At 59.8% G+C, this 54354-nt stretch carries 56 protein-coding genes and 3 pseudogenes (2 of these 59 running past the window's edge); 34 read left to right on the top strand and 25 right to left on the bottom strand.

Annotated elements, in window-relative coordinates; genetic code table 11:
• Window positions 1–803, bottom strand: partial view of a GlxA family transcriptional regulator gene (locus ACYZTX_RS19835; RefSeq protein ID WP_462035516.1) — the 5' portion only. It extends 136 nt beyond the left edge of the window; only the first 803 of its 939 coding nucleotides appear in the window; it begins with the start codon at window positions 801–803; the stop codon falls past the left edge of the window.
• Between the two features lie 123 nt (window positions 804–926).
• On the opposite strand from ACYZTX_RS19835, the gene ACYZTX_RS19830 reads away from it, so the two are divergent.
• Together ACYZTX_RS19830 and ACYZTX_RS19825 are read left to right on the top strand one after the other, a co-directional pair.
• Window positions 927–1718 carry an SDR family NAD(P)-dependent oxidoreductase gene (locus ACYZTX_RS19830; protein ID WP_462035515.1) on the top strand — a complete coding sequence of 264 codons (792 nt, stop codon included), beginning with the start codon at window positions 927–929 and terminating at the stop codon, window positions 1716–1718.
• Window positions 1719–1786: 68 nt separating this feature from the next.
• Complete coding sequence (locus ACYZTX_RS19825) at window positions 1787–2716, top strand: pyridoxal-phosphate dependent enzyme (RefSeq protein ID WP_462035514.1); 930 nt, start codon at window positions 1787–1789, stop codon at window positions 2714–2716.
• Window positions 2717–2767: 51 nt separating this feature from the next.
• Here ACYZTX_RS19825 and ACYZTX_RS19820 read toward each other — a convergent pair whose 3' ends face one another.
• Both ACYZTX_RS19820 and ACYZTX_RS19815 read right to left on the bottom strand, forming a co-directional pair.
• Window positions 2768–3073: a DUF2388 domain-containing protein gene (locus tag ACYZTX_RS19820; protein WP_462035513.1), complete on the bottom strand. Its 306-nt coding sequence runs from the start codon at window positions 3071–3073 to the stop codon at window positions 2768–2770.
• 115 nt (window positions 3074–3188) lie between these two features.
• A pseudogene (locus tag ACYZTX_RS19815) lies at window positions 3189–3305 on the bottom strand (RidA family protein); the annotation flags it as partial.
• Between the two features lie 5 nt (window positions 3306–3310).
• On the opposite strand from ACYZTX_RS19815, the pseudogene ACYZTX_RS19810 reads away from it, so the two are divergent.
• The 3 genes and pseudogenes from ACYZTX_RS19810 to ACYZTX_RS19800 form a co-directional block, all read left to right on the top strand.
• Window positions 3311–3828, top strand: a pseudogene (locus ACYZTX_RS19810) (aldo/keto reductase); the annotation flags it as partial.
• 2 nt (window positions 3829–3830) lie between these two features.
• The gene (locus ACYZTX_RS19805; RefSeq protein ID WP_462035512.1) at window positions 3831–4628 is read left to right on the top strand and encodes an SDR family NAD(P)-dependent oxidoreductase; all 798 of its coding nucleotides are present in this window, start codon (window positions 3831–3833) and stop codon (window positions 4626–4628) included.
• Window positions 4629–4655: 27 nt separating this feature from the next.
• Window positions 4656–5066, top strand: coding sequence for an SRPBCC family protein (locus ACYZTX_RS19800; RefSeq protein ID WP_462035511.1), 411 nt, complete (start codon window positions 4656–4658; stop codon window positions 5064–5066).
• 134 nt (window positions 5067–5200) lie between these two features.
• On the opposite strand, the gene ACYZTX_RS19795 is transcribed toward ACYZTX_RS19800, so the two are convergent.
• Both ACYZTX_RS19795 and ACYZTX_RS19790 read right to left on the bottom strand, forming a co-directional pair.
• Window positions 5201–6595 (bottom strand): sensor histidine kinase, encoded by a 1395-nt coding sequence (locus ACYZTX_RS19795; protein ID WP_462035510.1) that lies wholly within the window; start codon window positions 6593–6595, stop codon window positions 5201–5203.
• A complete protein-coding gene (locus tag ACYZTX_RS19790; protein ID WP_462035509.1) occupies window positions 6573–7256 on the bottom strand; it encodes a response regulator transcription factor in 684 nt (227 codons plus the stop codon). The genes ACYZTX_RS19795 and ACYZTX_RS19790 overlap by 23 nt, the downstream gene beginning before the upstream one ends.
• Window positions 7257–7534: 278 nt before the next feature.
• Here ACYZTX_RS19790 and ACYZTX_RS19785 point away from each other — a divergent pair, with 278 nt between their 5' ends.
• Window positions 7535–8473, top strand: coding sequence for a hypothetical protein (locus ACYZTX_RS19785; protein WP_462035508.1), 939 nt, complete (start codon window positions 7535–7537; stop codon window positions 8471–8473).
• Between the two features lie 247 nt (window positions 8474–8720).
• Here the strand turns inward: ACYZTX_RS19785 and ACYZTX_RS19780 are convergent, their stop codons facing one another.
• Together ACYZTX_RS19780 and ACYZTX_RS19775 are read right to left on the bottom strand one after the other, a co-directional pair.
• Window positions 8721–9332 (bottom strand): glutathione S-transferase, encoded by a 612-nt coding sequence (locus tag ACYZTX_RS19780; protein ID WP_462035507.1) that lies wholly within the window; start codon window positions 9330–9332, stop codon window positions 8721–8723.
• Between the two features lie 76 nt (window positions 9333–9408).
• A complete protein-coding gene (locus ACYZTX_RS19775) occupies window positions 9409–10329 on the bottom strand; it encodes a MurR/RpiR family transcriptional regulator (RefSeq protein ID WP_283183980.1) in 921 nt (306 codons plus the stop codon).
• Between the two features lie 311 nt (window positions 10330–10640).
• Here ACYZTX_RS19775 and ACYZTX_RS19770 point away from each other — a divergent pair, with 311 nt between their 5' ends.
• The 14 genes from ACYZTX_RS19770 to ACYZTX_RS19705 all read left to right on the top strand — a co-directional run bounded on the left by ACYZTX_RS19770 (window position 10641) and on the right by ACYZTX_RS19705 (window position 28481).
• Window positions 10641–12578 carry a bifunctional 5-dehydro-2-deoxygluconokinase/5-dehydro-2-deoxyphosphogluconate aldolase gene (locus ACYZTX_RS19770; protein WP_462035506.1) on the top strand — a complete coding sequence of 646 codons (1938 nt, stop codon included), beginning with the start codon at window positions 10641–10643 and terminating at the stop codon, window positions 12576–12578.
• Between the two features lie 159 nt (window positions 12579–12737).
• Window positions 12738–13628, top strand: a complete 891-nt coding sequence (gene iolE, locus ACYZTX_RS19765; protein WP_462035505.1) for a myo-inosose-2 dehydratase — start codon at window positions 12738–12740, stop codon at window positions 13626–13628.
• Entirely contained in the window at window positions 13628–14437 is an 810-nt protein-coding gene (gene iolB / locus ACYZTX_RS19760) for a 5-deoxy-glucuronate isomerase (RefSeq protein WP_462035504.1), read from the top strand. The genes iolE and iolB overlap by 1 nt, the downstream gene beginning before the upstream one ends.
• A 44-nt stretch (window positions 14438–14481) precedes the next feature.
• Window positions 14482–15984, top strand: a complete 1503-nt coding sequence (locus tag ACYZTX_RS19755) for a CoA-acylating methylmalonate-semialdehyde dehydrogenase (RefSeq protein WP_462035503.1) — start codon at window positions 14482–14484, stop codon at window positions 15982–15984.
• 25 nt (window positions 15985–16009) lie between these two features.
• Window positions 16010–16831, top strand: a complete 822-nt coding sequence (locus ACYZTX_RS19750) for a TIM barrel protein (RefSeq protein ID WP_462035502.1) — start codon at window positions 16010–16012, stop codon at window positions 16829–16831.
• A gap of 126 nt (window positions 16832–16957) precedes the next feature.
• Window positions 16958–18889 carry a 3D-(3,5/4)-trihydroxycyclohexane-1,2-dione acylhydrolase (decyclizing) gene (gene iolD, locus ACYZTX_RS19745; RefSeq protein ID WP_462035501.1) on the top strand — a complete coding sequence of 644 codons (1932 nt, stop codon included), beginning with the start codon at window positions 16958–16960 and terminating at the stop codon, window positions 18887–18889.
• A gap of 42 nt (window positions 18890–18931) precedes the next feature.
• Complete coding sequence (gene iolG, locus ACYZTX_RS19740) at window positions 18932–19957, top strand: bifunctional inositol 2-dehydrogenase/D-chiro-inositol 1-dehydrogenase (RefSeq protein ID WP_462035500.1); 1026 nt, start codon at window positions 18932–18934, stop codon at window positions 19955–19957.
• 145 nt (window positions 19958–20102) lie between these two features.
• Window positions 20103–20963 (top strand): sugar phosphate isomerase/epimerase family protein, encoded by an 861-nt coding sequence (locus ACYZTX_RS19735; protein ID WP_462035499.1) that lies wholly within the window; start codon window positions 20103–20105, stop codon window positions 20961–20963.
• A gap of 135 nt (window positions 20964–21098) precedes the next feature.
• A complete protein-coding gene (locus tag ACYZTX_RS19730) occupies window positions 21099–22151 on the top strand; it encodes a Gfo/Idh/MocA family protein (RefSeq protein WP_462035498.1) in 1053 nt (350 codons plus the stop codon).
• A gap of 148 nt (window positions 22152–22299) precedes the next feature.
• Window positions 22300–23226 (top strand): sugar ABC transporter substrate-binding protein, encoded by a 927-nt coding sequence (locus tag ACYZTX_RS19725; protein ID WP_462035497.1) that lies wholly within the window; start codon window positions 22300–22302, stop codon window positions 23224–23226.
• A gap of 71 nt (window positions 23227–23297) precedes the next feature.
• On the top strand, window positions 23298–24863 hold the full coding sequence (locus tag ACYZTX_RS19720; RefSeq protein ID WP_462035496.1) for a sugar ABC transporter ATP-binding protein: 1566 nt from the start codon (window positions 23298–23300) through the stop codon (window positions 24861–24863).
• Window positions 24864–24920: 57 nt separating this feature from the next.
• Window positions 24921–25943 carry an ABC transporter permease gene (locus tag ACYZTX_RS19715; protein ID WP_282377835.1) on the top strand — a complete coding sequence of 341 codons (1023 nt, stop codon included), beginning with the start codon at window positions 24921–24923 and terminating at the stop codon, window positions 25941–25943.
• A 327-nt stretch (window positions 25944–26270) separates the two neighbouring features.
• The gene (locus ACYZTX_RS19710) at window positions 26271–26675 is read left to right on the top strand and encodes a TraR/DksA family transcriptional regulator (protein ID WP_462035495.1); all 405 of its coding nucleotides are present in this window, start codon (window positions 26271–26273) and stop codon (window positions 26673–26675) included.
• A gap of 201 nt (window positions 26676–26876) precedes the next feature.
• On the top strand, window positions 26877–28481 hold the full coding sequence (locus tag ACYZTX_RS19705) for a methyl-accepting chemotaxis protein (protein WP_462035494.1): 1605 nt from the start codon (window positions 26877–26879) through the stop codon (window positions 28479–28481).
• Between the two features lie 75 nt (window positions 28482–28556).
• Here the strand turns inward: ACYZTX_RS19705 and ACYZTX_RS19700 are convergent, their stop codons facing one another.
• The 3 genes from ACYZTX_RS19700 to ACYZTX_RS19690 form a co-directional block, all read right to left on the bottom strand.
• Entirely contained in the window at window positions 28557–28796 is a 240-nt protein-coding gene (locus ACYZTX_RS19700) for a DUF2789 domain-containing protein (protein WP_033057641.1), read from the bottom strand.
• 131 nt (window positions 28797–28927) lie between these two features.
• The gene (locus tag ACYZTX_RS19695; protein ID WP_462035493.1) at window positions 28928–29158 is read right to left on the bottom strand and encodes a hypothetical protein; all 231 of its coding nucleotides are present in this window, start codon (window positions 29156–29158) and stop codon (window positions 28928–28930) included.
• 159 nt (window positions 29159–29317) lie between these two features.
• Window positions 29318–29566: a hypothetical protein gene (locus ACYZTX_RS19690; RefSeq protein ID WP_462037077.1), complete on the bottom strand. Its 249-nt coding sequence runs from the start codon at window positions 29564–29566 to the stop codon at window positions 29318–29320.
• Window positions 29567–29980: 414 nt separating this feature from the next.
• On the opposite strand from ACYZTX_RS19690, the gene ACYZTX_RS19685 reads away from it, so the two are divergent.
• The 4 genes from ACYZTX_RS19685 (at window position 29981) to ACYZTX_RS19670 (ending at window position 32400) form a co-directional block, all read left to right on the top strand.
• Complete coding sequence (locus ACYZTX_RS19685; RefSeq protein ID WP_461979049.1) at window positions 29981–30451, top strand: hypothetical protein; 471 nt, start codon at window positions 29981–29983, stop codon at window positions 30449–30451.
• Window positions 30451–30654 (top strand): hypothetical protein, encoded by a 204-nt coding sequence (locus ACYZTX_RS19680; RefSeq protein ID WP_462035492.1) that lies wholly within the window; start codon window positions 30451–30453, stop codon window positions 30652–30654. The genes ACYZTX_RS19685 and ACYZTX_RS19680 overlap by 1 nt, the downstream gene beginning before the upstream one ends.
• Window positions 30655–30772: 118 nt before the next feature.
• Entirely contained in the window at window positions 30773–31789 is a 1017-nt protein-coding gene (locus ACYZTX_RS19675; RefSeq protein ID WP_462035491.1) for an ABC transporter substrate-binding protein, read from the top strand.
• A 173-nt stretch (window positions 31790–31962) separates the two neighbouring features.
• Window positions 31963–32400 (top strand): DUF3995 domain-containing protein, encoded by a 438-nt coding sequence (locus ACYZTX_RS19670; protein ID WP_462035490.1) that lies wholly within the window; start codon window positions 31963–31965, stop codon window positions 32398–32400.
• A 112-nt stretch (window positions 32401–32512) separates the two neighbouring features.
• Here the strand turns inward: ACYZTX_RS19670 and ACYZTX_RS19665 are convergent, their stop codons facing one another.
• The 7 genes from ACYZTX_RS19665 to ACYZTX_RS19635 all read right to left on the bottom strand — a co-directional run bounded on the left by ACYZTX_RS19665 (window position 32513) and on the right by ACYZTX_RS19635 (window position 39847).
• Window positions 32513–32875: a Na+/H+ antiporter subunit G gene (locus ACYZTX_RS19665; RefSeq protein ID WP_462035489.1), complete on the bottom strand. Its 363-nt coding sequence runs from the start codon at window positions 32873–32875 to the stop codon at window positions 32513–32515.
• Complete coding sequence (locus ACYZTX_RS19660; protein WP_008151692.1) at window positions 32872–33150, bottom strand: K+/H+ antiporter subunit F; 279 nt, start codon at window positions 33148–33150, stop codon at window positions 32872–32874. The genes ACYZTX_RS19665 and ACYZTX_RS19660 overlap by 4 nt, the downstream gene beginning before the upstream one ends.
• Window positions 33147–33635 (bottom strand): Na+/H+ antiporter subunit E, encoded by a 489-nt coding sequence (locus ACYZTX_RS19655; RefSeq protein WP_462035488.1) that lies wholly within the window; start codon window positions 33633–33635, stop codon window positions 33147–33149. The genes ACYZTX_RS19660 and ACYZTX_RS19655 overlap by 4 nt, the downstream gene beginning before the upstream one ends.
• Window positions 33632–35317, bottom strand: coding sequence for a monovalent cation/H+ antiporter subunit D (locus tag ACYZTX_RS19650; protein WP_462035487.1), 1686 nt, complete (start codon window positions 35315–35317; stop codon window positions 33632–33634). Before ACYZTX_RS19650 ends, ACYZTX_RS19655 begins: the two co-directional genes overlap by 4 nt.
• Window positions 35314–35658 (bottom strand): Na+/H+ antiporter subunit C, encoded by a 345-nt coding sequence (locus tag ACYZTX_RS19645; protein ID WP_007986256.1) that lies wholly within the window; start codon window positions 35656–35658, stop codon window positions 35314–35316. Before ACYZTX_RS19645 ends, ACYZTX_RS19650 begins: the two co-directional genes overlap by 4 nt.
• Complete coding sequence (locus tag ACYZTX_RS19640; protein ID WP_462035486.1) at window positions 35658–38576, bottom strand: monovalent cation/H+ antiporter subunit A; 2919 nt, start codon at window positions 38574–38576, stop codon at window positions 35658–35660. The genes ACYZTX_RS19645 and ACYZTX_RS19640 overlap by 1 nt, the downstream gene beginning before the upstream one ends.
• Before the next feature lie 245 nt (window positions 38577–38821).
• Window positions 38822–39847 (bottom strand): DMT family transporter, encoded by a 1026-nt coding sequence (locus tag ACYZTX_RS19635; RefSeq protein ID WP_462035485.1) that lies wholly within the window; start codon window positions 39845–39847, stop codon window positions 38822–38824.
• On the opposite strand from ACYZTX_RS19635, the gene ACYZTX_RS19630 reads away from it, so the two are divergent.
• A complete protein-coding gene (locus tag ACYZTX_RS19630) occupies window positions 39842–40405 on the top strand; it encodes a helix-turn-helix domain-containing protein (protein ID WP_462035484.1) in 564 nt (187 codons plus the stop codon). The two genes, ACYZTX_RS19635 and ACYZTX_RS19630, sit on opposite strands and share 6 nt — an antisense overlap.
• 55 nt (window positions 40406–40460) lie before the next feature.
• Window positions 40461–41900: an FAD/NAD(P)-binding protein gene (locus ACYZTX_RS19625; protein WP_462035483.1), complete on the top strand. Its 1440-nt coding sequence runs from the start codon at window positions 40461–40463 to the stop codon at window positions 41898–41900.
• A 119-nt stretch (window positions 41901–42019) separates the two neighbouring features.
• On the opposite strand, the gene ACYZTX_RS19620 is transcribed toward ACYZTX_RS19625, so the two are convergent.
• On the bottom strand, window positions 42020–42244 hold the full coding sequence (locus ACYZTX_RS19620; protein WP_462035482.1) for a hypothetical protein: 225 nt from the start codon (window positions 42242–42244) through the stop codon (window positions 42020–42022).
• A 491-nt stretch (window positions 42245–42735) separates the two neighbouring features.
• On the bottom strand, window positions 42736–43476 hold the full coding sequence (locus ACYZTX_RS19615; protein ID WP_017339377.1) for a response regulator: 741 nt from the start codon (window positions 43474–43476) through the stop codon (window positions 42736–42738).
• 576 nt (window positions 43477–44052) lie between these two features.
• Between ACYZTX_RS19615 and ACYZTX_RS19610 the strand changes: the two are divergent.
• Window positions 44053–44603 (top strand): annotated as a pseudogene (locus ACYZTX_RS19610) (alpha/beta fold hydrolase); the annotation flags it as partial.
• Between the two features lie 72 nt (window positions 44604–44675).
• Here the strand turns inward: ACYZTX_RS19610 and ppnN are convergent.
• Window positions 44676–46049, bottom strand: coding sequence for a nucleotide 5'-monophosphate nucleosidase PpnN (gene ppnN / locus ACYZTX_RS19605; protein WP_282377853.1), 1374 nt, complete (start codon window positions 46047–46049; stop codon window positions 44676–44678).
• Between the two features lie 211 nt (window positions 46050–46260).
• On the opposite strand from ppnN, the gene ACYZTX_RS19600 reads away from it, so the two are divergent.
• Both ACYZTX_RS19600 and ACYZTX_RS19595 read left to right on the top strand, forming a co-directional pair.
• Window positions 46261–46788, top strand: a complete 528-nt coding sequence (locus ACYZTX_RS19600) for a DUF3087 domain-containing protein (RefSeq protein WP_462035481.1) — start codon at window positions 46261–46263, stop codon at window positions 46786–46788.
• A 218-nt stretch (window positions 46789–47006) separates the two neighbouring features.
• Window positions 47007–48584 (top strand): sensor domain-containing diguanylate cyclase, encoded by a 1578-nt coding sequence (locus tag ACYZTX_RS19595; RefSeq protein WP_462035480.1) that lies wholly within the window; start codon window positions 47007–47009, stop codon window positions 48582–48584.
• A 523-nt stretch (window positions 48585–49107) separates the two neighbouring features.
• On the opposite strand, the gene ACYZTX_RS19590 is transcribed toward ACYZTX_RS19595, so the two are convergent.
• On the bottom strand, window positions 49108–49482 hold the full coding sequence (locus ACYZTX_RS19590) for a DUF2784 domain-containing protein (protein ID WP_462035479.1): 375 nt from the start codon (window positions 49480–49482) through the stop codon (window positions 49108–49110).
• A gap of 234 nt (window positions 49483–49716) precedes the next feature.
• Between ACYZTX_RS19590 and ACYZTX_RS19585 the strand changes: the two genes are divergently transcribed.
• Genes ACYZTX_RS19585 through ACYZTX_RS19575 form a run of 3 tightly spaced genes read left to right on the top strand, consistent with a single transcriptional unit; the run spans window position 49717 to window position 50944 of the window.
• On the top strand, window positions 49717–50415 hold the full coding sequence (locus ACYZTX_RS19585) for an AzlC family ABC transporter permease (protein WP_462035478.1): 699 nt from the start codon (window positions 49717–49719) through the stop codon (window positions 50413–50415).
• Window positions 50412–50726 (top strand): AzlD domain-containing protein, encoded by a 315-nt coding sequence (locus tag ACYZTX_RS19580; RefSeq protein ID WP_462035477.1) that lies wholly within the window; start codon window positions 50412–50414, stop codon window positions 50724–50726. The genes ACYZTX_RS19585 and ACYZTX_RS19580 overlap by 4 nt, the downstream gene beginning before the upstream one ends.
• A 59-nt stretch (window positions 50727–50785) precedes the next feature.
• Window positions 50786–50944: a hypothetical protein gene (locus ACYZTX_RS19575; RefSeq protein ID WP_462035476.1), complete on the top strand. Its 159-nt coding sequence runs from the start codon at window positions 50786–50788 to the stop codon at window positions 50942–50944.
• 270 nt (window positions 50945–51214) lie between these two features.
• Here the strand turns inward: ACYZTX_RS19575 and ACYZTX_RS19570 are convergent, their stop codons facing one another.
• From ACYZTX_RS19570 to ACYZTX_RS19560, 3 genes are all read right to left on the bottom strand, one after another.
• Window positions 51215–51370, bottom strand: a complete 156-nt coding sequence (locus ACYZTX_RS19570) for a hypothetical protein (RefSeq protein WP_462035475.1) — start codon at window positions 51368–51370, stop codon at window positions 51215–51217.
• The gene (locus ACYZTX_RS19565) at window positions 51363–51635 is read right to left on the bottom strand and encodes a hypothetical protein (protein WP_462035474.1); all 273 of its coding nucleotides are present in this window, start codon (window positions 51633–51635) and stop codon (window positions 51363–51365) included. The genes ACYZTX_RS19570 and ACYZTX_RS19565 overlap by 8 nt, the downstream gene beginning before the upstream one ends.
• A 265-nt stretch (window positions 51636–51900) precedes the next feature.
• A complete protein-coding gene (locus ACYZTX_RS19560) occupies window positions 51901–52581 on the bottom strand; it encodes an SOS response-associated peptidase (RefSeq protein WP_462035473.1) in 681 nt (226 codons plus the stop codon).
• 199 nt (window positions 52582–52780) lie between these two features.
• Between ACYZTX_RS19560 and ACYZTX_RS19555 the strand changes: the two genes are divergently transcribed.
• Window positions 52781–53680: a polysaccharide deacetylase family protein gene (locus tag ACYZTX_RS19555; protein ID WP_462035472.1), complete on the top strand. Its 900-nt coding sequence runs from the start codon at window positions 52781–52783 to the stop codon at window positions 53678–53680.
• Between the two features lie 118 nt (window positions 53681–53798).
• The gene (locus tag ACYZTX_RS19550) at window positions 53799–54041 is read left to right on the top strand and encodes a DUF1652 domain-containing protein (protein ID WP_462035471.1); all 243 of its coding nucleotides are present in this window, start codon (window positions 53799–53801) and stop codon (window positions 54039–54041) included.
• On the opposite strand, the gene ACYZTX_RS19545 is transcribed toward ACYZTX_RS19550, so the two are convergent.
• On the bottom strand, window positions 54038–54354 hold the 3' end of the coding sequence (locus ACYZTX_RS19545; protein WP_462035470.1) for a LysR family transcriptional regulator. Its footprint extends 568 nt past the window's final position; 317 of the gene's 885 nt are visible here — the last part of the coding sequence; the start codon falls outside the window, past its right edge; the stop codon is at window positions 54038–54040. The two genes, ACYZTX_RS19550 and ACYZTX_RS19545, sit on opposite strands and share 4 nt — an antisense overlap.

Below are 54354 nucleotides of genomic sequence, written 5' to 3'. Positions count from 1 at the left end.
AGCATCTGACGCGCCGTTTCCAGACGCAGGTTTTCGATGGCCTTGGCCGGCGATTGACCGGTTTCCGCCCGGAAGGCCCGGCTGAATTGCCGAGGGCTGAGGCGCGCGACGTCCGCCAGTTGTTCCACCGACAACGTCTCGGTGAGGTGTTCTCGCGCATAGCCGAGGACGGTTTGAATGCGGTCGGATTTCGCTTCCAGTTCCAGCAGCGCCGAGTGCTGCGACTGGCCTCCTGCGCGGCGGTGGTACATCACCAGTTTCTGCGCCACGGAACGGGCCAGTGCGGCGCCGTGATCCTTTTCGACCATGGCCAGCGCCAGGTCGATGCCGGCGGTCATCCCGGCGGAGGTCCAGATCGAACCGTCGACGACGTAGATGCGGTCTTCTTCCACTTTGATCGACGGAAACCGCGCTTGCAGCTCCCGTGCATAAGCCCAATGGGTGGTGGCCCGCCGTCCGTCGAGCAACCCCGCCTGGGCCAGGACGAATGCTCCGGAGCAGATCGACGCCGTTCGTCGTGCGGTTTTGACGTTTGCACGCAGGTAAGTCAGCACACCCTCGGGTGCCTGCTCGAGGATCGCATCGCCGCCAACCACAATCACCGTGTCAAACACCTGCTCACCAAAGGCCTGCGTGCCGACACTCAAACCGCCGGAGGCGCGCAACGGGCGGCCATCTTCGGACACCACGCTCACCTCATAGAGCGTCTCGCCAGCGCTGAAGTTGGCGTACTCGAACACCGGCATGGCCGCCAGCGCCATGGACTGGAACCCTTCAAACACTACAAACGCTACGGAAGTCATTGAGGTGTCCTCAAAAGGTCATGTCCTAAAAACGTATTTTAAACGTCATTTGAGACGAGCGTGAGTTCATTTATAACGGTTCACACCCGGCGAACTTATCGCCTCACTGTGAAGGAAATCGACATGGCCCTCTCATCCAAAGGCACCGCACTGATCACTGGCGCATCTTCAGGCATCGGCGCGGTGTATGCCGACCGTCTGGCCCGGCAGGGTTACGACCTGATTCTGGTCGCCCGCAGCCAGGCAAAACTGAACGCCCTGGCCAACCACCTGAGTAACGAAACCGGCCGCGCCGTGGAAGTGGTCGCCGCCGATTTGAAAGACAAGGCCGACGTGTTGCGGGTCGAAGAAATTCTGCGCTCCGACGCCAGTATCACCCTGTTGGTCAACAACGCCGGGGTCGGCGCTGTCATGCCGCTGCTCGGCAGCCCCGTGGACGACATGGAAGACATGATCACCCTCAACGTGACCGCTTTGATGCGCCTGGCTTACGCGGTGGTGCCAGGCTTTGTCGCTCGCGGCACCGGCACTGTGATCAATATCTCTTCGATTGTTGCCATCGCCCCGGAAATTCTCAACGGTGTGTATGGCGGGACCAAGGCGTTTGTTCTCGGCTTGAGCCAATCCATGCACCGCGAGCTGGCGGACAAAGGCATTCGTATCCAGGCCGTGCTGCCAGGCGCTACCGCCACCGACTTCTGGAGTGAGGCCGGCAACCCGGTGGAAAACCTGCCGCAAGAGATCGTGATGTCCGCCGAGGACATGGTCGACGCCGCGTTGACGGGCTTGGCGAACGGCGAAGTGGTGACCATCCCGGGCCTGCACGAAGGCGACCAGTGGGACGCCTACGAAGCCCAGCGTCAGTCGCTTTCAGGTTTGTTCGGCAATTCCTCGGCGGCACCGCGTTATCGCTGAGACGGTAACCGCCGGGGCAGGGTGAACTAAGCTTGGATTAGGGCCGTTCACCCTTAAGGAATTCCACCATGCTTCACATTAGAACACCGTTGATTCTGCACCCGGGCCTGTCGACGCCGGCCCGGCGGATCTGGCTCAAACTGGAAAACCTGCAACCCAGCGGCTCGTTCAAATTGCGCGGCATGGGCCTTTTGTGCAGTCAGGCAAAGGCCCAGGGCAAACGCAAAGTCGTCTGTCCTTCCGGCGGCAATGCCGGGTTTGCCACCGCCGTGGCTGCTGCCAGCCTGGGGTTGAAAGCCTGCATTGTGGTGCCGCACACCACACCGCAAGCCACCCGCGCACGGATCAGGAAAACCGGGGCCGAGGTGATTGTCCACGGCAAGCTCTGGGACGACGCAAATCAACGGGCGAAGGAACTCTCACAGCACGCGGACACCGAATACGTGCCGGCCTTCGATCACCCGGTGTTGTGGGAAGGGCACAGCACGATAGTCGATGAGATCCTCGAAGACTGTCCTCAGGTCGATGCCGTGGTGACGTCGGTAGGGGGCGGCGGTTTGCTGGCGGGCATCCTCACCGGGCTGATTCGCCATGACCGCATGGATTGCCGGATCATCGCTTGCGAAACTCGGGGGGCGGCTTCTTTTGCGGCCGCGGTTGCTGCCGGGCATCCGGTCAGACTGCCGCGGATCGACACCGTTGCCACTTCGCTTGGTGCTGCTCAGGTAGCCGCCTGGCCGGTGCAGCACATCCTCGACTTCCCCCACGAGTGCGTGGTGCTCAGCGATGACGAGGCGATCATGGGCGTGGTCCGTTACGCCAACGACCTGCGTCAGTTGGTCGAGCCGGCGTGTGGTGTTTCGTTGGCGATTGGATACCTGGACCATCCGGCGATTGCCGAGGCCCATGATGTAGTGATTGTGGTGTGCGGCGGCGTGAGCATCAGCGCGCAATTGGTGGCGGGTTGGGCGCGATTATCAGGCGCTGAAGCAAGGTAGGGCTGCAAACGCTATCCGGGCGCCGCGAGCCCCACCGCTATTTTTCAGCCTTCAAATGCCATCCTGGACGAGAATCGCTCTAGCCAGCTCTTCGTCGCTGGCGTTGAGACCCGGATTGTCCTGACGAATCTGTTTCAAGACCGACTCCAGATAAACCCCACGAATCGCGCCGCCACTGGCAACGAAGCTGGAGGCGTCATCCCGGGCAGGAATCATGAGTTTGTCGTCCTTGAACGTCGAGTACAACGATGCGGAAACCCCGGCTGACGTGGCGACATCGCCTGTATCCACTTTGGCCATAGCGGAGCCGAAGGGTAAACACAGCAGAAGGGAAGAAATAATTATCAGACGGCGCATGACGGTGTCCTCTAAAAGCGTGAAGCAAAAAAGGAAGTACCTCATCTACTAGGATGCGTGGCAGTCGTCAGGAGTTCCCTGTCGATGCGTGATCAGCCCAAAGCCTGCCGAACACTCAGCCCCTTGCCGCACACACGATGATCTCCACCAATAACGCTGGGTCAGCCAGTTTTGCTTCGCCGCAGGCGCGGGCCGGAGCGTGGCCTGCCGGTATCCAGGCATCCCACACGGCGTACGACTCGCTTGCGTGAAGAAGGCGTGATCAAAGGCTGGGGCCTGGGCGTGAACAAGGTTGAACCTTGCGAATTGACCCTTGATCTGACTGAAGCCCAGCCCGACGGTTTTCTGCTGGCGGGTCGCTACACACTTCTCGACCACGATCGTGCCTTGCAACGTCTGATGGACGCAGCGTTGGCGCAGAACGTCGAGATCGTGGTCGGTGGGCCTTACAGTTCGGGCATTCTGGCGGGCGGCGCACACTTCGAGTACCAGAAGGCCAGCCCGGCGATTATCAATAAAGTCGAGAGATCAAGCGCATCGCTGCCGCTCCTGGTGTTGACATCAAAGCGGCTGCGTTGCAGTTCTCGTTGGCTAACCCGGCCGTGGCGGCGGTTATTCCGGGTTCCAGCCGTCCGGAACGGATCGCTGAAGACGTTGCCGCGATGTCCGCTGTCATTCCCGCTGCTTTCTGGCAGGCGATGCGCGACGCGAAACTGGTGTCCGAACGTGCGCCATTGCCGATCATTGGAGGTTGAGCATGAAGATCGATCTGACTGGAAAACTCGCCATTGTCAGTGGCAGCACCGCTGGCATTGGTCTGGGCATCAGCAAGGCACTGGCCGAGTCCGGCGCCACAGTGGTGGTGATCGGCCGCGAGACGGCCAAGGTCGAACACGCGCTGGCGAGCATTCGCCAGAGCGTGCCGGACGCGAAGTTGCGTGGCCTGACCGCAGACCTCGGCACCGCTGAAGGCGCCGAACAGTTATTCGCTGCCGAACCACGGGCGGACATCCTGGTGAACAACCTCGGGATCTTCAACGAGGTGGATTTCTTCGACACACCGGACAGCGAGTGGACGCGCTTCTATGAAGTCAACGTGATCTCCGGCGTGCGCCTGTCACGGCATTACGTGCCGGATATGGTCAAGCAGGGCTGGGGTCGGGTGATTTTCCTGTCCTCGGAATCCGGGATCGCCATCCCGGCGGACATGCTCAATTACGGCGTGACCAAAAGCGCCAACCTCGCGGTGTCCCACGGTCTGGCCAAACGGCTGGCGGGCACTGGCGTGACGGTCAACGCGATCCTGCCAGGGCCGACGTTGACCGATGGCCTGGAGCAGATGCTCAAAGACGCCACCGCCGACTCGGGGCGCAGTGTCCGGGAAGAGGCCGATGCGTTCGTGCGCAAGGCGCGGCCGACCTCGATCATCCAGCGTGTGGCGGATGTCGAGGAAGTCGCCAACCTGGTGGCCTACATCGCCTCGCCGCTGTCTTCGGCCACTACCGGCGCGGCTCTGCGGGTCGACGGCGGTGTTGTCGACAGCATGGCAATCTGAACCTTATTGAGTGAGAGAGAACATTACATGGCTACTGCATCAGCATTCATCGACATCCCGGCGACCGCCGACCAGGTTTGGCAATTGATCGGCGGCTTCGACACGCTGCCGGACTGGCTGCCGTTTATTCCGAAAAGCGAACTGAGTGAAGGCGGGCGGGTGCGAAGCCTGCAAACGGCGGACGGGGCGGTAGTGGTTGAGCGGCTTGAGGCGTTTGATAACGCTGGGAAGACTTACAGTTATTCGATTTTGCAGGCGCCGTTTCCGGCCACCGACTATCTGGCGACTATCAGGGTTGAAGCGCAGGGACAGGGGGCTCGGGTGACGTGGTCGGGGCGATTTACCGCTAAAGGTGTGACTGACGAAGAAGTGGTGGCGCTGTTCACTGGTATTTATCAGGGCGGTCTTGAAGCCCTTCGGGCTAACTACCCGGCCTGATAACACCACAACTCCCCTGTGGGAGCGAGCCTGCTCGCGAAAGCGTCGTGTCAGACAACATCAATGTTGACTGGGAGGCAGCCTTCGCGAGCAGGCTCGCTCCCACATTGGATCTTCTTGTTACAGCGATTGAGTCAGGTCTGTGAGATCAAACCCTGCCGACAATCCAGCACTAACCGCGCACCGCCGAGTTCACTGGCATCCACCTCTAACGTAAACCCATGCAAGCTCACAATCGCCGCAACGATCGACAGCCCCAACCCAAACCCGCTTTTCTGATGATTTCCCTCTGCACGATAGAAGCGTTGAAACACCGCCTCCCGCTCTGCCACCGCAATACCAGGCCCCGAATCGAGCACTTCGATCCGCGTATGCCCCCCGTCATTGACCCCCCGCAAAATCACCTCGCCACCCGGCGGCGAAAATTTGATCGAGTTGCTCAGCAAATTCGCCACCGCCTCAAACAACAGCGCTCGATCACCGTTCAACGCAGGCAACGACTCCGGCAATTGCAGTTGAAAAACCAGTTTGCCTTCCTCTGCCAAGGGCAGGTAAAAGTCATGCAGCTCTTGCAGCAACGGCACCGGGTCCAGCTGCACAAAACCCGAGCGGCGCTGGCGATCTTCCAGCTCGGAAATCCGCAGCAGCCCTCGAAAACGCGCCATCAAGGTATCCGCCTCGCCGAGCACTGAATCCAGTTGCACGGCCAGCGTCGAACCGTCGTCAGCCTGCTGCTGAATCCGGTACAGCTGCGCCCGCAGGCGGGTCAGGGGCGTGCGCAGGTCGTGGGCGATGTTGTCGCAGACGCCCTTGACCTCGTTCATCAAGCGCTCGATACGTTCGAGCATGGCGTTGACGATGGCGGCGAGCATGTCCAGCTCATCGCGGCGATTGGACAGTGGCAGTCGCCGGGTCAGGTCGCCGGCGACGATGGCCTCGGCGCTGGCCTGAATTGCGCGTATGCGCCGCAGTGGCCGGCGGCGCAACAAGTGCCAACCGGCGATGCCCGGAAGGATCGTCAACGTCACGCCCCAGAACAACGCATGCAGGATGATCCGGGTCACGGCGAACAACGAACCGTTGTCCCGCACCAGCACCAGCCAGCGTCCGTCCTTGGTCGGGGTCGCCACCGCGTCGCAGCTGTCGGTGGGCAGGGTCGGGTCGTCGTAATCGGCGCAGTCGCTGAGCATGTGGATCTTGCCGTCCAGCGGCAGGCTTTGGGGAATATGGCGCAGCGCGCCGCCGAGGTAGCGATGCTGGTCATCGAACAGGCCATAGGCGTCGATGCCGCGAATGTCGAAGGTCATGCTGACGGCGAGGGCGTCTGCCAGTTGTTCGCCCGAGAAGCGTGAAAACAAGTGCTGACGTTGCATCAGCGAGTGTTTGGCCAGGTTGTCCAGATAAGCGGAAACATCGTAGTACATGACCCCCATGAGGATCCCGCTCCAGATCACGAACAGCGAACTGTAGAGCGCCAGCAAACGGCTGCTGGAAGAGCGCCAGCCGTTAGAGGGGTTCGGCAATGACATAACCCGAGCCTCGCACGGTTCGAATCAGTGGGACATTGCCTGGCGGGTCGATTTTCTTGCGCAGCCGGCCGATGTGCACGTCGATCAGATTGGTGCCGGGGTCGAAGTGGTAACCCCAGACCTCTTCGAAAATCATCATCCGCGACAGAATCTGCCCGGTGTTGCGCATCAGGAATTCCAGCAATTTGTACTCGGTGGGCAACAGCGTCAGCAGCTGACCGTCGCGACTGGCTTCATGACTGATCAGGTTCAGCTCCAGATCCGCCACCCGCAACGTGGTGGCCTGGGCAGTCACGGTGTTCTGCCGACGCAGCAGGACTTCGACCCGGGCGGCCATTTCATCGGTGGCGAACGGTTTGGTCAGGTAATCGTCACCGCCAGCGCGCAAGCCGCGCACACGCTCATCGACGTCGGAGAGGGCGCTGATCATCAGGATCGGCGTGACCACGCCCATGGTCCGCAGCGTGGTGACGATCGCCAGACCATCGAACTCGGGCAACATGCGGTCCAGGGTGATCAGGTCGTAGTTGCCACTGGCCGCGCGCGCAAGACCTTCGCGGCCGTTGTCGACCCAATCCACGTCGAGGCCGTGGCTGCTCAATTCGGCGACGATTTCCCGGGCAGTCACAGCGTCGTCTTCGATGGTCAAGATGCGGGTCATAGGGCGGGCCTGATTAAGGTTTCACAACGTTGCGTGGCAGTTTGCCAAGAAATCAGTGCAGGCTTTCTAAATAAAACTTCATGCAGGCGCCTATTTGGTCAATGCATAAAACCCGCTGCGATTGGCAGTTCCTTGCAAATTGCATGGTCATTGGAAGTTCAAATTTTATAACTTGTTGAAATATTTATATTTGTTCTGAGTAGGCGACTGGCACGTTGACTGCAATTGTTCATTCGAACGGTTGTAACACCATTTTTCCTGCCTGGAGCGATACAACAATGAATAGATCCCCTGATGGTTTCTATCCTGCCGAAGAATATGAGTCGAGTTCGCGCTCTGGCGTGTCCTGGGGTGCCATTTTCGCCGGTGCTGCTGCGGCGGCTGCGTTGTCGCTGATTCTGCTGCTGCTTGGCTTTGGCCTGGGTTTTTCGGCGATATCGCCGTGGGCCAATGAAGGCATGAGCGCCAAGGGGCTGGGCATCTCCACGATCGTCTGGCTCTCTGTCACTCAGATCGTCGCCTCCGGACTTGGCGGTTACATCGCCGGTCGCCTGCGGGTGAAGTGGGCGAACATGCACGGCGACGAGGTTTATTTCCGTGACACGGCCCATGGCTTCCTGGCCTGGTGCGTGGCGACCCTGGTGACCGCGACGCTGCTGGTCGGCTCGGTCAGCGGTATCGTCAGTGGTGGGGTGCAGGCCGGGGCGAGTGTGGTCGGTGGTGCCGCCAATGCCGTCACGCAAGCGGCCGGCACGGCTGCCGGCAATACCGACAGTGATCAGTACGGCTACTTCATCGACAGTCTGTTCCGCGCTGATCAACCAGTTGCCGTCAGCGATGATGCCGCCCGTGGCTCCGTGACCCGCATCTTCGTGCGCAGCCTGAGCGACGGCCAACTGTCCGCCGAAGACCGCACCTATCTGGCGCAACTGGTCGCCCAGCGGACCAACCTCATCCAAGCGGATGCCGAACGTCGTGTCGATGAAGTCTATGCCCGCACCCAAAAAGCCGTGGCCGATGCCAAACTCGCCGCCAAACAAGCTGCTGACACGGCCGCCAAAGTCGCTGCAATGACGGCGCTGTGGATGTTCGTTGCGCTGCTGATCGGTGCGTTTTTCGCCAGCCTCGCTGCAACCTTCGGTGGCCGTCGTCGGGATGCGGTCGAGTACCTCGAAACCGACGCCTATGTATCCACCACTTCCGTACCTGTTCGTTAACCCAGGAGAACTCTCATGCGCTCACTACTGCTGTTGTTTCTTGGCATACCCATCCCGATCATCATCCTGATCGCTCTGTTCACCTGAAACCACTGGGGCTCATGCCTCTGCCGCTTCTGCCTCTGGTGGAAGCGGCGTTTTGGGGAAGAAGCAAAGTCAAAAGATCGCAGGCTGCGCCAGCTCCTACAGATGTATGCGGATCCCTGTAGGAGCTGGCGCAGCCTGCGATCTTTTGATCTTCAAACCATCATTCGATTGGCGTACTGACAAACACCTCAAGTCCCTCGGCATACGCGGTAAACGCGCTGATCAGCGGAAACCGCGCAGCCTCCACCTGATCCGGCACCACCAGATTGGTAAAACTCCAGGCCACCGCCAAGGTAATTCCGTCCTGGGCAATCGAACCGTCAGTCTTCAACGGTTGTTTTTCCAACTCTCGCTCCAGCGCCGAATACGCGGCCGCCAATTGCTCTTCGACCCGTTCCACCCACGGTTCGAATTGAATCTCCACCGGGCGCAGGTTGCGTTCGTAGTAGAGCTGCACGGATTTCTCGCAGGCCACCAATCCCAGACCAATCAGGCGCAATGTGCGCAGTCGTTGATCGAGATCACCCGGCATCAAACTTTTGCCGGGACTGGCCAGCGCTTCCAGGTATTCGATGATCAGCGTCGAGTCCATCAACACTTCACCGTCATCCAGCACCAGGGTAGGGGCCTTGACCACCGGGTTGATTTGCTGGAATTGCTCGAAGTGCCGAAACACCGAAACCGATTGATGTTCCAGCGAGATGCCAAGGCGTTTGGCAGAGATGGCGACGCGCCGCACATACGGCGAATCCAGCATGCCGATCAGCTTCATTGAACCGCTCCTTCAGATGTCCATTTCGGGATGGACTACCTTAGCTGAGGTTCCGCGCGCTGCAACCGGCGACGCGCTAATCCTCGAAGCCCACCTGTTCGTGAATCTCGTCGACCTTCAATTCCAGCCGATAGGCCACGGCGATAAACAGCGCCTGGCACAGGCACAGTGTCGCACTCAATGACCGGAAGGCGAACGAACTACCTTCATTGACCAGCAGCACGGTGTTGGCGCGCTTGGCCAGGGGCGAGAGGTTGCTGTCGGTGATGATCAGGGTTTTTGCCTGATTGTGCTGGGCGATGCGCAGGCAATGCTGGGTCTCCTTGCCGTAGGGCGTGAAGCTGATGGCGATCACCAGGTCATTGGCACGCACGCTGCGCATCTGCTCGCGGTAGCTGCCGCCGAGGCCGGAGACCAGATGAATGCGCTTGTTGGTGTGCTGCAGGTTGTAGACCAGGTAGTCGGCCACCGCGAACGAACGACGCACCCCGACCACGTAGATGTTGTCGGCATTCACCACCAGATCCACGGCCTTGTCGAAGGCCTGGTCATCCAGTTCAAGACCCAGCCGTTCGATGCCCGAGAGGGTGGCATTGATGCACTCACGCGCCAGGTCGCCGCCGCTGGCCTTCTGGGATTTGTTGGCGATCATGCTGCGAATGCGCTGCTGGTAATTCTGAACCGGCGTGGTCTTGTGGGTATAGGCCTCGCGGAACAGTGCCTGCATTTCGCTGAAGCCGCTGAACCCGAAGCGCTGGGAAAACCGCACGATCGCCGAGGGGTGCACTTCGCACTCGCGGGCAATGTCGCTGATGCGATCGACCATGATCCGGTCGCTCTGCTGGCTCATGTAGCTGGCGATGCGCTTGAGCTGGCGCGGCAGGCTTTCGTATTCGTGGGTGATCAGCTGCAGCAGACGCTCGGCATTGATCGGGGGGCTGGCGAGATCGCTGTCGGGCGTGCTCTCGGTCGTCGCCGGCTGATCGGTGCGGGTCATAAGGAATCCTTCTGGCTTGTTCTTATAGGGACGACAGAAAGCGTCATCCCCTGACAATAGGTTGGCTGTGCGCAGTCTACAGGGTAGGCCGGAATAAAATCTTGAGCTTGCAGTCAGTACGGGGTGTGCTGAAACGATGCACTGTCCCTGGAACGCTTGCACCCAAGTTTATTGGAAAAAATATTCCACGTAAAAAATATTTGGAATAATTATTGATTATTCGGTCCCGCACGTTTTAGTCTGCATCCACCCAGCGTGTTCGGCGCGGCCATCGCCCCGAACGCAGGCTGATAAAAATAACAGGAGCCAACATGGGCCAGACTCGTTTTGCCAGTGGGCGTCAATTGGATCTGATTTGCCTGGGGCGCCTTGGCGTCGACCTCTATGCGCAGCAAGTCGGAGCGCGGTTGGAAGATGTTTCAAGCTTCGCCAAATACCTCGGTGGATCGTCCGCCAACATCGCCTTCGGCACGGCTCGTCTGGGTCTGAAATCGGCGATGCTCAGCCGGGTAGGGGACGACCACATGGGCCGCTTCCTCGTTGAATCCCTGACCCGCGAAGGTTGCGATGTCAGCGGCATCAAGGTCGATCCGGAGCGCCTGACCGCCATGGTGCTGCTGGCTCTCAAGGACCGCGAAACCTTTCCTTTGGTCTTCTACCGCGAAAACTGCGCCGACATGGCGCTGCGGGCCGAAGACATCAGCGAAGCCTTCATCGCTTCCAGCAAAGCCTTGCTGATCACCGGCACCCATTTCTCCACCGACGGCGTCTACAAGGCGAGCATCCAGGCGCTGGAATACGCCGAGAAGCACAACGTCAAACGCGTACTGGATATCGACTACCGCCCGGTGCTCTGGGGCCTGGCCGGTAAGGCCGACGGCGAAACCCGTTTCGTCGCCGACCAGAACGTCAGCCAGCATGTGCAGAAAATTCTGCCGCGTTTCGACCTGATCGTCGGCACGGAAGAGGAATTCCTGATTGCCGGCGGCTCCGAGGATTTGCTCACTGCGCTGCGTAATGTGCGGCGCCTGAGCGCTGCGACCCTGGTGGTCAAGCTCGGCCCGCAAGGCTGCACGGTGATTCACGGGGTGATCCCGGTGCGTCTCGAAGACGGCGCCATTTATCCCGGCGTCCGCGTGGAAGTGTTGAACGTGCTGGGGGCCGGCGATGCCTTCATGTCGGGTTTCCTCAGCGGTTGGCTGGAGGATGCGAGCGACGAGCGCTGCTGCCAGTTGGCCAATGCCTGCGGTGGTCTGGTGGTGTCGCGTCACGCCTGCGCCCCGGCGATGCCAACCCGCGCCGAACTCGACTATCTGTTCAACAGCCCGGTGCCGATTACCCGGCCGGATCAGGACGCCACGCTGCAACGTCTGCATCAGGTCAGCGTGCCGCGCAAACAGTGGAAGCAACTGTTCATCTTTGCCTTCGATCATCGCGGGCAACTGGTGGAACTGGCGCACAAGGGTGGTCGGGACCTGAACGCCATCGGCGAACTCAAACAACTCTTTATCAAGGCTGTGGAACGGGTCGAAACCGATTTGCGCAAGCAAGGCATCGAGGCCGATGTCGGGCTGCTGGCCGATCAGCGCTTCGGTCAGGACTCGCTGAACGCGGCCACCGGTCGCGGCTGGTGGGTGGCGCGGCCGGTGGAAGTGCAGGGTTCGCGGCCATTGGCGTTCGAACATGGGCGCTCGATTGGCAGCAACCTGATCGCCTGGCCGCAGGAGCAGATCATCAAGTGCCTGGTGCAATTCCACCCCGACGACGAGCCGCTGCTGCGACTGGAACAGGAAGCGCAGATCAAGGGTTTGTATCAGGCCTCCCAAGTCAGTGGTCATGAGCTGCTGCTGGAAATCATCCCGCCCAAGGATCATCCATCGACCCATCCGGACGTGCTGTATCGCGCCCTCAAACGCCTCTACAACCTGGGCATTTACCCGGCGTGGTGGAAGATCGAAGCGCAGAGCGCCGAGGAATGGAAACAACTCGACGAGCTGATTCAGGCGCGTGATCCGTACTGCCGTGGCGTGGTGTTGTTGGGGCTGAATGCACCGGCAGCGGCACTGGCCGAAGGGTTTCAGCAGGCCAGCCAGAGCCAGACTTGCCGTGGTTTCGCCGTAGGTCGGACGATTTTCCAGGAGCCGAGCCGCGCGTGGCTGGCCGGGGAAATCGATGACGAAACGCTGATCAGCCAGGTGCAGGGCACGTTCGTCGAGCTGATCGATGCCTGGCGAAAAGCCCGCGCATGACGCAACACCGCAATACCAATGTGGGAGTGGGCTTGCTCGCGAAGAGGCCGGCACATTCAACATTGTTGTTGCCTGACACACCGCTTTCGCGAGCAAGCCCGCTCCCACAGGGTTTTGTGTCGCTCTTACTGGTTAGGTAAAACAATAAAAGGTGCAGCCATGCCCGCTATTCGAATTGGCATCAACCCGATCTCATGGAGCAACGACGACTTGCCGTCCCTCGGTGGGGAGACGCCGCTGAGCACCGCCCTGAGCGAAGGTAAGGAAATCGGCTACGAAGGTTTCGAACTCAACGGCAAATTCCCCAAGGACGCCAAGGGTGTCGGCGATGTACTGCGCCCCTATGACCTGGCGCTGGTGTCCGGCTGGTACTCCAGTCGTCTGGCCCGCCGCTCGGTGGCTGAAGAAATCGACGCCATTGGCAGCCATGTCGAGCTGTTGGCGAAGAACGGCGCCAAGGTGCTGGTGTACGGCGAAGTCGCCGACTCCATTCAAGGCCAGCGCATTGCGCTGGTTGAACGCCCGCGTTTCCACACCGAACACGCCTGGCAGGAATACGCCGACAAGCTCACCGAACTGGCGCGCTTCACCTTGTCCCAAGGCGTGCGCCTGGCCTATCACCACCACATGGGCGCCTACGTCGAATCCCCGGCGGACATCGACACGTTGATGGCGTTGACCGGCAGTGAAGTCGGCCTGCTGTTCGATTCGGGCCATTGCTACATGGGCGGCGGCGAGCCGTTGCAGGTGCTGCGCAAACACATCGAACGCGTCTGCCATGTGCATTTCAAGGACGTGCGCAAACCGGTGGTGCAGCTGGCACGCAACAATTTGTGGAGCTTCCCGGACTGCATCATCAACGGCACGTTCACCGTGCCCGGCGATGGCGACATCGACTTCGACGCCCTGCTCGACGTGCTGTTGGCGGCCGATTACCACGGCTGGCTGGTGGTTGAAGCCGAGCAGGACCCGGCGGTGGCGCCGAGCTACGTCTACGCCAAAAAAGGCTACGACACCTTGCGTGCGCTGCTCGACGAGAGGACTAAGTGATGAGCCTGCTGGTCAAAAGCAATGCCCGTGGCCGGACCATGGTCGAGCTGGGTCAACGTGAGCTGGAATACGTCGGCTTCGCCGCTTACCGCTTGAGCCTGGGCGAAACCCTGCCGGTGTCGGCCGGTGATAAAGAACTGTGCCTGGTGCTACTCAGCGGTCGGGTCAGCCTCAAGGGCGAAGCGCCGGGGCAGGGCGCGTTCGACTGGGACAACATCGGCGATCGTCAGTCGGTATTCGAAGAAAAATCCCCGTTCGCCGCGTACTTGTCACCTGGCAGTCAGGCGCAAGTGGTCGCGCTCAGCGACGTACAGATCGCTGTGTGCGCCGCACCCGGTTCAACGAGCAACGGCCTCGGTCCACGGCTGATCAAACCCGACACCATGAAACGCAGCGTGCGCGGCAAAGGCGCCAACACTCGTTACGTCTGCGACATTCTGCCGGACACCGAACCGGCCCATTCGCTGCTGGTGGTGGAAGTGCGCACGCCATCGGGTCACTCGTCGAGCTACCCGCCGCACAAGCACGACACCGACGATTTGCCGCACCAGAGTTTTCTTGAAGAAACCTATTACCACCAGATCAACCCGCCCCAGGGTTTCGTGTTCCAGCGGGTCTACACCGACGATCGCAGCATCGATCAGGCCATGGCCGTGGAAAACAGCGACCTCGTGGTCGTGCCCAAGGGCTATCACCCGGTCAGCGTGCCGTACGGCTACGAGTCGTATTACCTGAACGTGATGGCCGGCCCGAAACGGGTCTGGCAGTTCCATAACGATCCGCAGCACAGCTGGCTGCTTGATCTCTGAACTAAAAAGCCTGAATTCCAACCTCTGCACGGAGAACACGATCAATGAGCAATGCCCCGGTCATCGGCCATTACATCCACGGTCAAGTGCAAGACAGCAGCAGTGAACGCTTCAGCAACGTCTTCAACCCGGCCACCGGCAGCGTCCAGGCGCGCGTCGGGCTGGCCAGCCAGAAGACCGTAGACGAAGCCGTCGCCTCGGCCCTCAAAGCCTTCCCGGAGTGGTCCGAGCAATCGTCCCTGCGCCGTTCGCGGGTGATGTTCAAGTTCAAGGAATTGCTCGACCAACATCACGATGAGCTGGCAGAAATCATCAGCCGCGAACACGGCAAGGTGTTTTCGGATGCTAAGGGCGAAGTCACCCGGGGCATCGAAATCGTCGAGTACGCCTGCGGTGCGCCGAACCTGCTGAAAACCGATTTCAGCGACAACATCGGCGGCGGCATCGATAACTGGAACCTGCGTCAGCCGCTGGGCGTGTGCGCCGGCGTCACGCCGTTCAACTTCCCGGTGATGGTGCCGCTGTGGATGATCCCACTGGCACTGATCACTGGTAATTGCTTCATCCTCAAGCCGTCCGAGCGCGATCCGTCCGCCAGTGTGCTGATGGCCCGTCTGTTGAGCGAAGCCGGGTTGCCGGACGGTGTGTTCAACGTGGTTCAGGGTGACAAGACCGCGGTCGACGCCTTGCTGCAACACCCGGACATCGAGGCGATTTCCTTTGTCGGCTCGACGCCGATTGCCGAGTACATCCACCAGCAAGCCACCTCGCGCGGCAAGCGTGTGCAGGCGCTGGGCGGGGCGAAGAATCACATGATCGTCATGCCCGATGCGGATCTGGATCAAGCGGCGGATGCCTTGATCGGCGCGGCTTACGGCTCGGCCGGCGAGCGCTGCATGGCGATTTCGATTGCCGTGGCGGTGGGCGATGTCGGCGACCAACTAATTGCCAAACTGCTGCCGCGTATCGACCAACTGAAAGTCGGCAACGGCCTGAAGGGCGACAGCGACATGGGGCCGCTGGTGACAGCCGAGCACAAGGCCAAAGTCGAAGGTTTCATCGACGAAGGTGTGGCCCAGGGCGCGCAGCTGATCGTCGACGGCCGCAGCTTCAAAGTGCCGGGCGCCGAGAACGGCTTCTTCGTCGGCGCGACGCTGTTCGATAACGTCACGACCGAGATGAGTATTTACCAACAGGAAATTTTCGGTCCGGTGCTGGGCATCGTTCGGGTAGCGGATTTCGCCAGCGCCGTCGCGTTGATCAACGCCCACGAGTTCGGCAACGGCGTGTCCTGTTTCACCCGCGACGGCGGCATCGCCCGAGCCTTCGCCCGCACGATCAAGGTCGGCATGGTCGGCATCAACGTGCCGATTCCGGTGCCGATGGCCTGGCACTCCTTCGGCGGCTGGAAGCGCTCGCTGTTCGGCGATCACCACGCTTATGGCGAAGAAGGCATTCGCTTCTACAGCCGTTACAAAAGCGTGATGCAGCGCTGGCCCGACAGCATCGCCAAGGGCCCTGAATTCAGCATGCCGACGGCCCACTAATTCACCTGTGCGGAGAACAACAAAAATGAGCAAACCCCTGCGTTTCGCCCTGAACCGTATGGTCGCCCCACGCTTGTCCCTGCCCGCGTTCATCGAGCTGGCGGTGACCCTCAAGGCCGACGCGATCGAAATTCGCAACGACCTTAAAGGTGTCGAGATCGAAGACGGCACCGTCCCCGAGCGCGTCCGTGAGTTGTGTGCTGACAAAGGCATTACCGTGCTCTCGATCAACGCGCTGTATCCGTTTGATGTGTGGAATGACAAACGCCGCGCACAGGCCTTGAAGCTGGCCGCTTATGCCCGTGATTGCGGCGCACAGGGGTTGGTCATGTGTCCGCTCAACGACCGGGCCGACCCGCGTAATGAGGCCGCACGCGCTTCGGGTCTGCGCACGGCGTTGACTGAACTGGCGCCGATCCTGCGCGAACACGGCATTCTCGGTTTCATCGAGCCGCTGGGTTTCGAAGAGTGCTCGCTGCGCCGTAAACGCACGGCAGTGGACGCGATCAAGGCCATTGGCGGGCTGGATGTGTTCCGTCTGGTGCATGACACCTTTCACCATCACCTGGCCAGCGAACATGAGTTTTTCCCCGAACTGACCGGGCTGGTGCACATCTCCGGTGTCGAAGATGCCGAGGCACCGTTGGCGACCATACGCGACGGCCACCGGGTGCTGGTGGGCGAGGGCGACATCCTTGGCAACGCGGCGCAGATCGACACCTTGCTCAGCAGCGGCTACAGCGGCTACCTGTCGTTCGAACCGTTCGCCGACAGTGTCCATGGCCTGGCGGATATCCAGCAGGCGATCGGCGCGAGCATGGATCACCTGAACAAGTCTCTGAGTTGACACTTCCCCTGTAGGAGCTGCCGAAGGCTGCGATCTTTTGATGTTGTTTTTAAGATCAAGATCAAAAGATCGCAGCCTTCGGCAGCTCCTACAGCGGGATCGGATTTGCATACAGAAGGTGCAAGCATGACCACAACAAGACTGACCATGGCCCAGGCCCTGGTGAAATTCCTCGATAACCAGTACATCGAGGTCGATGGGGTTCAAAGCAAATTCGTCGCCGGGATCTTTACCATTTTCGGTCACGGCAATGTGCTGGGCCTGGGTCAGGCCCTGGAGCAGGACAGTGGCGACCTGATCGTCCATCAGGGTCGCAACGAGCAAGGCATGGCCCACGCGGCCATCGGTTTTGCCAAGCAACACTTGCGGCGCAAGATCTACGCCTGCTCCTCATCGGTAGGCCCAGGCGCGGCGAACATGCTGACCGCTGCCGCGACGGCGACCGCCAACCGCATTCCATTGCTGCTGTTGCCCGGCGATGTCTACGCCTGCCGCCAACCGGACCCGGTGCTGCAACAGATCGAGCAGTTCCACGACCTGAGCATCAGCACCAACGACGCGTTCAAGGCCGTGAGCAAATACTGGGACCGCATCAACCGTCCCGAGCAACTCATGACGGCGGCGATCCACGCCATGCGCGTGCTCACCGACCCTGCCGAAACCGGCGCGGTGACCCTGGCCTTGCCACAAGATGTGCAAGCCGAGGCCTACGACTACCCCGATTATTTCCTGCAAAAACGCGTGCACCGCATCGAGCGTCGTCCGGCCACCGAAGCGATGCTCGGCGATGCCTTGGCGCTGTTCAAAGGCAAGCGCAAACCGCTGATCATTTGCGGTGGCGGGGTCAAATACTCCGGCGCCAATGCCGCCTTGCAAGCGTTTGCCGAGCGCTTCGATATTCCCTTCGCCGAAACCCAGGCCGGCAAGAGTGCGGTGGTGTCCAGTCATCCGCTGAACGTTGGCGGAATAGGTGAAACCGGCTGTCTGGCGGCGAATCTGTTGGCCAAGGATGCGGACCTGATCATCGGTGTCGGCACGCGCTACAGCGATTTCACCACCGCGTCGAAATCCCTGTTCCAGCATCCGGACGTGCAATTTCTCAACCTCAACATCAGTCCCTGCGATGCGCTGAAACTCGACGGCGTGCAATTGCTGGCGGACGCCAACGTCGGGTTGCACGCCTTGGCTGAAGCCTTGGGCGATTACCGCTCTGCGTGGGGCGATCAACCGCATCAGGCCAAGGCGCAACTGGACGAGGAAGTCGACCGTCTCTATCAGGTCGACTACCAGGGCAAAGACTTCATCCCGGAAATCAACGACCACATGGACCCGGCGGTGTTGCGCGAATTCATCGAGCTGACCGGTTCCTGCATGACCCAGAGCCGAGTGCTCGGCGTGCTCAATGAAACCCTCGCCGATGACGCGGTGATCGTCGCCGCCGCCGGCAGTCTGCCCGGTGACTTGCAGCGCAGCTGGCGCTGCAAGGGGGTGAACACCTATCACGTCGAGTACGGCTATTCCTGCATGGGGTATGAGGTGAACGCCGCGTTGGGGGTGAAGCTCGCCGAGCCTGAGCGCGAGGTCTATGCGCTGGTCGGCGACGGCTCTTACATGATGCTGCATTCCGAGCTGGCGACCTCGATTCAGGAGCGCCGCAAAATCAACGTGGTGTTGCTGGACAACATGACCTTCGGTTGCATCAACAACTTGCAGATGGAACACGGCATGGACAGCTTCGGCACCGAGTTCCGTTTCCGTAACCCGGAAACCGGCAAGCTGGACGGCGGTTTCGTGCCGGTGGATTTCGCCATGAGCGCGGCGGCCTATGGCTGCAAAACCTACAAAGTGAACACGATCGAAGAACTGAAAGCGGCATTGGCCGATGCGCGATTGCAGACGGTGTCGACGCTGATCGACATCAAGGTGCTGCCCAAAACCATGATTCACAAATACCTGTCGTGGTGGCGGGTCGGTGTGGCGCAAGTCTCCACCAGCGCCCGCACCGATGCGGTGGCCAAGACCCTGAATGAGCGACTGGCCAAGGCTCGTCAGTACTGATTACCCCTGATACCAACAACAATTTTTTGCAGGAGAATCTTCATGTCATTGCTTTTTAATTCACTGCGTATAGGCGTCATCGGCACCGGGGCCATCGGCCAGGACCATATCCGTCGTTGCAGCCAGACCTTGCTCAATAGCCAGGTAGTTGCTGTGACCGACATTAACTCGCAGCAAGCCGCGAAGGTCGTTTCCGACCTGAGGCTGACCGCCGAGGTCTATCCCGACGGCCACGCGCTGATCAAGGCGCCGGAGGTCGAAGCGATCCTCGTCACCTCTTGGGGCCCGAGCCACGAAGAGTTCGTGCTGGCAGCGATTGCCGCCGGCAAACCGGTGTTTTGCGAGAAACCGCTGGCGGTCACTGCTGAAGGTTGCCGCAAGATCGTCGAGGCTGAAGTGGCCCACGGCAAGCGCCTGGTGCAGGTCGGCTTCATGCGTCCGTATGACGAAGGTTATCGCGCCCTCAAAGCCGTGATCGACAGCGGTCAGATTGGTGAGCCGTTGATGTTGCACTGCGCGCACCGCAACCCGAGCGTGGGTGAGAACTACAAGACCGACATGGCGATCACCGACACGCTGATCCATGAACTGGACGTGTTGCGCTGGTTGCTCGACGACGATTACGTGTCGGTGCAAGTGGTGTTCCCGCGCAAGAGCAGCAAGGCGCTCGCGCATTTGAAAGACCCGCAGATTGTGCTGCTGGAAACCGCCAAAGGCACGCGCATCGACGTGGAAGTGTTCGTTAACTGCCAATACGGCTACGACATCCAGTGCGAAGTCGTGGGGGAGACCGGCATCGCCAAACTGCCAGAGCCCTCGCAGGTTCAGTTGCGCAGCGGGGCGAAATTGTCCAACGCGATTCTGATGGACTGGAAGGATCGCTTCATCGCGGCGTACGACGTTGAGTTGCAGGCGTTCATCGATGGTGTGCGTGGCGGCCAAGTCGGCGGCCCATCGGCATGGGACGGCTTCGCGGCGGCGGTGGCGGCGGATGCGTGTATCGAAGCGCAGAACAGCGGGCAGATTGTCAAAGTCGGCCTGCCAGACCGCCCACACTTCTACGGCTAACCCCGATCCCCTGTGGGAGCGAGCCTGCTCGCGAAGGCGTAATGTCAGTCAACATTAATGTTGAGCGTACAGGCCTCTTCGCGAGCAGGCTCGCTCCCACAGGGAAAGCGTCAGGGCAGAGGCATTGGTGAAGGAGAGCAAGAACATGCGCATCGCACTAGACCCCTACATGTACCGCACCCTGTCCTTGGGCAAGATGGTCGATAAGGTCGCCGAGCTCGGTTACGAACACATCGAACTCTCGCCCCGGGAAGATTTCCTGCCGTTCTACAAAGCCCCACGCGTCGACAAGGCGCGGATCAAGGAATTTCGCAAAGCCCTGAGCGACACCGGGGTCAAGCTCTCTTCCTTATTACCGATGTACCACTGGGCCGCTGCCGACGAAGGCCTGCGAGTTGCCGCCGTACGCAACTGGAAGCGGGCGATCCAGATTGCCGTGGAGATGGACTGCGAGCTGGTCAACACCGAGTTCACCGGCCATTCAGACAACCCGCTGGTCTGCGAGAACCAGTTCATGCGCTCGATGGACGAGCTGATTCCAGAGTTCGAGCGCGAAGGCATCAAGCTTGATATTCAGGCCCACCCTTACGACTTCTGCGAGCGCAACAACGAGTCGGTGGACATCATTCGCGGTCTGGATCGCGAGTGGATCAACTACCTCTACGCCGCGCCGCACACCTTCTTCTATGACGATGGCAAAGGCGATATCGCCTCGATGCTCAAGTACGCTGCCTCCAAACTGAGCCACCTGATCATCGCCGATACCTACAACCACAAGGCGTCCTCGGGGCTGCGCTACATCGTCAACCCACCGGGTGTCGTCGCCACCGTGCACCAGCATCTGGATATCGGTCAGGGCGAAGTCGATTGGGACGCGTTTTTCGGCACCTTGCGCGAGATTCAGTTCGACGGTATTGCCACGGTTTCGGTGTTTGCCTGGGAAGACCGGCCGGATGAGTCCAACCGGATGATGCTCGAACGTGTGACCCGCGAACTTTGCGGTTGACCGACCCATACAAAACCTGTGGGAGCGGGCTTGCCCGCGATGATGGCGGCACATTCAACATCTCTGTGACTGTCATACCGCTATCGCGGGCAAGCCCGCTCCCACAGGGTCCGCGTTCTATAAGGAGAATATTTCATGCGTATCGGACTTGTCGGTTACGGCCATGGCGGCCGGTTTTTTCATGCCCCGCTGATCAGCAGTTTGCCGACGGCAAGGTTCGTGGGTGTTGTCACCCGTTCACCTGAGCGCCGACAGTTGCTGGCGGCCGAGCACCCTGGGGTGCCCGCGTTCGACAGCATCGGCCAGTTGGTTGAGGCCGGGATCGATGTGCTGGTGGTGTCCACGCCGCTCAAGGGCCGCCCGGCGCTGGTGCTCGACGGCATCGAACACGGCGTCGCGGTGGTCAGCGACAAACCCTTCGCCGCTGACGCGCAGCAAGCCCAAACCCTGATCACCATGGCCGAGCGCCAGGGCGTGCAGCTCAGCGTCTACCAGAACCGTCGCTGGGACTCGGATTTCCTTACCGTGCGCAAACTCATCGAGTCCGGTGCGCTGGGCCAGGTCACCCGTTTCGAATCGCGGATCGAGCGTTACTCACCGCAGGCGGTGAACAACGGCAGTGGCGGCGGCTTCCTGCGCGATCTCGGCAGTCATCTGGTGGATCAGGCGTTGCTGCTGTTCGGTCCGGTGACCCAGGTCTATGCCGAACTGGATTACCTGGAAAAAGGCCAGGCCTTCGATAACGGCTTCTTTATGTCCCTGACTCATGCCAGTGGCGTCACCTCCCACTTGGGCGGCAGCTGCCTGCAAAACACCCCCGGCCCGCGCTTTCGGGTGACCGGCAGCGAAGGCTGTTACAGCGTCGATGGCCTGGACGGGCAGGAAGCGTCGGCGCTCGCCGGGCTCTCGCCCAAATCCGAAGGTGAACGCTGGGGTGTTGAAGAACATCGCCGATGGGGCTGGTTCGAACAGGGCGAAGTGCGCGAACGGGTGCCCTCCGAGCGCGGTTGCTGGAATCAGTTCTATTTAAAGCTGCAATCCGCGTTGCAGAGCGGTGGCCCACTGCCCGTGGACGCCCGTGATGCATTGGCGACCACCCGTGTGCTAGACGCTGCGCGACTGAGCTTCGAGCGGCATCAAGTGGTGGCATTGAGCCCGTTCGACAGCCATGGAATAAAATCAGAATAAAATTCTAAAATGAGTTGATATAGAAATTATATTCCAATAGAGTCATTTCCAGCGACCTGCCTCGCGACGCGTTTTCACGCTTTTCTCGCTGACTGAAATCGTCACGCCTCATCCATAAAACCAACAAGAATGTGGAGAAAGACTTTTCATGAAGACCAAGATCGTTTTCGCCTCACTTGCCTTGTCCCTGATGTTCGCCAGCGGCGCTGCACTCGCCGATATGAAGATCGGCGTCAGCATGTCGCAGTTCGATGACACCTGGCTGACCTACCTGCGCGAATCCATGGACAAGAAAGCCAAGTCCTATCCCGATGGCGTGCAGTTGCAATTCGAAGACGCCCGCAGCGACGTGGTCAAGCAATTGAGCCAGGTCGAAAACTTCATCAGCCAGAAAGTCGATGCCATCGTGGTCAACCCGGTGGATACCGCCGCCACCAAAAAAATCACCGAAGCCGCCGTCAAGGCCGGCATCCCGCTGGTCTATGTCAACCGCCGTCCCGATGACCTGAAACTGCCAAAAGGCGTGGTCACTGTTGCCTCCAACGATCTGGAGGCCGGCGAAATGCAGATGCAGTACCTGGCCGACAAAATGGGCGGCAAGGGCGACATCGTGATTCTGTTGGGCGACCTTGCGAACAACTCCACCACCAACCGCACCAAGGGCGTCAAAGAGGTGCTGGCCAAATACCCGAACATCAAGATCGAGCAAGAGCAGACCGGGATCTGGTCACGGGATAAAGGCATGACCCTGGTCAACGACTGGCTGACCCAGGGCCGCAAGTTTGACGCGGTGGTGTCCAACAACGACGAAATGGCCATTGGTGCCGCGATGGCCTTGCAACAGGCCGGCGTCGACAAGGGCAGTGTACTGATCGCGGGTGTCGACGGTACGCCGGACGGCTTGAACGCGATCAAGAAAGGCAACATGACAGTGTCGGTGTTCCAGGACGCCAAGGGTCAGGCGGACGGTTCGATCGACACCGCCGTGAAAATGGCCAAGAACGAGCCGGTTGAACAGGCCGTGTGGGTGCCATACCGCTTGATCACCCCGCAAAACGTCGACACGTTCAAATAGCCAGTCCGTTCAAATAACAACAATAAATACGCAAGGTGGCGATCGCGACCTTGCTGATGGAGTACCTGATCATGTTCGCTTCAGCGACTGCTTCGAGCGCCCCGTTGGTGGGTATCCAGCCAACTGCAGCATCTGTCGATGAGCCGTACCTGCTGGAGATCATCAACGTCAGCAAGGGATTTCCCGGTGTGGTGGCCTTGTCCGATGTGCAGCTTCGGGTACGCCCCGGTTCCGTGCTGGCCCTGATGGGCGAAAACGGCGCCGGCAAATCCACCCTGATGAAAATCATTGCCGGCATCTATCAGCCGGACGCCGGTGAACTGCGCCTGAGGGGCAAGCCGGTGGTCTTCGAAACGCCACTGGCAGCGCTCCAGGCCGGGATCGCGATGATCCACCAGGAACTCAACCTGATGCCGCACATGAGCATCGCCGAGAACATCTGGATCGGCCGTGAGCAGCTCAATGGCCTGCACATGATCGATCACCGCGAAATGCACCGCTGCACCGCGCAACTGCTGGAACGCCTGCGGATCAACCTCGATCCAGAGGAGCAGGTTGGCAACCTGAGCATCGCCGAACGGCAGATGGTCGAGATCGCTAAAGCGGTGTCCTACGATTCCGACATCCTGATCATGGACGAACCGACCTCGGCCATTACCGACAAGGAGGTCGCCCATCTGTTCTCGATCATTGCCGACCTCAAGCGTCAAGGCAAAGGCATCATTTACATCACCCACAAAATGAACGAAGTGTTCAGCATCGCCGATGAAGTGGCGGTGTTTCGTGACGGTGCCTACATCGGCCTGCAGCGGGCCGACAGCATGGACGGCGACAGCCTGATTTCGATGATGGTCGGCCGCGAACTGAGCCAGCTGTTCCCGGTGCGCGAGCAGCCGATCGGTGATCTGCTGCTGTCGGTGCGCGACCTCAAACTGGACGGCATTTTCAAAGGTGTTTCCTTCGACCTGCATGCCGGCGAGATCCTCGGCATCGCCGGGTTGATGGGCTCGGGGCGGACTAACGTCGCCGAAGCGATTTTCGGCATCACGCCGAGCGACGGTGGCGAGATTCGTCTCGACGGCGAAGTGGTGCGCATCAGCGATCCGCACATGGCGATCGAGAAGGGCTTCGCATTGCTGACCGAGGATCGCAAGCTCAGCGGCCTGTTCCCGTGCCTGTCGGTGCTGGAGAACATGGAAATGGCGGTGTTGCCGCATTACGCCGGCCACGGTTTCATCCAGCAAAAAGCCCTGCGCGCCTTGTGCGAAGACATGTGCAAGAAACTGCGGGTCAAAACCCCGTCGCTGGAGCAGTGCATCGACACCTTGTCCGGCGGTAATCAGCAAAAGGCGTTGTTGGCGCGCTGGCTGATGACCAATCCACGGATCCTGATTCTCGACGAGCCGACTCGCGGTATTGACGTCGGCGCCAAGGTCGAGATCTACCGGCTCATTTCCTGCCTCGCCAGCGAAGGCATGGCGGTGATCATGATTTCCTCGGAACTGCCGGAAGTACTTGGCATGAGCGACCGGGTGATGGTCATGCACGAGGGCGACCTGATGGGCACCCTCGACCGCAGTGAAGCGACCCAGGAACGAGTGATGCAATTGGCCTCGGGCATGTCCGCGGTTCACTAATGGATGCCGGCGGTGGCGGTGGCCTGCGTCGGCGACGCGATAGAAGGGTGAGTGTTTATGAACGCGATACTGGAAAACAAGCCAGCAACGGCACCGGTCAAGAGTCGCCGGCGCTTTCCGACCGAGTTGAGTATTTTCCTGGTGCTGATTGGCATCGGCCTGGTCTTTGAAGTGTTTGGCTGGATCGTGCGCGACCAGAGCTTCCTGATGAACTCCCAGCGTCTTGTGCTGATGATCCTGCAGGTGTCGATCATTGGCCTGCTGGCCATCGGCGTGACCCAGGTGATCATCACGACGGGTATCGACCTGTCCTCCGGTTCGGTGCTGGCGCTGTCGGCGATGATCGCTGCCAGCCTGGCCCAGACGTCGGACTTCGCTCGGGCGGTGTTCCCGTCGCTGACTGACTTGCCGGTATGGATTCCGGTCATAACCGGGCTTGGGGTGGGATTGCTGGCGGGGGCCATCAACGGCAGCATCATTGCTATCACCGGTATCCCCCCGTTCATTGCCACCCTCGGCATGATGGTCTCGGCGCGTGGCCTTGCGCGTTACTACACCGAAGGCCAGCCGGTGAGCATGCTCTCGGATTCCTACACGGCTATCGGACATGGCGCGATGCCGGTGATTATTTTCCTGGTGGTCGCGGTGATCTTTCACATCGCCCTGCGTTACACCAAGTACGGCAAGTACACCTACGCCATCGGCGGCAACATGCAGGCGGCGCGTACCTCGGGGATCAACGTCAAGCGGCATCTGGTGATCGTCTACAGCATCGCCGGGTTGCTGGCAGGGCTGGCGGGTGTGGTGGCTTCGGCACGGGCCGCGACCGGGCAGGCCGGGATGGGTATGTCTTATGAGCTGGACGCGATTGCCGCGGCAGTGATCGGCGGCACCAGCCTGGCCGGTGGCGTAGGACGCATTACCGGCACGGTCATCGGCGCACTGATCCTCGGGGTCATGGCCAGCGGATTCACCTTTGTTGGCGTCGATGCGTATATTCAGGACATCATCAAAGGCCTGATCATCGTGGTGGCAGTGGTCATCGATCAGTACCGCAACAAGCGCAAACTAAAACGCTGAGCCTCAGATAAAGCAGCCAATGCGCCACGCCTGACCCGCGTGGCGCAGCCGTTTGTCTTCTATATACAGCCGCTCGATTGAATTTCTTGCTATAAACGCACTCCGATAACCATCGCAAAGACTGCCGCAGAGCACTTTCTGGGCTTTGTCGGACAAATTCGCTGTCTTTTCAGTTGCTGAGGCCTCAAGTCGGCCTTAGACTGCCGCCCCTCGTAAATTGAGTGCCGGGTGGCGCTTGGAATAAACGGCGCCGTTCCGATGGCCAGACCAGGTCCGCCGGAACGCTCCCTAATTCGCCTTAATGCACGTTTTTTTATAGAGATATCAATGACAAAGGACAAGTTGCTGGCCATGCCGGCGGATGACTACATGAATGCCGAGCAACATGCTTTTTTCTTTGAGCTGTTGCAGAACATGAAAGTCGAAACCCACGAGCGCGTCGAACAGAACCGCATCGCCATCGAAAGCCTGGACACCCCGGCCGATCCGGCTGACGCTGCTTCTGTTGAAGAAGAGCGCACCTGGCTGGTGAACGCGATTGATCGCGACCAGCGCATGCTGCCTCAGTTGGAACAGGCTCTGGAACGCATCAAGGAAGACAGCTTTGGCTGGTGCGACGACAGCGGCGAGGCCATTGGCCTGAAGCGCCTGCTGATCAGCCCGACCACCAAGTACTGCATCGAAGCTCAAGAGCGTCACGAACAGATCGACAAGCACCAGCGTCAGGCCTGATTTCGTAACGCCCCGCATCGCGGGCAAGCCTCACTCCTGTCAGGAGCAAGGCTTGCCCGCGATGCTTTTTTTCGTCTGCGAAAAACCCGCGCACTTCTATTGATCTGCTGCAACGCCCACTACTAATGGACCATAGATAATGGCCTTGTAGTGGCGTTTAATGCCGATACAACAATTAGAATTATTCGTGGGGTGACGAAGATGACGCGTGACGGATCTGTGGTTGCAGCAGTGTCTGCACCCGTGCTTTTGCCAAAAAACCTTTGGCTGACGCCGACCCTGCAAAGCATCGCCCTGATGCTTTTGTTGTGCGGCATGACGTTGGGGGGGTGGTCGCTTTACCTGGGCCTGCCATTGGCCGTGCTGGTGATTTGGCTACCTCGCTTGCGCTCGCGCGCCATCCCGCAGGCAGCCCCCGCCGACAGCGCCAGCGCGATTGCCGAGTTGACTCGCGATCTTTCCTACACAACCAGTCATAACGCTTTGTCTGCCGCCGGTGTGGCCTTTTCGGTCAAGCAACTGGCGGACAAACTGCAATCGCAGCTCGGTGCCGCGGCCCAGATCGTCAGCAACGCCGAGGTGATGATCGCCACCGAACAAGCCACCTCGACACTCAGTCGGGAAGCTCTCAGTGCGGCCAGCGAGGCTCATCAGAGCAGCGCGGCAGGACGTACGGAGCTGATCGAGTCCATCGCCCGTATGCATCAACTCAGTCAGCGCGCCAGTAACAGCCGTGAACTGATCGAAGCCCTGAGCCTGCGCAGTGATGATATCCAACGGGTAACCCTGGTGATCCAGTCCATCGCCAGCCAGACCAATCTGCTGGCATTGAACGCGGCTATCGAGGCGGCGCGGGCCGGGGAGCATGGTCGCGGATTTGCGGTGGTGGCCGATGAGGTTCGCGGTCTGGCTGCGCGCACGGCGACGGCTACCGGTGAAGTGGGGGAAATGGTCGCTGATATACAGCAACGTACCGCGCAAGTGGTGGAGCAGATCCGTCAACTGTCCAGCGACCTCGATACCGGCGTCAAGCAGGTCGAGCACACCGGTCAGCACCTGGAGAACATTGCACGTCTGGCCGCGGGCGTCGAAAGTCAGGTCGGGGAAATCGCCAGGGGCGCTGACACCAACCGCGAACAACTCGATAGCCTGTTTCACGCCATCGAACAGATGCGCAGCGACCTGGCAATCAGTGATCAACAGACCCAGCGCCTGGCCCAGGCCGCGGTGCAAATGGAAGGTCAGGCCGAAACCATCAGCGAACGCCTCGCGGAAGTCGGACTGGATGACTATCACCAGCGGGTTTTTGACTTGGCCCGCGAAGGCGCGAGTCAGATTGCGGCGCGCTTTGAAGCGGATATCGACGAGGGCCGCGTCAGCCTCGATGACCTGTTTGATCGCAATTACCAGGCCATTCCCAACACCAGCCCTGCCAAGTACCAGACCCGCTTTGATCGCTACGCCGATCAGGTCTTGCCGGCGATCCAGGAACCGTTGTTGCCGCGCCATGAAGGGCTGGTGTTCGCTATCGCCTGCACGCAGCAGGGCTATGTGCCGACCCATAACAAAGTCTTCAGCCAACCACTGACCGGCGATGCGCAGGTCGACACCCTGCATAACCGCACCAAACGCAAATTCGCCGACCGCACGGGAATCCGCTGCGGCAGCCATCAGCAGCCCGTACTGCTGCAAACCTACACCCGCGACACCGGCGAACTGATGCACGACCTCTCGGTTCCGATCATGCTCAAGGGTCGGCATTGGGGTGGGTTGCGATTGGGCTATAAACCCGAGAATCCTCGCTAGACGCGTGATGCTGGCTTTTGTGGCGAGGGAGCAGCTCCCTCGCCACAGGTTTTTCGTTGACTCAAGATATTTGGGCTAGTGGATCTGATGCATACGCAGGTTCAGGTCGTCGACCACCCGTGCCCAATCGGCGTCTTCACGCAATTGTTCTTTCAGGAAGCCGGCTTGCTGCGGGGTCCAGAACTCGGCATCGATGAGTTTCTTGTCGTCGGCCAAGGGGGAATGACTGGCAATAAAATCGTCGATGGCCTTCTCGCTTGAGTCCAGACCGAGTTGGTCGAACAAGCCTTTCAAGTCGTGTGTAGGTGAATCCATGTTCATCTCCTTGCGGGTCGCGTCGAGTGCGAGATCTGAGGTGCGGCTTCAATACATCTGAGGGAGCCGCGCTTCAGGAGTTCGATGGCGATGTTCGAAAGCAAAAGTGAGCATAGACTGCAAACCGACTATCAGGCTTTCAATGCCCCACCATCGACCGCAAGCTTCAGCTCCTTGGCGGCTTCCTGCGCGGCAATGGCGGCGACGTCCGAGGTCTTGAACCAGCGATCCTTTTCGACCTGGTGATACGTCACGGCGGTCAGCGGTGGTTTGGCGCGCATGACAATGACTGCCTGGAATTCGCCTTCGACCTCTCTGGCTTCGCCCCGGATAAAAAATTCGCCGATATCAAATTCCGTCACGTTGCAGCCTTCCCTTGGAAATATTCTGTTGTTTTGAACGCTGCCCGGCCCTGGGGACGGGTTTCATTGGTCGGGCAGTATGGCAGTTGTTGCATGCCGGCGGCTGAGATAAGTCGCCGGCATGACGAAGCGTCTATGGAAATGAAGGCGTCGGGACCGTCAACCGCGTAACTCGAGAGCACGGGCAAGGGCGCAGGCTTCGTTATGATTGCTGCGGAAACCTCTGACGCGGCCGGTAGAAATTTCCTTGATATGGAAGAAGGCATTGCCGGCCAAAAGCACCTGAAAGCGTGGCCGGGCAAGCGCTTCAAGGTGGTATTCATGCGGTTGAAACATCACCGAGTGCAGGGTCAGCGAGCTGTTTGCGTAAGGTGCCGGGGGGGGAGCGAAGTGTGTCAGCGTGCACATATGAAGTCCTTTTCGTTGTTTTACCGACGTGTGTTCGTCGTTTTGGGTAGTCTCGGTGAGCATCGCTGCTCTAGAATCACCACCACTGGTTGGCGATTGATGCTCATCTAAAGCAATTTTCTGCGGGCGATATGTAGGAAAAGTGCTTTTATTAAAGAGTTTGTTCCCTAAGGTTGGTAGTCCGGTTTTATCTGGCCGTTAGAAGGGCGTTTTCCTTCAACCTCTGACGAATGCCAGGCAAGACGACGTGAGTGACGTTCCAGTAGTCTTCTTAAACCTCGCGATGAATGAGCGCTCTGCTCGTTTCAGGATTTCAACCCGGGTCATTTGGCTACACCTTCGGCATTGCCGCTTTTTTCTGCTGTGCGCTATTTTCCTGCGTGCAGCATCATTTTCAGATGTGGGGATGTTTCCTTGGCAGTAAGTAATCTAGATATGCATGCTTTGTTCGTGCTGGGTGATTTGCGCGCAAAGCTGGTTAAACAGTTCCAGTCACGTTTTGTTTACATCACCGAACAGAACGCAGAAGGCATTTATATTGCCGAGATCGACACCGAAGAGGCGCTGGTGGTTGATGACAAACCCGGGCTTAAACTCAAGGTCGGCGATCACTTCAGCGCCTCTGTATTGCCCAGTCGCGAAGGCGGCAAGCTGGACATCAAGTTCCGCGAAATCAAACTGACGGTTTACGGCCTGGGTGATTACGCGTTCGTCACCACCGCTGATGGCCACGGGATCGTGTTCAAGGAAGGTCATAGCGTGGTGATGGTGTTCGCCGCTCACCAACAGTTGCAGGAAGGCCTGACCAAAACCCTGAAAGCCGTGACCGCCAAGGCTGCCAAGTGGCGCAAAGGTGAACTGATTACCTTCAAGGCCAGCGAGTAATGACCCTGACCCGCGCCGACTTCCACGTACAGAACCAGGCCAGTGCGCAAGTCGAGGCCCGACGGCTGTTCGACCAGAAGACTGTTTTGCAAGGTGCATGGCTGGGTTGGGTGGCGTCACAGATCTATACGTTGCGTCCGGCGGAGTACGCCAGCATGGTACGAAGAGAGCTGGCGCGCTTGCAGGAAACTTCCGAAAATTAGTTGACACCCCTCGAAAGCAGGAACCTCTACTACAGTCAGTGGACTGAGTATTCAGAGGCTTTGCGGTCTTCTGCCTGGCCATCCTGCTATTGCTGTGAACAGCACGAGGTGCAAAAGCATGAACGGATTTCGACGGTTGCTGGCCGCTACCCTGGCCACTTTCGGTTTGCTGGCTTCACCCGTTCCGGTGTTCGCTGCCCAGGCGCCGATCCACTTCGCCGACCTGAACTGGGAAAGCGGCAGCCTGATCACCGATATCTTGCGGATCATCGTCGAGAAGGGCTACGGGCTGCCGACCGATACCTTGCCGGGGACGACCATCACCCTTGAGACCGCACTGGCCAACAATGACATTCAGGTGATTGGCGAAGAGTGGGCCGGTCGCAGTCCGGTCTGGGTCAAGGCTGAGGCCGAAGGCAAAGTCGTGAGCCTCGGCGATACGGTCAAGGGCGCGACCGAAGGCTGGTGGGTGCCCGAATATGTGATCAAGGGCGATCCGGCGAAAGGCATCAAGCCGCTGGCGCCGGACTTGCGCAGTGTCAGCGACCTGCCGCGCTACAAGGGTGTATTCAGTGATCCGGAATCCCCGGGCAAGGGGCGCTTTCTCAACAGCCCGATCGGCTGGACGTCGGAAGTGGTCAACAAACAGAAGCTCAAGGCGTATGGGCTGGACGACAGCTATGTGAACTTCCGCAGTGGTTCGGGTGCGGCACTGGATGCGGAGATCAGTTCTTCGATTCGTCGCGGCAAACCAGTGCTGTTCTATTACTGGTCGCCTACGCCATTGCTCGGCCGCTTCAAACTGATTCAGCTCGAAGAGCCGCCGTTCGACGCCGAAGCCTGGAAGACCCTGACCGACGCCGACAACCCGAATCCGAAACCGACGCGCTCACTGGCCTCGAAGCTGTCCATCGGCGTGTCCACGCCATTCCAGAAACAGTATCCGCAGATTGCCGAGTTTTTCAGCAAGGTCGACTTGCCGATCGGTCCGCTGAACAAGGCGCTGGCCGAGATGAGCGAAAAACACACCCCACCACGGCAGGCGGCAGAGGCGTTCATGAAGGCGCACCCGGACGTGTGGCAGGCCTGGGTGCCGAAGGATGTGGCGGATAAAGTCTCCGCCGAGTTGAAATGATGCTGTGAGTTTGATGGCGCCTGCGCGAGCAAGTCGGATCGCGCACCGCCGCATGCGTTCAGTTCGGGCGAGTTTCATGGAGCGGCACTTTATCAATGCCGACGACGAATACCCTTACAAAATCGTTCAAGGAAGTTCATCCTGCTGCAACATTTCACGCTGGATGTCTGAACATGAGCCTATTGATCGCGCAATGGATGGCTGCCATCTTCCTGTTGATCAGCCTGATCCACCTGTATTGGGCGGCAGGTGGCAAGTTGGGTAGCGATGCGGCGGTCCCTCGAATATCCGCAGAGGGCAGCGGGGAATCCAGGCCGGCCTTCAAGCCTTCAGGCTTTGCCACGTTATTGGTGGCGGTCGGGTTGCTGCTGATTGCGATGCTGGTGTGCTTGCGGGTCGGCCTGTATTTGCCGACGGTGCATCACTGGTCGCTGCAATGGGTGATCAGCGCGATTGCGATGCTGATGTTCGCCAGGGCAATCGGCGATTCGAATTTGATTGGGTTCTTCAAACAGGTGAAGGATTCGAAGTTTGCGCGGCTCGACACCTGGGCTTATTCGCCGTTGTGCGTGATGTTGGGGGCGGGGCTGCTGGCAGTCGCTTGGATCTGAGGCAAAGCAAGATCAAAAGATCGCAGCCTCGTTTCACTCGACAGCTCCTACAGGGGAATGCGAAACCCATGTAGGAGCTGTCGAGTGAAACGAGGCTGCGATCTTTTGGCGTCTAACTCCCGCTTTCCGTGCGCCGACTACTCACCTCAGCCGGCACATCATCCCCCGCCATGCGCTTGCGAAACAGCGCCGCCCGCGCCAGCAGCAACGTGGTCACCGGTACCGTAATCGACAACAGAATCGGAATCAGCCAGGCATGCAACACCGGACTGGACTTGAGCGCCGAAAAGTAAACCATCGAGGCCAGTGCCGCGCACCAGGCACCCAATGTCGACGCCAGCGCCGGCGGGTGCATGCGCTGGAAGTAATCTTTCATCCGCACCAGGCCAACGGCGCCGATCAATGCAAACAGACTGCTGAGCACCAGCAGGACCGCCACCGGAATTTCCACCCACAGAGACAGTTCAGCGCTCATTCGATCACCTCGCCACGCAGCAGGAATTTCGCCAGGGCAAACGAGCCGACGAAGCCGAACAGGGCAATCAGCAGCGCTGCCTCGAAGTAAGTGTCACTGGCATAACGAATGCCCAGCGCCAGCATCATCAGCATCGCAATGATGTACAGGTAATCCAGCGCCAGAACCCGGTCCTGGGCCGACGGCCCCTTGAACAGCCGGATCAGCGTCAGAATCATCGCCAGCGAAAAGATGAACAGACTCAGCAGGATTGCGTTCGACAGCAATGCGCTCATTCGAAGATCTCCATCAAGGGGCGCTCATAGGTCGCCTTGAAGTGCTGGATGAACAGCGCTTCGTCATCCAGATCGAAGACGTGCAGCAACAAAGTGCTGCGATCCAGCGCCAGTTCCGACCACACGGTGCCGGGGACCACCGTGCAGATCATCGACAACGCGGCCAGGCCGTTGGCGTCACGCAAGTCCAGTGGCACCTTGATGAAGCGCGAACGCGGCGGACGACGACCCGCGTTGAGCACGCCCCAGGCCACGGCGAGGTTGGACACCACCACATCGCGACCGACCAGGAAGAACAAACGCACCATAACGCCGGGCCGACGAATGCGGATCGGCAGCGGTCGCAGTTTGCGCATCATCAACGGCGCGCAGAACCCCAGCACCGCGCCCAGCAGCAGATTGCCGGGGCTCATCGACAGGTTCAGCACCAGCCACAACAAGCACAGCGCCAACGACAACCACGGGGCCGGAAACAGACGCTTCATGGTTTGACCTCCGCGATCGCGGCTTTGGCTTCCGGGCTCGGAATCGCACGGGTGCCGAGCACCGCCATCACGTATTGTTGCGGGTTGTTCAAGGCTTGGGCGGCCGCCTGGGTGTAGCGCAGCAGCGGTTCGGCCTTGAAGGTCAGCGCAATGCTCAAGCCCAGCAACGCGATGATCGGCACGCATTCGAAACGTCGCAACAGTGGCGACGGCCGCTCCTCGGGTGTCCAGAAGCGCTGGATGCCCAAGCGCGAGAAGGCAATCAACGACGCCAGCCCGGAGAGGACCAACAACGCGAGCAAGCCCCACGCCGCGTTCGAAACCGGCTCATCGCTGCCATTGCCCAGGCCCAACGGGTTGAGCAGGGCGCTCAGCAGGCTGAGTTTGCCGATAAACCCGGACAGCGGCGGCATGCCGATGATCAGCAGCGCGCAGGCAATGAAGCTCAACCCGAGGAACGCCATGGTCCAGGGAATCACTTGGCCGACCACGGCTTTCTGCTCGTCATCGAGGTTGATGCCTTTGGGCGGCTGCAAGGATTCCATCGGTCGCGGGAGCAGATCGCCGTCATCGAACAACGGCATTTCATTGGCCGAACGCGAACGCTCGATCAGTTCGGCCAACAGGAACAGCGCGCTCAACGCCAGGGTCGAGCTGACCAGATAGAACATTGCCGCGCCGATCAGGTTCGGCTGGGCGAAACCGATGGCCGACAGCAGAATCCCGGCCGACACCAGTATGCTCAGACTGGCCAGGCGCTCCAGTCGTTGTGCAGCGAGAATCGCCACGGCGGCGCAGACGATGGTCGCCATGCCGCCGTAGATCAGCCAGTCGCCGCCAAAATACGCCGAGGCGCCGGCCTGGCCGGAGAACAGCAGGGTCCACAAGCGCAGCAAGGTGTAGACGCCGACCTTGGTCATGATCGCGAACATCGCCGCCACCGGCGCGCTCGCCGCGGAATACGCCGGCACCAGCCAGAAGTTCAGCGGCCACATCCCGGCCTTGGCCAGGAACGCTACCGCGAGAATTCCCGCGCCGGCATGCAGCAGGCCTCGATCAGCCTCGGGCACCAGCGGGATCTTCAGCGCCAGGTCGGCCATGTTCAGGGTGCCGGTAACGCCGTAGATCAGCGCCGCGCCGATCAGGAACAGTGACGAGGCCAGCAGGTTGATCGAGATGTAATGCAGCCCCGACGATACCCGCGACCGACCCGAACCGTGGAGCATCAGGCCGTAAGAGGCGGCCAGCAGCACTTCAAAGAACACGAAGAGGTTGAACAGATCTGCGGTCAGGAACGCGCCGTAAAGCCCCATCATCTGGATCTGGAACAGCGCGTGGAAACTCGAACCGGCACCGTCCCAGCGGGCCATGGCGAACAGCAGGGCGCTGACGCCGATGATCCCGGTCAGCACCAGCATCAGCGCCGACAGTCGATCGACCACCAGCACGATACCGAACGGCACCTGCCAGTTGCCCGGCAAGTACACGCCGATGGAGCCGGGGACGCCCGTCTCCTGAGTCCATTGCAGCAACAGCACGGCAATGCCCAGCCCCACCAGACTGGAGAGCAGGTTGATCTTGGCTTTTAACGGCCGGTGTTTCTCGCCCAGCATCAGCATCACGGCGGCGGTCAGCAGCGGCAGCAGAATCGGTGCAGCGATCAGGTGCGGCATCAGATTCATTCTTTAGGCTCCCGGCCATCCACATGGTCGGTACCGGTCAGGCCCCGGGAGGCCAGCAGCACCACCAGGAACAGCGCGGTCATGGCGAAGCTGATTACGATCGCGGTCAGCACCAGCGCTTGCGGCAGCGGATCGGTGTAGTGCAACAGGTCTTGCGGCACGCCGTCCTTGATGATCGGTTCCTTGCCGATAAACAGGCTGCCCATGCTGAAGATGAACAGGTTGACGCCGTAGGACAGCAGGCACAGGCCCATCACCACCTGAAACGTCCGCGGTCGCAGGATCAGCCAGACCCCGGACGCCGCCAATACGCCGATGGCGATTGCGATGACTTCTTCCATCAGACGGCTCCTTGCGTGGCGACGGATCTAGGCAGGGCAGCGGTCTTGTGACCGCGTACCGATTGGTGAGCGAGTGCGGTGAGGATCAACAGCGTCGAACCGACCACCACGGCGTACACGCCGACGTCGAAGAACAGCGCACTGGCGATGTGAATATCGCCCAACACCGGCAGGTCCAGATGCCAGGTATGGGTGGTCAGGAACGGATAACCGACTGCCATCGCCCCAAGCCCGGTGACCGTGGCGAACAGCAACCCGGTGCCCATCCAGCGCAGGGGTCGCAGGCTCATTTGCGCCTCGACCCACTGGGTGCCGGCGACCATGTATTGCAGGATGAACGCCACCGACATCACCAACCCTGCGACAAAGCCGCCGCCCGGTTGATTGTGGCCGCGCATGAACAGGTAGACCGATACCACAAACGCAATCGGCAACAGCAGGCGCACCAGCACCGCCGGCACCATCATGAAACCGAGCGCGGTGTCGCTGGCATGCCGCGGGTTGACCAGGTCGGTGACCACGTCGGGTGCCAGCAGACGTTGCTGGGCCGGCAACTGCAGGCTTTCTTTCGGCGGGCGGAAGCGTCGGAGCAGGGCGAATACGGTCAGGGCCACGGCTGCCAGCACGGTAATTTCACCGAGGGTGTCGAAGCCGCGGAAGTCCACCAGCATCACGTTGACTACGTTGCTGCCGCCACCTTCGGGCAGGGCGCGGCTGAGGTAGAACGAAGAAATGTGGTTCGGCGTCTGGCGGGTCAGCATGGCGTAGGACAGCAGCGCCATGCCGCCGCCGACCACGGTCGATAACAGCAAGTCGCGGATACGGCGGATGCGTGCCTTGCGCAGGGTGCTCGGCAGCGGCGACACCTCTTCAATCCGGCGCGGCAACCAGCGCAGACCGAGGAGGATCAGCACCGTGGTCACCACTTCGACCGCCAGTTGCGTCAGCGCCAGGTCCGGTGCCGAGAACCAGACGAAGGTGATGCAGGTCATCAGGCCGCAGACGCTGACCATGGTCAGGGCCGCGAGCCGGTGATACTTGGCCTGCCACGCCGCGCCGAGGGCACAGGCAATCGCCAGCAGCCAGAGGGTCACGAACACGATCGAGCCGGGGATCTTCGGCCGGTCGCCCCAGCTCAGGCTGCTGTGGAGCATCGGGATCAACCCGGCCATCACTGCCGCGAGTACCACCAGGAACAACTGGGTTTGCAGGCGCTTGGTGCTGATCCGCCGCTCGAGGCGACGGGCCAGGCGCATCATGATCACCAGGCTGCGCTCGAACAGGCGCTTGCCGTTGAACCGGCCAATGAGCGGCGGGTACTTGAAACGCCCGCGCTTGAGATGATGACGTAGCAGCAGATAAAGCACGATGCCGCAGGACATGGCGATCAGGCTCATGATCATCGGCGCGTTCCAGCCGTGCCAGATCGCCAGACTGTATTCAGGCAAGGTTCCGCCCACCACCGGCAGGGCCGCAGCGGCCAGCAACGGGCCGACCACCTGCGCCGGGAAAATCCCCACCACCAGGCAGGCGAACACCAACAATTCCACCGGTGCGCGCATCCAGCGTGGCGGTTCGTGCGGGGTGTGCGGCAGGTCGGTGGCGGTCGGGCCGAAGAACACGTCGACGGTAAAGCGCAGCGAGTAGGCGACGCTGAACGTCCCGGCGATGGTCGCGACGATCGGCAGGGTCATCTCGATCCACGCTGTCGCGTTGATGAACACGGTTTCGGCGAAGAACATCTCTTTCGAGAGGAAGCCGTTGAGCAACGGCACACCGGCCATCGAGGCGCTGGCGACCATGGCCAGGGTGGCGGTGAACGGGATCAGCTTGATCAGGCCGCTGAGCTTGCGGATGTCTCGGGTGCCGCTTTCGTGGTCGATGATCCCGGCGGCCATGAACAGCGAGGCCTTGAAGGTCGCGTGGTTAAGTATGTGGAACACCGCAGCCACGGCGGCCAGCGGACTGTTCAGGCCCAACAGCAGAGTGATCAGGCCCAGGTGACTGATGGTCGAGTAGGCCAGCAGACCCTTGAGGTCGTTCTGGAACATCGCGCAGTACGCGCCGAGTAACAGGGTGCAGGCGCCGGCGCCGCTGACGATGTAGAACCATTCTTCACTGCCCGACAGCGACGGCCACAGTCGTGCAAGTAGAAACACTCCGGCCTTGACCATGGTCGCCGAGTGCAGATAGGCCGAAACCGGTGTCGGCGCCGCCATCGCGTGAGGCAGCCAGAAGTGGAAGGGGAATTGTGCGCTTTTGCTCAGGGCGCCGATCAGGATCAGGGGCAGCAGAATAGGGTAGAGGGCGTGCGCGCGAATCAGATCGCCGGCGGCCAGGACCTTGTCCAGGTCATAGCTGCCGACCACATGGCCGAGCAGCATGGCCCCCGCCAGCAAGCACAAACCGCCTGCGCCGGTGACCATCAGCGCCATATAAGCGCCGCGTCGCGCATCGGCGCGGTGGTGCCAGTAACCGATCAACAGGAATGAAAAGAGGCTGGTCAGCTCCCAGAAAAACACGATCTGGATCAGGTTGCCGGAGATCACCAGCCCGAGCATGGCCCCCATGAATGCCAGGAAAAACGCGAAGAACCGCGGCACCGGATCGTCCGGCGACATGTAGTAGCGGGCGTACAACGAAACCAGCGTGCCGATGCCCAGCACCAGCATCGAGAACAGCCAGGCGAATCCGTCCATGCGCAGGACGAAGTTCAAGCCCAGGCTGGGCAACCAGAAAAATTCTTCGCGGATCACGCCGCCATGGGCGATTTGCGGGTACAAGAGGGCGACCTGAACGGTGCCAATCAAGGCCACCAGGCCAGCCAACAAAGATTCGGTGTTACGCGCGTTGTGCGGCAGCAAGGCTGCCAGACAGCTGCCGATGAAAGGCAGAAGCAGTAGAACTATCAGTGACATAGGCTTCTAATCTGCGGAAGTTTGTGAAGCATCATACGTGCCAGTTCCCGGATCGCCAAACGTCAAGCTGTCGCAGAATCCTACAAGGTAGACGGAAAAAACCTGATTCACATTGTTTCCAGGGACCGGTTTCAACCGTTCCGGCCCTTCGCGAGCAGGCTCGCTCCCACAGGGGTATCGCGTTCCAACTGTGGGAGCGAGCCTGCTCGCGAAAGCTATCTATCAAGCGCCGCAATCACTGCGGCTTAACCTTGTGTCTCCCGTTCCAACTCATCTGCAGGCGCAGCAGCCTTACCCTTGGTCTTCAACTCACTGACAATTACCGCCGCCACAATCAACCCCGCGCCGACCAGCGCAATGGCCGGCAACCGCTCCCCCGCAATCCGCCCGACCATCCCGGCCCACACCGGCTCACCGGCATAGATCAACGTCGCCCGAGTCGGCGAAACGCTCTTTTGCGCCCAGTTCATCGCCACTTGAATCGCCGCACTGGCCGCGCCCAACCCCAACGCGCTGCACAACAACAGCCACGAAAAGTCGGGAATCGCTTCCTGAGTCGGCACCACCATCAAAAACGCCAGCACCGAAGTCACCGCCAATTGCACCACCGTCACCCGGCGCACATCGACCTGGCCGGCATAAGTGCTGATCAGAATGATCTCTGCTGCAATCGCCACGGCGCTGATTAGCGTGGCGATTTCACCGGGGCTGAAATTCAACGAAGCGCCGGCCGGCCCCGACAGCAGCATTAACCCGGTAAACGCCAACATGATCCCGATGCTCGGCATCAGCCCCGGACGCCGACCCAGCACCAGCCATTGCAGCAACGGTACGAAGGGCACGTACAACGCGGTAATAAACGCCGACTGACTGCTGGGAATGCTCTGTAACCCGACGGTCTGCAAACCGTAGCCGAGCATGATCGCCACACCGATAAACGCCCCGGCCTTCAATTCGAACAACGTCAGTTCACGCAGGTGACGCCAGGAGAACACCGCAACAATGAGCGCCGCCGCGGCAAAACGCAGACCGACGAAAAACATCGGCCCGCTGACGGTCATCGCGTGCTGCACCAGCAAGAAGGTGCCGCCCCAGACCATGGTGATCAGCACCAGCACGCACTCGGCCTTGCTGAATCGCGAGAAGCGGGGGGAAGTGTTAGGGGAGTTCACCGACGTCATGACCTTGCGCGCTACCTGAGGGGGACGCACAATGCGCCGAATGTTGCGCAGTATACTGCCCAACCCCACCAAATGAGCAATATAGTGCACAAAAATTCCACGCAGCGGGCTTCGGTCCTCCAGCACGTCAGTCAGAACGTTCGACGTTTGCGTCACGCCGCCGACATGAGCCAGACCGCGCTGGCTGAAAAGTCAGGGGTCAGCCGCCGGATGCTGGTGGCCATCGAGGCCGGCGAGAAGAACGTCAGCCTCACCACTCTTGACCGGGTGGCCGAAGCGCTGGACGTGGCGTTCAGCGACCTGATCCAGGCCCCGGATGCCCGCGATCCAAGCCGTATCAACGAACTGGCCTGGGCCGGGACGATTCCTGGCAGCAAAGCCGTTTTATTGTCCAAAGCCACCGCCACCCGTGAGGTGGAACAATGGGAATGGTGCCTGCAACCGGGGGAAATTTACCCGTCGCAACCGGACGCCGAGGGCTGGAGTGAACAGATCTTCGTGTTCGAAGGTTGCCTGACATTGATGCTGGGCGACGTGGCTCATGAGATAGTCGCCGGCGAGTTCTACATGTTTGCCAGCAACCAGCCGCATGCCTATCGCAACGATGGGCCGGTGGCGGCGCGGTTTGTACGAAACGTGGTGATCTAACGGTGGGCGATCTGCACGCCTTGTTTTTAGGTAAACACCGATCAGTGAGAACGGCATGAGTGAAATCCAAAGCGGCCAGGCGACTGACGGCCTCCGTCACGCAGACATTCTGATCGTCGGCGGCGGCCTCAGCGGTGCCATGCTGGCGGCGCAGTTGCTACGCCTGCCGGGCAAACGCCAAGTGCTGGTGATCGAACCCCGCGCCGAACTGGGACGGGGTGAGGCGTACAGCGCGGTCGAGTTGGGCCACACGCTCAACGGCAATGCGGCACGGATGAGCGTAGACCCGGACAACGCCGACGACCTGACCCAATGGCTGACCGAGTACATCGCGGCCGGCGGCTGGCCGGAGTCTGACGAGCAACATGTGCCGGTCAGCGAATTGTTCCCGCCGCGGGGGATTTTCGGTCTGTACGTGCAGCAGCGCTTGTGTGAAGCGCAAGGGGTGGGGGCGGTGAACGGGTCAACGGTCGAGCATGTCCGGGCCGAGGTGGTTGACCTGCAAACCCGGGACGATTCGGTGCTGTTGACGTTGAGTGACGGGCAACGCTTGCAGGGCGCTTATGCGGTGTTGGCAACGGGGATGTTCCCCGCTGCGCGCACGCCACAGACCGAGTCCAGCGGCTTGAACGCCGCTGCGCTTGATCCGTGGGATGTCGCCGCCATGCAACGACTCGATCCGCAGTCGACCGTGCTGATCATCGGTTCGGGCCTGACCATGGTCGATGCCGTGGTGTCGCTGGAACAGGCCGGTCATCGCGGGCCGATCGACGTGTTTTCCCGTCATGGCTTGCTGCCTCACGTGCGTCGGCAACCTCCGGCCTGGGCAGATTTTCTCGCCGAGGATCAGAGCATTCGTACCCCACGTCAGCTGATGCGCGAACTGCGTCGGCATTGCCGTGATGCCATCGCTCAAGGCATCGACTGGCAGGCACCGCTCGACACCGTGCGGGCGCATATCGGCCGCTTATGGAATCAGGCGACGGACGTGCAGCGTCGGCAATTCGTGCGGCATGTGCGGCCGTGGTGGGAAAGTCACCACCACCGCTCGCCGCCGTTGAGTGCAGCGTTGGTGGAACGCTTGCACAAAGAAGGGCGGTTGCGGATTCAGGCCGCGTCGTTCAAAGGGCTGGTGCCTTCAGTGGACGGAGCCGTGAGCATTCGCATTCGGCGTCGTGGTGAATCAGAAATCGCCGTTGTCAGCGGCGCGGCGTTGATCAATTCCAGCGGCATCGAATACGACTGGCGACGGGTCGCGCGGCCGTTGCCACAGCAATTGCTGGCGCGAGGACTTGTGCGGCCGGGGCCGTTGGCTTTGGGGATTGCGGCGGCCGTCGATGGCGCGGTGTTGGGCGCCGATGGACATATCGCCAGTCGATTGTTTGCCATGGGACCACCGTTGCGTGGGATGTGGTGGGAAAGCACGGCGGTGACTGATGTGGCGAGTCAGGCAAAAGCCCTCGCAGCACGACTGGCAACAACGCCGCCCCTGTAGCAGCAGCCTCGCAGGCTCGGCAGCTGCTACAGGATCCTGGTGGTCAGCTATTACGAACAAACCCCGGATAGATCGGATCTATCCGGGGTTTGTTGTTTAAAACGGCGCAAGGCCGTTGATCAATAACGCTGATACTTCGAACCGAACTCAGGACGGTTTTCAGCGACGTAGAGTTTGCTCGCCTGGCTGTCTTTGTGATCAACGCCGACGGTGTTTACGTTCAGTGCGTTGGGTTGGCTGACTTTAGCCGCGGCAACGACTTGCGAGGTGGCGTGTGGGGCGGCGATGGCGGATGTGGCGCCAAGAACCGACAGGGCGAAACCAAGACCAATGATGCTTTTCATGATGTTGCTCCAGAGCGTGGGGAGAAGATGTGGCCACTGTAGTGCTGGAGCGTCGTGATGAAAAAACACCCTGACGCATAGTTGTTATCGAGAGCGTTGATCCGCCGTCAGCGGGGGGTATCAGTCTACGGGCAATCAATACCGCTGATATTTCGAACCGAATTCAGGACGGTTTTCAGCGACGACCACACCGCCGAAGCGCTAACGGGTTTGGCCGACGCCAGGTTCGACAGGCCGAGACCACCTACCAGGCCAGACCGAGTGCCAGGGACGAAACTTTCGAGAAGTTGAACATGGGAAATTCTCCGTGCGTTTAGTTTAAGTGGGTCGGTAGCTGCTGCTGTCCGGTGATCACAGTTAAACGCTCGGGTGTATCGGTGATGTGTGCTCGAACACGCCGAAATCGGTGTCTGCGTATCTGTCGGTGGTTCTTATACAGTTGGATACAAAACCCTAAGAGAAACGCACCTCAGGTTCCGCCGGGGGGAGCTTCATGATTCGGCGCCGAGCAATTCCACCGGGTAGGAGAACACATAGCCTTCGCTGCGCACGGTTTTTATGTAGGTCGATTCCCGTGAGTCATCCATCAATCGCTGGCGCAGACGGCTCACCAGCAAGTCGATGGAACGGTCGAACAGGTCGGCGTCGCGACCCTGGGTCAGGTTGAGCAACTGGTCACGGCTGAGTACCCGTTGCGGGTGATCGAGGAACACCCGCAGCAGACGGTATTCGGCGCCACTGAGGGCAACCATCGTGCCGTCTTCGTCGAGCAAATGGCGGGCGGTGGTGTCCAGGCGCCAGCGACCGAAACCCAGCAATCGGCCGCTTTCGGTGATCAGCAGGTTGGGCGGCAGCATCCGCGTACGGCGCAATACGGCGTTGATTCGCGCCAGCAACTCGCGGGCGGCGAAGGGCTTGGTCAGGTAGTCGTCGGCGCCCATTTCCAGGCCGAGGATGCGGTCGGTTTCGTCATTGCGTGCGGTGAGCATCAGGATCGGTGTGGCTTTGTGTTTGCCCGAGCGCAGTTCGCGGCACAGCAGCAGGCCGTCATCGCCGGGCATCATGATGTCCAGCACGATCAGGTCCACCTGATTGGTTTCCAGGAAACTGCGCATCTGCCGGCCATCGGCGACCACGGTGGTGCGCAGCCCGTTCTTTTTCAGGTAATTGCCGACCAGCTCGCGAATCTCCCGGTCGTCGTCGACGATCAGGATGTGGTTCACATGTTCCATCGCTCAACCCCTCTTGTTTTTTGCACGTTGCACATTCCAGGGAGCCAGGGCTTTGTATCGCACTGTATCGGGCGCCCTGTGTGACACCTTACGCCGTAATACGCCTGGTTTTACGACACATAGCAGATACCTCGGGCCGGTTAAATGGGTTCCATCGAGACAAGACAACTTGCCTCGCAACCACCGCCCATTGCAACCCTGAGGAGATCACCATGAACTGGAACACACTGATTGCCGCCAGCTTCTTCGCGGTCCTGAACGTTGCAGCGTTTTCGGCCCGTGCCGATGTTCAAAGCAAATTCGCAGACGGCGGCAATCAGGGTGGCTGATCCTTCCACTACGCTCGTCGCTGTCGAAACCGACGAACGCGCAGTCTGCTCACCCACCCGCGATGGCTGACTCTCGTCGTCCAAAACACCCGGTCAATGACTTCCAGGGAATCACCATGAAGATGAATGTGTTGAGCAAAAAAAACGACTCACGTCTTCGTTTCTTTGGCCCGTCAGTCCTCGCTTTTGCGCTGATGCACTTGGGTGCCCTGGGTGCTGCCACACTGCGCATGCCGCGACGGCAGAGCCCGTGGTGGCCAGCGCCGGCACCCTGAAGGCGGACTCGTTCGGCTACGGCGACACGCATTTCCTGTCCGACAAGACTGTTCGCAACGGCCAGCCCGCCGCGCTGGCCAGCGACGTCATCGACTTTATGGATGCGCTCAAGATCAAGAAGGCGGTGCTCGGCGGTTACGATTGGGGCGCGCGCTCGGCGGGCATCGTTTCGGCACTCTGGCCGGAGCGGGTAGAGGCACTGGTCGCCGTCAGCGGCTACCTCATCGGCAATCAGGCCGCAGGCAAAAACCCGTTGCCGCCCAAGGCCGAGTTGCAATTCAGGGCGAACCTCAATACGAAGCGCTGGAGCAGCGGCTGGCCAAGGCCCCGGTCATTACGGTGCCGACCATCACGATGGAAGGTGACGCCAACGGGGCGCCGCATCCGGCGGCCGAGGATTATGCCAAGCGCTTCACCGGCAAATATGAGTACCGACTCATCAACGGCGGCATCGGCCACAACTTGCCGCAGGAAGATCCGCAGGCCTTTGCCAAGGCAGTGATCGACGCGGATCATCTGTAACTCTGTTTCATGGAAAGCGGCGAGCCGAAGCAAATGCTTCGGCTCGCGTCGTTACAGCTCACATTAACTTTATTATGCAACCACCTGATAACACGGCACATACGCCGCGCCACCCGGCAGTTTCATCCGGTGTTGAGCGACGAAGGCTTTGAGCAGTTGATCCAGTGGTTGCATGACGGCCGCATCGCCACGGATCTGGTACGGCCCGTGCTCTTCGATCAGGCGGATGCCCTTGTCTTTGACGTTCCCGGCGACGATGCCGGAGAACGCACGGCGCAGGTTGGCGGCCAGTTCGTGGGCCGGCAGGTTGCGGCTCAGTTTCAGGTTGGCCATGTTTTCGTGGGTCGGATCGAACGGGCGCTGGAAGCCTTCGTCGATCTTCAGCAGCCAGTTGAAATGGAACGCGTCGTTGCGCTCGCGGCGGAACTGCTTGACCGCTTTGAGGCCTTGAGTCATTTGACGCGCGACTTCAACCGGGTCGTCGATGATGATCTCGTAATGTTGTTTTGCCGCTTCACCCAACGTGGCGCCGACAAACGCGTCCAGTTGCTCCAGATACGGCGCGGCATGTTTCGGTCCGGTGAGGACCACGGGGAAGGGCACGCCTGCATTGTCCGGGTGCATCAGGATGCCGAGCAGGTACAGAAACTCTTCGGCCGTGCCGGCGCCGCCCGGGAAGATGATGATGCCATGACCCACGCGGACGAAGGCTTCCAGACGTTTTTCGATGTCCGGCAGAATCACCAGTTCGTTGACGATCGGGTTTGGCGCTTCGGCGGCGATGATGCCTGGCTCGGTCAAGCCGAGGTAGCGGCCGCCGTGGATGCGCTGCTTGGCGTGGGCGATGGTCGCGCCTTTCATCGGGCCTTTCATCACGCCAGGACCGCAACCGGTGCAGATGTCGAGGCTGCGCAGGCCCAGTTCGTGGCCGACTTTCTTGGTGTATTTGTATTCTTCGGTGTTGATCGAGTGGCCGCCCCAGCACACCACGATCTTCGGCTCGACGCCGGGGCGCAGGGTGCGGGCGTTGCGCAGCAGGTGGAACACGTAGTCGCTGATGCCCTGGGACGTGCTCAGGTCGATGCGCTGGGCGTCGAGTTCGTTTTCGGTGTAGACGATGTCGCGCAGGGCGCTGAAGAGCATTTCGCGGGTGCTGGCGATCATTTCGCCATCGACGAAGGCGTCGGCCGGGGCGTTCAGCAGTTCGAGGCGTACGCCGCGATCCTGCTGGTGAATGCGGATTTCGAAGTCCTTGTAGGCTTCGAGGATGGTTTTGGCATTATCAACATGGGCGCCGGTATTGAGGATGGCCAGGGCGCACTGGCGGAATAAGGTGTAAGTGCTGCCGGATCCGGCTTCGCTCAGTTGCTGTACTTCACGTTGAGAGAGGGTTTCCAGGCTGCCTTTAGGGCTGACCGAGGCGTTGATTACTTGTCGTTGGGTCATTCAATGGTCCTTAAAACGATGCCATTCATACAGGCAACTGGCATCCGAATAGTATGTATCCATGAAAGAAGATGGCACGAACTGCGCTGTATCGCCATTTCCCCGTTTGACGATGAAAAGATGAAAAGGAGCTCCAGCATAGCTAAATCCATTGCAGAGGCGATAATGCCCCGCAGTCTTTTTACCCATGCCCTCAAGGAAACCCGTCGCGATGTTCGAAATACAGCCGCAGAACCCCGAACGCTATCGAAGCCAGACGCGACGCAGCACGATAATCATAGCCTTGATTTTCCTGGCCCTGGCGATGGTGCTCTCCACCGCGGCGGTGGCGCTGTTCGGTGAGCCCGGTGGCGACAATCTGCGATTTAACATCGGTGGCGTGTTTGTGGCGGTACTGCTGATGGCAGCACTGATGCGTGGCACGTTCTGGACCCAGCAATGGATGGCCCCGGCGGTTTACGGCTGGCAGCTGAAACGCAGCCTGATGAGCATCACCAACGTCATGCATCAGGTGACGGCGGCGGTGGCGAAGGAGGATCCGACGGCCATGAAGCTGTTGCGTTTCTATCATCTGGGGCTGAGCCAGATGCACGAGTTGGACGGCAACTCCAGTGATCACAGCCAATTGACCCGCGAGATGGATCAGCACAAGGCGCGGATGGAAGCGCTGGGCATCGAGACTGATCAGACGCAATTGAATCCCGCCTGGATCGAGGCCGTGAAGCAGGCCTCGAAGTAAAAACAAGGGTGCGGGCGAAATCCGCACCCACGTTTTGGGCGTGGAAGGCGGCGGGTCGTGCGACTGCTCTTGTTTAACCGTACGAATACTCCTCGCGTAGATCACCCTACCGGGTGTTTGATGAGGCATAGTCGCCTGCCACCAGGCGGCTCATGCCCGCCAGGGGTCAAAAAAAGGGCGAACGGGATTCGCCATGTGGTCAGAAACCAGGGAGCGTCATGGGTCATCCGTCCGTTAAAGATCGAATTGAACAAGCCCGTCATGGCATTCCCTTGGTAGCCGAGCGGGTCGGAGTAACGCTCAAGGTCCGTTCTGCGGTGTTTCTGCTGGTCGCGGTGTGCCTGTCCATGACGGCTATCGTGATTTGGGAAGCCTGGAACTCGCGCCAGTACCATCTGCATGACAAGGAAGTGGCGATGTCCAACCTTGCGCAGACTCTGGCCTCGCAAGCGCAGGCGTCGATCAAGCAAGCCGATACGCTGCTGTTTACCCTGGTGGATCGCCTCGAAAACGACGGTATCGACCAGGCTCGGTTGCCCGGGCTGGAGCGATTGCTCAGGGCCCAGCGCAGCGAGTTGGGCCAGCTCCATGGCTTGTTCGTGTATGACGAAAAAGGTCGCTGGGTTGTCAATTCCAATGGTGCCGTCGTGCCCAATGCGAACAATGCCGACCGTGAATACTTCATCTTCCATCGTGATCATCCCGATCGTGGACCCCACATTGGCCCGTCGATCAAGAGCCGTTCGAGCGGTGAATGGATCATGACGGTTTCCCGCCGGATCAATCATCCGGATGGCAGCTTTGCCGGCGTGGCGCTGGCAAGCATCTATCTCAGCCACTTCCTTGCGCTCTACAACAGCATCGACATGGGCGGTAACGGCGTGATCAACCTGATCGCCGACGACGCCACCATCGTCGTTCGCCGGCCGTTCAAAGAAGCTGAAATCGGCATCAGCGTCGCCAAAGGGCCGCTGTTTACGCAACTGTTGCTCAAGGGCAATTCAGGCACGGCAACGGTCCCCTCCTATGTGGATGGCGTCGAGCGTGTGGTCGGATTTCGCAGGGTCGACGGTTATCCGCTGATCATCTTTGCTGCGCTGAATAAAGATGAAGTCCTGGCAGCCTGGCGTAAGGAGGTCCTGCTGAGTGCCGGGATCGTCTCGTTATTCCTGGGGTTTCTGGTCGTACTCGGTTATCGCCTCATTCGCCTCATGACGCAGCAGAATCAGGTGCAGAGCGTATTGCTGGATACGCAGGAAAAACTGATCGAGGTCAACCGCAGTCTTGAGTTGCTGGCCCTGGAGGATGCACTGACCGGGCTTTCCAACCGGCGTCAGTTCGATCTGTTCATCCTTGCCGAAATGGGCCGTGCCAGGCGCAACCAGACCCACCTCGCGCTGCTGATGATTGATGTCGATCACTTCAAGAGCTTTAATGATCTTTACGGCCATGTGGCCGGCGATGAGTGTTTGCGCAACATCAGCACGATCATCAGGGACAACATCAAGCGCCCCGGCGACCTGGCTGCGCGCTATGGCGGTGAAGAGTTTGCGGTAGTTCTGCCCGGAACCGACTATGTTGGGGCGTTTATGGTGGCGGAAAAAATCCGTCGCGCGGTTCAGCAGGCAGGCATCGAGCACCGTGAAGGTGCTGAAGGCACGGTGACGGTCAGCCTGGGCGTCGCCGCTTATGATCCGGCGTCGCAGTCCCAGCCCGATGACTTGGTGGGGGCCGCCGACAAGGCGCTGTACGTGGCCAAGGCCAGCGGGCGGAACATGAGCGTTATTGCCAACTGAATTCAAACAAACCGGTTACTGGGTAATTTTTTGATCGTGTACATATCCGTTTCTGCGGTCTCGGCTACCGCGGCATCCTTGCCGCGGTGCCCCCTGCGCAACTCCTGCGTTCGGCCTCTGGGAAAGGAGCGGCAGATCTGAAGCCAAAGTAACGTCAAGATCAAGATCAACAGCTTCGCGAGCAGGCTCGCTCCCACATCGGCGTACATCTTTTGCTTCTCACCACTCAACAGGCCGAGCGTTAGCTCGCCAGCAGCTTTTGATCTTGATGCACCGCCCCCTCACGTCCTGAGCCTGTCCGTCAACCTGTGACTACTTCCATCGGCGCTTTTCCAAAGTGACCCGCTGTAAAGCGGAACCATAGGCGGCCGTGACCGCAGAAACGGATATGTACACCATCAAAAAACCGGTCGACTTCTCAGGCCGCCATCCATTTTATTAAGTGAACAGCATCAGGTCACTGTGAAATCCTTGAGCGGATAAGATCAAAAGATCGTCCGAACGCGGCCCGAGCCTGCGGTATCTACGCGCCCGATGGGCGCTGCCACAGCCTGATCACCCGAAAGTAGACCAGCACGTTGATTGCCAGCACCACGCTGCCCAGTCCCAGCTGAATCGCCGGCGTCAGGCCTGCCGGGTAAATGACCGGCCACACGTAATGTTCGATGAACCCGCCGCCATAGCCGGTTTGCCCGGCCGCGTGACGCATCAGGTTTTCCCAGTCGGTCAGCGGGCAGGGCAGGTGGAAGATTTCCACCGACACGCCCCACGCCGCCGCGGGCAGGTGCCACCAGATCAGGGGGCGCCATTTGAGCACCAGCAGCCCGCCGAACAGCACGAACAGAATGAACAACAGATGAAACAGCACCAGCCCGTCGGCGGCGATTCGGTACAGCATGTCGACTCCCTGATGCATTATGCGAATTGCTCCATGGTACTCGGGCTGATTACTGGCGCTCTATCGATTGTTGCTGTTCAACGCTGTGAGCACTTCCTTCAGACGCATCACCATGGTTTCGCTGCTGCGTTGCATCGACGGTTTTGAAAAACGCGACCAAATGCGCAAGATTGTTCAAGCCTTCGGCCATGACTGCTGGCACAGTCTGAGGTCTTTCCCTGGTTGAAGAGCGTTATGTCCAATTCACTCATGCCGCGCAGTGCTTTTCTTCGCGGCGCTGCGGCGATCATGCCGTTGTCCCTGGCGACCGCGCCCTGGGGATTGCTGGCTGGCTCCATGGCCATCGAAGCCAATCTCACGCCCCTGCAAGGCCAGGGTTTGTCGAGCATCGTGTTTGCCGGGGCGGCGCAACTGGTGGCTATCGGCATGCTCAAGGGCGGTGCGGGGATCTTTTCGATTTTGCTGACCACGTTGTTGCTGACCTCCCAGCATTTGCTTTACGGCATGAGCCTGCGTTCGGTGGTTTCGCCGTTGCCAGGTCGCTGGCGTGTGGGGTTGGGCTTTTTGCTCACCGACGAGCTGTTCGCCCTGACCAGTGCGCATGACAAACAGCAGTTCAACCGCTGGTACGCCCTGGGTGTCGGCCTGACGTTTTACATCGCCTGGAACCTCTTCACCCTGGCCGGCATCGTGCTGGGTAGCAGCATTCCGGGGCTGGAACATCTGGGCCTGGACTTCTCTATCGCGGCGACGTTTATCGCGCTGATTACCCCGGTGGTGCGAAACGTGCCGACCGTGGTGTGCGTGGCGGTGTCGCTGTTCTGTTCGGTGCTGTTCAGCTACTGGCAATGGGGGTCGGCACTGGTGCTGTCAGGGTTGGCGGGCATGACCGCAGGCTTTATCTGCAACAAATTCTACGGTGGACGCACATGATGGTCTGGGCGGTTATTGTCGGCATGGGGATATTGGTTTTCCTCAACCGCTATGTGTTTCTGGAGCCTCGGCTGCCCGTGCGCTTGAGCAGTAATGCGCGGCAGTTCCTGGGTTTTGCGGTACCGGGCATGCTGACCGCGATCTGTGGGCCGATCGTGTTCATGCCGGACAAACAGCTGAATCTGCAGTGGGACAACCCGTATTTGCTCAGTTCGCTGGTGGCGGTGGGGCTGGTGCTCTACACCCGCAATACCTTGCTCAGCATGGTGTTGAGCATGGGGGTTTTCTTTTTGCTGCGCTGGTGGCTCTAATTCGTTCCCTCGAAACTGTTCTACGCTTAAAGAGGACCCCTTCAGGAAGAGAGCTGAGCATGGCCAATGATCCAAAGCGTCCGGACCTGGATGCAGATGAGGACGAGCCCACGGAAGAGGAGCTTAAGCAGCAGCGGCGTTCGACGCCGGACTGGAAGCACCCCGACGACGGTAAAGAGCTGTCAGATCGCGACCAGGAGCGTCCGTTGAAGCCTTGACCGATTTGCACATACAAAAAGCCCCGCTATCAAGCGTAATGCTGTTCACTTAAGACAGTTTTCAGGCGAGCTAAAACCTGTGGCGAGGGGATTTATCCCCGTTCGGCTGCGAAGCAGTCGTGAATCCAAACAACCTAGTCAGTCTGAATGGACGCTGGGGCCGCTTCGCAGCCCAACGGGGATAAATCCCCTCGCCACAAATGTGGGTGTTGCGCTTAAGTGAACAGCATTACGCTATCAATCGGGGCTTTTCTTTGGGCGATTATTAAATCAGATCGCTTCATTCCAGCGAATGTGCGTAATGCCCAATTGCTGCGCTTCGACGCGCGCGGTTTCGAGAGTGGCGTGTGCGGCGATTTGAAGACCGGAGTCGGGGTAAGCATGGGCGGAGTCGGCTGAGTAGACATTGAGCGTCGTTTCAAACATCTTCCAACTGCAGAAAATCGGGGTGGGAGGCCCGATAACCCAAGGTTTTGTCGATCCAGGCGTTCAGCTCGTTGACCATGACCGGAGATTTGCCCGGATAGCTGTCGAGAGTTGAACGAAGAAGATTGCTGATTGTCGGGATTGAACCCAGGTTGCGGGTCTTTATATATTGCCCGATGAAACTGTCGAGCGGGCAGTGTTCTGTCTTTGAAAGATAAACACACACCAGATCACCGACTTGATTAATTGTAAAATCGTCGCGCAATTTAATTCTCTGCAAGGCTTGTTGTAGTAGGGATTTCCTGGGTTTATTGACTCTTTGGTCAATTGAGGAGTGCCGAGGGAAACGCGGCGCGCATCCTATCCATAGTTATTCTTAATGTATCGAAGTGTCAGACAGGCGGTTGATAGGTTCTATCGCCAAACATAGGCACGTGTATCTTCGGTGAAACAACCTGCGTAGTGATCAAGTGTTCAATATGGATATATATCTGTTACCTATGCCTGTATTTATGTCTGTATTGACAAGTTCAGGGTGTTTCATCAATCAGTGCCGCACCTTGATTTCTTGAATTGCCAACCGCTTTGTCCACCTTGTACCACTCGAAAACCTCGCTGACTTCACCCTGCAACAGCGCCATCTGCTCAGCCCGTTCTTTGGGGGTGGCCGGATCAAGCCATTCCCGCGCCAGTTGCGCAGACAGCACCACGGGGCGCCGGTCATGAATGTCGAGCATGCCGCCCATGCTGTCGGCGGTGATGATCACAAAACCGTCGTCGGCCCGTGGCTCACCCCGCGCGCCGGGAAACTGGCCGATCGCCGCGCATAAAGTCGGCGCCCGGTCCCGTCGGCGGATCAGCCACGGTTGCCTCGTCGAATCCCCGGCGTCGACCCATTCAAACCAGTTGTCGATCGGCACAATCGCGCGGTGTGGCCAGATCGCCCGGAAGAACGGGCCGTGGGCAACTTTTTCGACCCGTGCATTGATCGGCGCCGCACGATCCTTCGCCCAGTGCGGCCGCCATCCCCAGCGCTGAAAATCGGCGTGCAGGCCATTGCTCTCCAGATGCAGGAGGGCGAGTTGCGTGGTCGGCGCCGCGTTGTAGCGGGCCAACGGTTCATCACCGACGTGGTTGATCAACGCGTCGGGGATGCTCAGCGCCGCGACAAAATCGTGAATGCCACGGTACTGCGACAGGCGTCCGCACATAGGCTGATCCTCTGTTTGAAGAGCGCTGGCTGGAGATTTCAGCTTAGTTGCTCAGATCACATGGCAGCACTGGAACCAAACACTGTGTACCCTTATCCAACCTCGGCCCCCAGCGACAGGCGGGCCGACGAAGGATAAATGGGCGAAGGATTTTTGCCCTTTGACGTGTTGACCGTAACGGTCTGGCCCAAGGCAAAACATGAAACAGATGTTCAAGGTTCTATTTGCACTCGTCATCGCCACAGGGCTGGCAGGTTGTATCGCTTCTCCCATAGTAATGACGCCGCAGACCGAACAGCGTCTGAGCGCGCAACCTCCGATCCGTTTTCTGCTGACCTTTGACGACGGTCCCAGCGCATCGAGTTTCTGGAACCCGACGATGACGGTGCTCGACAGTCTGGCCACTAACCCGGTGCAGCCGAACCTCAAAGCGGTGTTCTTCGTGCAGACGGGTGCGCCACGTGCCGGCGACAGCGATATCGGTCGCGAGGTCATGCGCCGCGAACACGCAGAAGGGCAGATTCTGGGCTTCCACACGGCCACCCATTCGCACACCAATCACCGCTCCTTGTCCCCGGAAGAACTGGAGCAGGCGCTGAGCAAAGGCAGCGCCGATATCGCCGCGATTGCCGGTGCGCCGCCGACGCTGGTGCGCCCGCCATTCTGGAGCTACGACAAACGCACCTTCGCGGCCTATCAGCAACATGGCATGCAGGTGCTGCTGACCGATTTGAGCGCCAATGACGGCAAGATCTGGGGTTTCAACGCCAGCCCCCGGCGACGGGCCCACTTTCTGCGCACAATGTCCGAAGTGCGCGAGCGCATCGCCCTTGGAGAGTTGCCGGTGGTGGACGGGGTGATTCCGGTGGTGGTGACCTTCCACGACCTCAATCGCTACACCGCCCGGCATACTCGCGAATACCTGCAAATCCTCCTCGACAGTGCGAGCGCCACCGGTTTGAAAGCAGCCCAGAAACCTTTTTATGACGACACAGCAGCGCTGCAACGCGCAGCCATGGCGCGCACCGTCCGCGACGGTTCAGAGGCGGTTAAATTGCCGGGGATCTGGAACTGGATCTGGGATCGGGATTCTCACTGAAAAGACTCCGAAGTGAGAAACAGTTAACACATATTTTGAGCATTGGCGGGGCAGGATGGGAAATGTGCATCTATGCTGAGCAAGTTGGATCCGATTAACTGCCACGGAGGCGCCAGTCATGGTTTCAGTTCCAGAGCTTTGCCGCATTGTGGAGTCCGGTTTTCAACCGCGGTCCTGTGCTTGCACGGTGAACCCCGACGGAACGTTACGGATCAAGGTCTACGAACCCGCCACCGGGCGAACTGATCTGCTGATCACCGGAGTATCGCCAGCAAAGCTGACCACCGTTCGCGCTATCTCCAATCTGATTGGTGAGTTGCGCATTGAAATGCGTGCCGGTCGTCGGGCGTTTGCCGGCTAGTCCCGCGGTTGCAGTTCATCAATCATCTGCAAGCAATGATTCAACCCTGGCGATACGTCGCCCACGCGCCGGCTGAGAATAATCGGCGAGGTCGCGTTGTCTTCCAGCAGCGGCGTGAAACCAATGTCGTCGCGGTGCAGCAATTGCACTGAGGCCGGCACCAAGGTCACCCCGATGCCTGCCCCCACCAGCCCGATGGCTGTTTGCAGCTCGTTGGTCCATTGCGCCACATGAATGCTCACGCCATAGGATTCGAACAACGCGATCACATGGTCGGCGTAGCTGGGACGCGGGTTGCCGGGGTACAGCACAA

Source organism: Pseudomonas sp. MDT1-17, from assembly GCF_054898105.1.
The sequence above is the reverse complement of the archived record's forward strand: the minus strand, read 5'-3'. Positions and strand labels throughout refer to the sequence as shown.

Bases quoted from the DNA above. Each gene is read 5' to 3' on its own strand.
- ACYZTX_RS19595 (WP_462035480.1), top strand. From the start codon at position 47,007: ATGGGTCATCCGTCCGTTAAAGATCGAATTGAACAAGCCCGTCATGGC.
- iolD (WP_462035501.1), top strand. From the start codon at position 16,958: ATGACCACAACAAGACTGACCATGGCCCAGGCCCTGGTGAAATTCCTC.
- ACYZTX_RS19585 (WP_462035478.1), top strand. From the start codon at position 49,717: ATGTCCAATTCACTCATGCCGCGCAGTGCTTTTCTTCGCGGCGCTGCG.
- ACYZTX_RS19625 (WP_462035483.1), top strand. From the start codon at position 40,461: ATGAGTGAAATCCAAAGCGGCCAGGCGACTGACGGCCTCCGTCACGCA.
- ACYZTX_RS19820 (WP_462035513.1), bottom strand. From the start codon at position 3,073: ATGCGCCGTCTGATAATTATTTCTTCCCTTCTGCTGTGTTTACCCTTC.
- ACYZTX_RS19710 (WP_462035495.1), top strand. From the start codon at position 26,271: ATGACAAAGGACAAGTTGCTGGCCATGCCGGCGGATGACTACATGAAT.
- ACYZTX_RS19725 (WP_462035497.1), top strand. From the start codon at position 22,300: ATGAAGACCAAGATCGTTTTCGCCTCACTTGCCTTGTCCCTGATGTTC.
- ACYZTX_RS19600 (WP_462035481.1), top strand. From the start codon at position 46,261: ATGTTCGAAATACAGCCGCAGAACCCCGAACGCTATCGAAGCCAGACG.
- ACYZTX_RS19705 (WP_462035494.1), top strand. From the start codon at position 26,877: ATGACGCGTGACGGATCTGTGGTTGCAGCAGTGTCTGCACCCGTGCTT.
- ACYZTX_RS19785 (WP_462035508.1), top strand. From the start codon at position 7,535: ATGAATAGATCCCCTGATGGTTTCTATCCTGCCGAAGAATATGAGTCG.
- ACYZTX_RS19550 (WP_462035471.1), top strand. From the start codon at position 53,799: ATGGTTTCAGTTCCAGAGCTTTGCCGCATTGTGGAGTCCGGTTTTCAA.
- ACYZTX_RS19780 (WP_462035507.1), bottom strand. From the start codon at position 9,332: ATGAAGCTGATCGGCATGCTGGATTCGCCGTATGTGCGGCGCGTCGCC.
- ACYZTX_RS19770 (WP_462035506.1), top strand. From the start codon at position 10,641: ATGGGCCAGACTCGTTTTGCCAGTGGGCGTCAATTGGATCTGATTTGC.
- iolG (WP_462035500.1), top strand. From the start codon at position 18,932: ATGTCATTGCTTTTTAATTCACTGCGTATAGGCGTCATCGGCACCGGG.
- ACYZTX_RS19620 (WP_462035482.1), bottom strand. From the start codon at position 42,244: ATGAAAAGCATCATTGGTCTTGGTTTCGCCCTGTCGGTTCTTGGCGCC.
- ACYZTX_RS19790 (WP_462035509.1), bottom strand. From the start codon at position 7,256: ATGACCCGCATCTTGACCATCGAAGACGACGCTGTGACTGCCCGGGAA.
- ppnN (WP_282377853.1), bottom strand. From the start codon at position 46,049: ATGACCCAACGACAAGTAATCAACGCCTCGGTCAGCCCTAAAGGCAGC.
- ACYZTX_RS19830 (WP_462035515.1), top strand. From the start codon at position 927: ATGGCCCTCTCATCCAAAGGCACCGCACTGATCACTGGCGCATCTTCA.
- ACYZTX_RS19655 (WP_462035488.1), bottom strand. From the start codon at position 33,635: ATGAAGCGTCTGTTTCCGGCCCCGTGGTTGTCGTTGGCGCTGTGCTTG.
- ACYZTX_RS19800 (WP_462035511.1), top strand. From the start codon at position 4,656: ATGGCTACTGCATCAGCATTCATCGACATCCCGGCGACCGCCGACCAG.
- ACYZTX_RS19645 (WP_007986256.1), bottom strand. From the start codon at position 35,658: ATGGAAGAAGTCATCGCAATCGCCATCGGCGTATTGGCGGCGTCCGGG.
- ACYZTX_RS19755 (WP_462035503.1), top strand. From the start codon at position 14,482: ATGAGCAATGCCCCGGTCATCGGCCATTACATCCACGGTCAAGTGCAA.
- ACYZTX_RS19580 (WP_462035477.1), top strand. From the start codon at position 50,412: ATGATGGTCTGGGCGGTTATTGTCGGCATGGGGATATTGGTTTTCCTC.
- ACYZTX_RS19615 (WP_017339377.1), bottom strand. From the start codon at position 43,476: ATGGAACATGTGAACCACATCCTGATCGTCGACGACGACCGGGAGATT.
- ACYZTX_RS19555 (WP_462035472.1), top strand. From the start codon at position 52,781: ATGAAACAGATGTTCAAGGTTCTATTTGCACTCGTCATCGCCACAGGG.
- ACYZTX_RS19590 (WP_462035479.1), bottom strand. From the start codon at position 49,482: ATGCTGTACCGAATCGCCGCCGACGGGCTGGTGCTGTTTCATCTGTTG.
- ACYZTX_RS19660 (WP_008151692.1), bottom strand. From the start codon at position 33,150: ATGAGCGCATTGCTGTCGAACGCAATCCTGCTGAGTCTGTTCATCTTT.
- ACYZTX_RS19720 (WP_462035496.1), top strand. From the start codon at position 23,298: ATGTTCGCTTCAGCGACTGCTTCGAGCGCCCCGTTGGTGGGTATCCAG.
- ACYZTX_RS19560 (WP_462035473.1), bottom strand. From the start codon at position 52,581: ATGTGCGGACGCCTGTCGCAGTACCGTGGCATTCACGATTTTGTCGCG.
- ACYZTX_RS19825 (WP_462035514.1), top strand. From the start codon at position 1,787: ATGCTTCACATTAGAACACCGTTGATTCTGCACCCGGGCCTGTCGACG.
- ACYZTX_RS19665 (WP_462035489.1), bottom strand. From the start codon at position 32,875: ATGAGCGCTGAACTGTCTCTGTGGGTGGAAATTCCGGTGGCGGTCCTG.
- ACYZTX_RS19775 (WP_283183980.1), bottom strand. From the start codon at position 10,329: ATGACCCGCACCGATCAGCCGGCGACGACCGAGAGCACGCCCGACAGC.
- ACYZTX_RS19715 (WP_282377835.1), top strand. From the start codon at position 24,921: ATGAACGCGATACTGGAAAACAAGCCAGCAACGGCACCGGTCAAGAGT.
- ACYZTX_RS19570 (WP_462035475.1), bottom strand. From the start codon at position 51,370: ATGTTTGAAACGACGCTCAATGTCTACTCAGCCGACTCCGCCCATGCT.
- ACYZTX_RS19640 (WP_462035486.1), bottom strand. From the start codon at position 38,576: ATGTCACTGATAGTTCTACTGCTTCTGCCTTTCATCGGCAGCTGTCTG.
- ACYZTX_RS19735 (WP_462035499.1), top strand. From the start codon at position 20,103: ATGCGCATCGCACTAGACCCCTACATGTACCGCACCCTGTCCTTGGGC.
- ACYZTX_RS19675 (WP_462035491.1), top strand. From the start codon at position 30,773: ATGAACGGATTTCGACGGTTGCTGGCCGCTACCCTGGCCACTTTCGGT.
- ACYZTX_RS19805 (WP_462035512.1), top strand. From the start codon at position 3,831: ATGAAGATCGATCTGACTGGAAAACTCGCCATTGTCAGTGGCAGCACC.
- iolE (WP_462035505.1), top strand. From the start codon at position 12,738: ATGCCCGCTATTCGAATTGGCATCAACCCGATCTCATGGAGCAACGAC.
- ACYZTX_RS19650 (WP_462035487.1), bottom strand. From the start codon at position 35,317: ATGAATCTGATGCCGCACCTGATCGCTGCACCGATTCTGCTGCCGCTG.
- iolB (WP_462035504.1), top strand. From the start codon at position 13,628: ATGAGCCTGCTGGTCAAAAGCAATGCCCGTGGCCGGACCATGGTCGAG.
- ACYZTX_RS19795 (WP_462035510.1), bottom strand. From the start codon at position 6,595: ATGTCATTGCCGAACCCCTCTAACGGCTGGCGCTCTTCCAGCAGCCGT.
- ACYZTX_RS19700 (WP_033057641.1), bottom strand. From the start codon at position 28,796: ATGGATTCACCTACACACGACTTGAAAGGCTTGTTCGACCAACTCGGT.
- ACYZTX_RS19575 (WP_462035476.1), top strand. From the start codon at position 50,786: ATGGCCAATGATCCAAAGCGTCCGGACCTGGATGCAGATGAGGACGAG.
- ACYZTX_RS19750 (WP_462035502.1), top strand. From the start codon at position 16,010: ATGAGCAAACCCCTGCGTTTCGCCCTGAACCGTATGGTCGCCCCACGC.
- ACYZTX_RS19730 (WP_462035498.1), top strand. From the start codon at position 21,099: ATGCGTATCGGACTTGTCGGTTACGGCCATGGCGGCCGGTTTTTTCAT.
- ACYZTX_RS19680 (WP_462035492.1), top strand. From the start codon at position 30,451: ATGACCCTGACCCGCGCCGACTTCCACGTACAGAACCAGGCCAGTGCG.
- ACYZTX_RS19690 (WP_462037077.1), bottom strand. From the start codon at position 29,566: ATGTGCACGCTGACACACTTCGCTCCCCCCCCGGCACCTTACGCAAAC.
- ACYZTX_RS19670 (WP_462035490.1), top strand. From the start codon at position 31,963: ATGAGCCTATTGATCGCGCAATGGATGGCTGCCATCTTCCTGTTGATC.